This is a genomic window from Variovorax boronicumulans, from assembly GCF_029892485.1.
Lineage (GTDB): Bacteria > Pseudomonadota > Gammaproteobacteria > Burkholderiales > Burkholderiaceae_C > Variovorax > Variovorax boronicumulans_B.
In genome coordinates, this window is the sequence record NZ_JARXVG010000002.1 from 508250 (window position 1) to 564507 (window position 56258).

The window sequence follows — 56258 nt, forward strand, 5'->3', positions numbered from 1 at the left end:
AGGACCTGCGCGGCCACACCTTCATCAGCTACGTGGACGACCTGCTGTTCAGCAAGGAGCTGCAGTACCTCGATGAACTGCACCGGCCCGATGCGTTCGCGTTGCGCAGCACCAGCGTGCTTGCGCAGCATCGGGCGGTGGTGGCGGGCGCGGGCATCGCGGTACTGCCGGCGTTCGTGGCCGAGGGCGACAAAACGCTGCGGCCCGTGCTCGCTGGGCAGGCGAACTTCACGCGCACCTTCTGGATGTCGATGCCTGCGGAGACCAAGCACCTGATGCGCATGCAGGCCGTGTGGGACTTTCTTCGCGAGACGGCGCAGACGCAGCAATCGACGCTGCTGCCGCAGAATGCGGAAAAAGCGGATGACAAGGCAGACGCGCCGCAACGGCCGCCGCGTCTGCGCAAACCGACTCTGTAGCCACCGAGGAGACACGCATGCCACGCCATCGCCCCGCACGGCTCGAACACATCGCAGGCATCGGCGTCGACCGCATGGGCGCCATCGCGGACGATGCGGACGGGCCGCCATTTCTCCGGCTCGAAAACCTCGATGTCGACATTCCGCCGGACCCCGAAGCTGTTGCGCGCACCGTGCGCGCCGCCTCGGAAGATTCGGACAACAGCTACCTGCCCTTCGTCGGCCAATCGCGGTTGCGCGAGATTGCCGCACGGCATGTGTCGGCGCTTTCGGGCGTGGAGTACGGCCCGCGCAACTGCGTGATCTCCGCGGGCGGCCTCTCGGGCATCCTCAACGCGCTGCTCGCGACGGTCGACGTGGGCGACCAGGTTCTGGTGACCGACCCGACCTATGCGGGGCTGCTCAACCGCATCCGCTTGGCCGGTGGCACGCCGAAGTACGTGCCCTTCATCTTCACGCCCGGCGGCGAATGGAAGCTCGACCGCGCAGCGCTGCAATCCGCCATCGGACCGCGCGTGCGCGTGATGCTGTTGATGTCGCCGTCGATGCCGACCGGAGCCTACCTCGACGAGGACGACTGGCGCGCCGTCGCCGCGCTGTGCGTGCGGCATGACCTGACGCTGATCCTCGACACGGCCATGGAGCGCCTGCTCTACGACGGTCGCCAGGTGATCCACCCGGCCGGTCTTCCCGGCATGGCCGAGCGCACGATCACCGTAGGTTCGTCGGCCAAGGAACTGCGCATGATCGGCTGGCGCGTGGGCTGGACCGTGGCGCCCCAGAGCTACATGCCCGATCTGGTGGCCGTGTCGCTCGCCAATGTGGTCGTGCCCGTGGGCATCGCGCAGGACGCTGTGGCGACGGCGCTGGAACAGTCGGCGCACACGCTCGCGCCGTATGTGGCCGAACTGGAACGCCGGCGCGACACGGTGCTGGGTGAACTCAAGGGCTTGCCCGTCGGCGTTCCGGCGGGCGGCTGGTCGCTGCTGCTGCGGACCAGCGATTTCGGCATCGACGGACAGACGCTGTCGGAGCGCCTTCTGACGGCGCGGGTATGCGCAACGGCGATGAAAGGCTGGGGCGAAACGCATGGCGCGCAATACCTGCGCTTCGTGTTCTCCAACGAGCCCGTCGATCGGCTGCGCGGGCTCGGCGACAAGGTGCGCGCCGCACTGGGCGCTTGACCGCTCAGGAGAAGAGGCGCTTGAGGAATCCAGGCTTTGCCGCTGGTGCCGCAGCATTTTCCAGCAGGTCGATCAATCCGTTGACGCGCGGCTTCTTGAGCCCCCGCGCGTAGTCGATGTAGCTCTCTTCCTTGTCCATGCTGTAGAACTGTGGCGGCATCGGCAGGCCTTGCACCGCCGCCAGCAGCGCGCGCAATGCGTCGAGCCGGTTCATGCGGATGGCGCTCGTGATCGCGGTCTCGCCGAACGATGGAATGATCTCGTTGGGCTGTGCGAGCCCGGCCTCGAGCAGGGTCTTGATTGCCGCGGCATCGCCCTCGACCGCCGCCGCGCCCAGTGCCTCCAGCGCCTCGTGCTTTTCCGGCGAGAGGCTGGCCTTGTAGGCATCGCTGCGCTTGTCGTCTTCGTCGCGCGCGTCGCCGCCCTCCATGGTCATGAAGTCGGTCACCAGCGCCACGGGCTCACCCGCCGCATCGAGCGCCCAGAAGCTCGGATAGCTGCCATCGCCCCAGCCGGAGCGAAAGATCACCATGTTGCTCGCCGAACCCGGCCCGAGCGGATAGTGGTCGATGACATCGGCATCGCCCATCTCGCCGGCGATCACGTCGTCGTAGTAGCTGATGAAATCGGGATCGGTGGCTTCGCGCTTGTCGCGCTCGGCCATGGCGGTTGCGGCCTCGGGCTCCATGAAGCACCCGAGGCCGGCGTCGATCGGATAACCGTAGAACTCGTCGTCGCCCAGCGTGTCGGGCGACTCCCCTTCGATCAGCGCCATCTGCCAGCTCAACTCGGCGGCGCGCACGCTGTCGCGGTCACGCAGCCACAGCACGGCCAGCGCATGCCGACCCTTGTCATGCAGCACCTCGACCGGGAATGCGCCCCGCGCCTGCAGTTCGCGCGCGAAGGGTTGGCGCTCGGGTTGTACCAGCGGATCGCAGGCCACGATGCGACCGCTCCTGATGTTCAGGGCGCCGCAAGGCAGGCGCTCCAGGTGCAACGCGCGAAGCGCCTCCTCGCCGAGAAAGATGGTGTGGAGGTTGTCGATGTCGAGATAAGCCATGCGCGCAGTTTCTCATCCAAAGAAAAAGGGCCGCGAAGGCGGCCCATGTCGTCGTGGCGCGGGCAACCTTACTGGATCAGCTTCGCACCCGTCTTTGCCTGCAGCGCATCGAAGCTCACGCCCGGTGCCAGCTCGACGACCTTCAGGCCTTCAGGCACCACGTCCATCACCGCGAGGTCGGTGATGATGCGGTCGACCACGGCCACGCCGGTCAGCGGCAGGGTGCACTTCTCGAGAATCTTGAAGTCCTCGGTGCCGTCCTTCTTCTTGGCGACGTGTTCCATCAGCACGATCACGCGCTTGACGCCGGCCACCAGGTCCATCGCGCCGCCCATGCCCTTGACCATCTTGCCGGGGATCATCCAGTTGGCGAGGTCGCCTTCGGTGCTCACCTGCATGGCGCCCAGGATCGACAGGTTGATCTTGCCGCCGCGGATCATCGCGAAGCTGTCGTGGCTGCCGAAGATGGCCGAGCCGGGGATGGTGGTCACGGTCTGCTTGCCGGCGTTGATGAGGTCGGCATCGACGTTGTCTTCTGTCGGAAAGGCGCCGATGCCCAGCATGCCGTTCTCGCTCTGCAGCCACACTTCCTTGGTACCGGTGTGGTTGGCCACCAGCGTGGGGATGCCGATGCCCAGGTTCACGTAGAAGCCGTCTTCGAGTTCTTGGGCGGCACGGGCCGCCATCTGGTCTTGGGTCCAGGGCATCTCAGGCTCCTTCTTTCTTGCCGACGGGGACAGTGGGCACGGGTTGTTCGCTGCCGGCGGCTGCCTGCGCGATGGCGGCCTGCGCCTCGACCTTGGCTGCAGCCGCATCGACCGGCGCCGAGGCGCTCACGGTGCGTTTCTCGATGCGCTTCTCGGGCGTGGCGTTGAGCACGATGCGGTGCACATAGATGCCCGGCAGGTGGATGTCGTCGGGGGCCAGCTCGCCCACTTCGACGATCTTCTCGACTTCGACGATGCAGATCTTGCCGGCCATCGCGGCGGCGGGGTTGAAGTTGCGTGCCGTGAGGCGGAAGCGCAGGTTGCCCGACTTGTCGGCCACGTCGGCCTTGACCAGCGCCACGTCGGGCACCAGCGAGCGTTCCATGACGTAGGTCTCGCCGTCGAACTCGCGCAGTTCCTTGCCTTCGGCCACTTGCGTGCCCACGCCGGTCTTGGTGAAGAAGGCCGGGATGCCAGCACCGCCCGCGCGCAGCTTTTCGGCCAGCGTGCCCTGCGGCGTGAATTCGAGGGCCAGTTCGCCCGCGAGGTACTGGCGCTCGAACTCCTTGTTCTCCCCCACGTACGACGCGATCATCTTCTTGATCTGGCGCGTCTCCAGCAGCTTGCCGAGGCCGAAGCCGTCGACGCCCGCGTTGTTGGAGATGACGGTGAGGTTCTGCGCGCCGGAGTCCTTCAGCGCGTCGATCAGCGCTTCGGGAATGCCGCACAGGCCGAAGCCGCCGACCGCGAGCATCTGCCCGTCGGCGACGACCCCCTTGAGTGCCGCGTCTGCGGAGGGATAAATCTTGTTCACTCGGGCTCCTTGATGGAATGGTGGAGAGTGGGTAGGAAACAGCCTTCGACGATACTACGTACTCATATACGTAGTATTTCGTAATGGTGACCCCCGATGACCGAGATCGATTACCGGTTGGCTTTTGAACATGCGCCCGTCGGCATGGTCGTCTCGAGCAACCGCACCATCGTGGCCTGCAACCAGCGGGTGTGCGAGATCTTCGGCGCAACGCCCTCCGCGCTGGTGGGGCATTCGTTCAGCATCCTGTACCCGAGCGTGGCGGAGTTCGAGCGCATCGGCAAGCGCATGGAACCCTTTTTGAACGCCAACGGCAACTACGCCGACAACCGCATGATGAAGCGCCTGGGCGGCCTGCACGGCGCGATGGCCGGCGAGACCTTCTGGTGCCACGTCACCGGCCACGCGATGAACCGCGCCGCGCCGCACGAGGCCGGCATCTGGACCTTCGAGGACCTGGGCTCGCGCCGTGCGGTGAAGGCCGAGCTCACGCCGCGCGAGCGCGAGGTGGCGGCGCAGGTGATGCGGGGGCTGACCTCCAAGGAGATCGGCAAGGCGCTGGGCATCAGCCACCGAACGGTGGAGCTGCACCGGGCGAGGCTGATGCGCAAGTACGCGGCGGCGACCACCGCGGAGCTCGTTCAGAAGCTCATCGCAGGCTAAGACGCGCCACCGGATCGCCGCGCGGGGCTGGAAGTTCCGAAATTCGTGCCGCGGATCATTGCGAAAACGGAAACGCCGCTTCCTCGAAAGGCCCGTGTTGCGGCGCGTTCAGAGGTCTATCTTCGAGTTCATGCGAACAAGCCGTTCGCACCACTCAGGAGTAAACGCCATGTCCACAGCCCTTCATTCCGAAAAGAACCTTCTTCAACAAACCCGGGTGTCCGTCGCCCAGGTCCACGCCATCGCCGCGCACCGCCTGCCGGTCACGCTGACGCTCGCGGCGATCATCCTGTCGGTGCTCGGCGTCAAGCCCTGAGGCTGCAAGTGCACGTGATCAGTCAGGCTTGATGTCCGCCGCCTTGATCACCTTCGACCAGGTCGCGGGTTCCTGGTCTACGAACATGCCCAGTGCCACCGGGTCCATGTAGGTCGCGAAGGCGCCCTGCTCGTCCACCTTCTTGCCGAACGCCTCGCTCTCGACGATCTTCCTGATCTCGCCGGTGAGCTTGCCGACGACCTCTGGCGGCGTCTTCGCCGGTGCGAACACCGCGAACCACGACTCGACCTCGTAGCCCGGCAGCCCCGCCTCGGCGGAGGTCGGCACATTGGCCATCGACGGATGCCGCTTGCTGCCGGTGTATGCCAGCGCCTTGATGCGTCCGCCCGCGAAATGGCCGATGACCGACGGCGGCGTGGTGATGAACATGTCCACGTTGCTCGCGATCAGGTCGTTGATGGCCGGGCCCGATCCCTTGTAGGGCACGTGCGTCATCGCTTGCCTCGACTGCCGCGACAGCAGCTCGCCCGCGATGTGCTGGATCGAGCCATTGCCCGACGAGGCGTAGAACAGCCCGCCCTCCTTCTTCTTGCCGTACGCGATCAGTTCCTTCATCGAGTTCACCGGCAGCTTGCCGCTCACGGCGACGGCCAGGTGTCGGCATTCAAAGAAGCGGTGGCGGCCAGCGAAAGGCAGGCCGCGAGAAGGCGGTGAACGGGTTTCATGGTTTGTCTCCACAGCAAGGCGCACCTCAGGACACCGGAAACCCCGCCTTCAGCGCCTCGCGCATGTGCTCGACGAACAGGGTGACGGGGCGCGGTATGTGCAGCGAATACGGGCGGATGGCGTAGATCTCTTCGGCAAACGCGCCCGTGGGCCGCCATTCCGGCAGAACCTCCACCAGCTTGCCCGCCTGCAGGCCAGCCTGCGCGCTGAAGTCCGGCAGCAGCGCAATGCCGAGACCTGCCTGGGCTGCATCGCGAAGTGCCTCGCTGTTGTTCGCCGCCAGTGGCCCGTCGATGGGAACGGTCATCCGTTCGGCCAGGCGCGCACGGCCGCCGCGCCGCTCGAACGACCACACGTTCGTTTCCTGGCCGCGCGGATAGTGCAGGCAGTCGTGCTCAGCCAGCATGTGCGGCGTGAGCGGCGTTCCCTTTCGACGCAGGTACGCGCGACTCGCCACCAACACCGACCTGGTGGCGCACAGCCGCCAGGCCACGTGCGTGTCGGGCGGTGCCGACGCATGACGGATCGCCAGGTCGAAGCCCTCCATCGCGAGCGAACTCAACCTGTCCGAGAACTCCATCTCGATGCGGATAGACGGATGGGCCAGCAGAAAGCCGGTCAACAGGGGCAGCAGCTGCTGCCGGCCCAGGGCCACCGGCACGGTGACCCGGATCAGGCCGCGCGGCTCGCCGGCGAGGTCTCGAGCGTTCAGAAAACTGTGCGCGATCTGCTCGAAGGGCTCGCGGGTCTGGTCCACCAGGCGCTGGCCGGCCTCCGTCAGCCGCATGCTGCGCGTGGTGCGCCGCACCAGGGTGACGCCGACCGCCCGCTCCAGCTCCGTGATGCGCTGGCTCATCGCAGCCTTGCTGACGCCCAGTCGCGCGGCTGCGGCGGTGTAGCTGCCCTGCTGGCCGAGCACGATCAGCCAGTGCAGATGGGCCCAGAGCGATTCGGCTTTTTTTGTATCCATGATTTCATTGTTCAGTTTGGCGAACAAACAATTCAGCGCTGGAGTATAGGCAGGCGCCCTTCGCGTTCCTAGACTTGCGGTTACTCCCAACTTCCAGGACATCCCCGTGACCTCTTCCTCCTCGACGCCCGCACTGATTGCCCACTACATCGCAGGCCAGCATGCAGCCGACGAATCGAGCCGCACGCAGGAGGTCACCAATCCCGCGACCGGCGCCGTCACGGCCAAGGTCGCCCTGGGCAGCACCGCCGACGTCGGCGCCGCCGTTGCTGCAGCCAGCGCCGCCTTCCCCGCCTGGGCCGACACCCCGCCGATCCGCCGGGCGCGCGTGATGTTCAAGTTCCTGCAGCTGCTCAACGAGCACAAGGACGAACTCGCCCACATCATCACGGCCGAGCACGGCAAGGTCTTCACCGATGCGCAGGGCGAGGTCTCGCGCGGCATCGACATCGTCGAGTTCGCCTGCGGCATCCCGCAACTGCTCAAGGGCGACTTCACCGACCAGGTGAGCACCGGCATCGACAACTGGACGCTGCGCCAGCCCCTGGGCGTGGTCGCCGGCATCACGCCCTTCAACTTCCCGGTGATGGTGCCGATGTGGATGTTCCCGGTGGCCATTGCCGCGGGCAACACCTTCGTGCTCAAGCCCAGCCCGACCGACCCGAGCGCGTCGCTGCGCATCGCCGAGCTGTTCAAGGAAGCGGGCCTTCCCGACGGCGTGTTCAACGTGGTGCAGGGCGACAAGGTCGCGGTCGATGCGCTCATCGAGCACCCCGACGTCAAGGCGATCAGCTTCGTCGGCTCCACGCCCATCGCCAACTACATCTACGAAACCGGCGCCCGCCACGGCAAGCGCGTGCAGGCGCTGGGCGGCGCGAAGAACCACATGGTGGTCATGCCCGACGCCGACATCGACCAGACCGTCGATGCGCTGATCGGTGCGGGCTACGGCTCGGCCGGCGAGCGCTGCATGGCGATCAGCGTGGCGGTGCTGGTGGGCGACGTGGCCGACAAGGTGATTCCCAAGCTCATCGAGCGCACCAAGACGCTCAAGGTGCTCAACGGCACCAACCTCGCGGCCGAGATGGGCCCCATCGTCACCCGTGCGGCGCACGAGCGCATCACCGGCTACATCGCACAGGGCGAGAAGGAAGGCGCGAAGCTCCTGGTCGATGGCCGCGTGTTCGACGGCAACAAGGCCGGCGACGGTTGCGGCGACGGCTTCTGGATGGGCGGCACGCTGTTCGACCACGTCACGCCCGAGATGCGCATCTACAAGGAAGAGATCTTCGGCCCGGTGCTCAGCTGCGTGCGCGTCGAGAACTTCAAGGACGCGGTGGACCTCATCAACGCCCACGAGTTCGGCAACGGCGTGAGCTGCTTCACCCGCGACGGCAACGTGGCGCGCGAATTCAGCCGCCGCATCCAGGTGGGCATGGTCGGCATCAACGTGCCGATCCCGGTGCCAATGGCATGGCATGGTTTCGGCGGCTGGAAGAAGAGCCTGTTCGGCGACATGCACGCCTACGGCGAGGAAGGCGTGCGCTTCTACACCAAGCAGAAGTCGATCATGCAGCGCTGGCCCGAGAGCATCGGCAAGGGTGCCGAGTTCGTGATGCCTACCGCCAAGTAAGCCGAGCGAGCGCCTTCAGTGCCCGGCGCCCAGGCGCTCGGGATCCGGCGCCCGGTTCAGCTCCAGCCGGTAGGCCAGGGCAATGAAAAGGCTTTGCGCCAGGCCGATCGTGCCGGTGAGCGAGCGAAACCCGAAGGTGGCGCTCTCCTGCACGAACAGCGCGGCCTGGGCCAGCTCCGCCAGCGGGCTCAGGCGGCTGTCGGTGATCGCGATGATCCGGGCCCCACGCTCGCGAGCATTGCGCAGGACCTCCAGCGTCTCCGGCGCATACGGCGGGAAAGAAACAGCCAGCAGCACGTCGCCCTCGCGCAGCGAGCGCAGCTGGCCCGCCTGCATGCCGCCGATACCGTCCAGTAGAAAGATGCGCTTGTCGGTGTGCTGCAGCGCGTAGTCCAGATAGGCGGCCACCGGAAATGAACGGCGCATGCCCAGCAGCCAGATCGACTCCGCCCCGGCCAGCAATTCGACCGCCTCTTCCAAGTCGCTTTGCGCCAGCGTGTCGATGAGGCTCTGGATGCCGCCGATGCTGCCCTTGAGGAATTCCTGCGCGATGTCGACGCTGATCAACGGCGCGCCCGTCTGGATCACGTCGCGGATGCGCGCCTGGTAGTTGCGGTCCGGGGCCAGTTGCTGGGCGATGGCTTCGCGGAACAGCTTCTGCATTTCGGTGAAGCCCGAAAAGCCGAAATGCTTGGCAAAGCGCACGACGGCCGAAGGCTGCACGCCGCAGGCGGCCGCCACGTCCTGGATGCCCTCGAGGCCCAGGCGCCCATGGTGCGCCTCGATGTAATTGCCGATCAGCTTGAGCTGCTTGCTCAGGCCCTTGTATTCGCTCTCCAGGGCTTTGAGCAACTGCTCGACAGAGGTCACGGAAGAGGCTGCGGTGGTCATGGGGAGTCAGGATACCAAGACCCATCCGCCGAGCCCCCGCCCCTGCCCGCCCTCCTCAAAGCATCTCGACCTGGCCGCTGCGCAGCGACCGGGTGATCGCCAGGCCGATGCGCGTGGCCTCGGTGGCGTCGGAGAGCGTCAGGTCCAGCGCCGCTTCGCCGCGGCATGCGGCGACGAAGGCGTTCATCTCGTGCACGAAGGCATCGCCGAAACGCTCGAAGAAGTCGGCCGTCGATGCATGCCGCACGCCGTGGCTGTCGCTGGTGACGATGCGGTCGCGCTCGGCGCCGTGGCCGATCAGCAGCTTGCCGCCGGTGCCGATGACCTCGGTCTGCGTTTCGTGGCCGTGCGCGAAGGTGCGCGAGGCATAGAACACCGCACGCCCGCCGCCCTCGAAATCCACCATCGCCAGGCCGTTGTCCACGTCCGCATGCTCGGCGAGGCCGGGGTGCATGGCGATGGTGCCGGTGGCGAAGGCGCGCACGGCGCGCGGGTTGCCGAGCATCCAGCGCGCCAAGTCGATGTCGTGCACGCTGCAGTCCATGAAGATGCCGCCGGACTGCGCTGCGTAGCGCACGAAGAAGCCCGAAGGATCGTTCATGTCGCAGGTCTGCGAGCGCACGAGAAAGGGCCGGCCGATCGCGCCCTGGCGCATGTCGTCGTGCGCGCGGCGGTAGCTGGCATCGAAGCGGCGCACGAAGCCGACCATCGCCACGCGGTCCGGATGCCGCGCGGCCACGGCTTCCACGCGCTCGCAGTCGGCCACGTCCAGCGCCAGCGGCTTCTCGACGAAGACATGCTTGCCCGCCTCCAGCGCCGCAATGGTCTGCTGCGCATGCAGGGCGGTGGGCGTGACCAGCACGATCGCGTCGACGTCCGGCGCGTGGATCATGCGGTCGAAGTCGCTCGTGGTCTGCTCGATGCCCAACTCGTTGCGGGCGTCGTCGAGTTCGGAAGGCACAGGGCTGCAGGCCCAGACGAGGCGTGCATTGCGGATGCGGAAAGCCAGGTTTTCGGCATGCCGCCGACCGAGCCGGCCGAGGCCTGCGATGCCGATGCGAAGCGGCGGTGTGCGGGGAGTGATGCTGCTCATCGAAATGCCCCGGTCATGCGCTGAAAGTCACGGGCTCGCCGCGCTCGAAGGACAGCGCGGCCGCATCGGCCAGCTTCTGCGCGGCCACGCCGTCGTGCACCGAGGTGCGGAACGCACCACCGCTTTGCAGCTGCTCGAAGAAGTGGGTCACCTCGAGCCGGTACGCGGCGCGGTAGCGCTCCAGGAAGAAGGCTTCGGGGTTGTCGGTGGCCACGCCGGCGGCATCCATGCGCACCACCTCGGTCGGCCGGTGATTGCCCGCCGCCAGCAGGCCCTTGGAACCCAGCACCTCGAAGCGCTGGTCGTAGCCGTACGCGGCGCGCCGCGAGGTGTTGATCTGGCACAGCCGGCCCGAGCGCGTGCGGATGCTCACGATGGCGGTGTCGATGTCCCCTGCCTGGGCGATGGCCGGGTCGGTGAGGCATGCGCCGGTGGCGCTCAGCCATACGGCCTCGTCGCGACCGTCGTCGCAGAGGATCCAGCGGAACACGTCGAAGTCGTGGATCAGCATGTCGCGAAAGATCCCGCCGGACTGCTGCAGGTATTCGACGGGCGGCGCCCCGGGGTCGCGGCTGGTGACGATCAACACCTCGGGCACGCCGATCTCGCCGCCGTCCAGGCGCGACTTGAGCGCGTTGAAGGTGGGATCGAAACGGCGCTGGAACCCGATCATGCAAGCCACGCCGGCCTGCCGCACCGCCGCTGCGCAGGTCTCGGCGCGCGAAACCGACAGGTCCACCGGCTTCTCGCAAAAGATGTGCTTGCCGGCCTGCGCCGCGCGAACGATCAGGTCGCTGTGCGTGGTGGTGGGCGAAGCGATGACGACGGCATCGACAGCCGGATCGGCGAGCGCCTCCTCGACGGAGGCCACATGCGCGCCCAGCGCATGTGCGAGCGACGCCGCACTCTGCGATGCCGGATCGCTGATGTAGCGCAGCTGCACGCCAGGCAGCGCGGCAAGGTTGGAAGCGTGGATCTGGCCGATGCGGCCGGCGCCGAAAACGGCAACTTGTTTCATGGTCACGGAGATAGAGAGAACGAGTGATGCGGAACCTCATTGTCGGAAAGCCCTGCCCGAAATAGAACAGGGTTTCTACTCAGAAAATTAATAGAAAAACATTTGCAATTTGAGTTTTGCTTTTCTAAGATCGCCTCCGACAAACAAGGAGACGTCGCATGACCCGAACACCCCGAACCCATCTTCGCAAGGCCATCCACGCCGCGGCCCTGCTGGCTGCCGCATCGCTCGCATTGCCCTCCTCGCCCGCGCTGGCGGACAACGAACGCGTTGCCGCGCTCTTCCACAACATGGCCGAACCGTTTTTCGTGTTCATGAACCGCGAATTGCAGGACGAGGCCAAGAAGCTCAAGGTCAAGCTCAGCGTGGTCGATGGCCAGGCGAGTTCGCCCAAGCAGACCTCCGATGTTTCCGTGGCCATCACGCAAGGCGTGGCCGGCATCATCATCGCGCCCACCGACGCCAAGGCGATGACGCCCGCACTCAATGAAGTGCTCGGCGACAAGATCCCGGTCGTGACGGTGGACCGCCGTGTCGATGGCGCGAAGAGCCCCATCCCCCACGTGGGCGCCGACAACGTTGCGGGCGGCCGCATGATGGCCGAGTGGGTCGTCAAGAACTTTCCCGACGGCGCCAGCATCGTCTTCCTGACCGGCCAGCCCGGCAGCAGCTCGGGCATCGACCGCACCAAGGGCGTGCACGACGCCTTCGCCAAGGCGGGCCCCAAGTACAGGATCGTGGCCGAGCAGACCGCCAACTGGGCGCGCGACCAAGGTCTCACGGTGACGCAGAACATCCTCACCTCGCTCACCGGCAAGCCGCCGCAGGTGATCCTGTCCGCCAACGACGACATGGCGCTCGGCGCCGTGGAAGCGATCCAGTCCGCGGGCCTTGCCAGGCAGGGCATCAAGGTCCTGGGCTACGACGCATCGCCCGATGCGCTCAGGAAGGTGCGCGACGGCGAAATGGCGCTCACCGTCGAGCAAAGCCCCGGCAAGCAGATCCGCACGGCGCTGCAGCTCCTGGTGGCCAACATTCGCAACAAGACCGAGATCAAGTCGGTCGGCATCGAGCCGATCCTGATCACCAAGGCCAACCTCTCCGAAGCTGCGCGGTCCGGCGAGCTCAAGTGATGAGCGCGCATCTGCTCAAGGTCAGGGGCATCCGCAAATCCTTTCCGGGCGTGAAGGCGCTGGATGGCGTGCAGCTCGACGTGGTTGCCGGGGAGGTGCATGCGCTGCTCGGCGAGAACGGCGCGGGCAAGTCGACCCTGCTGAAGATCCTCGCAGGCGCGCAGCCGGCCGACGAAGGCAGCATCGAATTCGAGGGCCGGGCGCTCTCGCCCGCCGACACGCCGATGCTGCGCCAGCGCACAGGCATCGTCACCATCTACCAGGAGTTCAACCTGCTGCCGGCGCTGTCGGTGGCCGAGAACATGTACATCGGCCGCGAGCCGCTGCGCAACGGGCTGATCCACTGGTCGCGGCTGCATGACGACGCCGAAAAGGTCATCCGCGACCTGGGCATCGACCTCGATCCGCGCGACGAGGTGCGCTCGCTGAGCGTCGCCAAGCAGCAGATGGTCGAGATCGCCAAGGCCATGACCGTCAAGGCGCGGCTGATCGTCATGGACGAGCCCACGGCCGCACTGAGCGGTCGCGAGGTCGAGCAGTTGCTGGACATCATCCGCGACCTGAAATCGCGGGGCTTGGGCATCATCTACGTCTCGCACAAGCTCAACGAGGTCAAGGCCATCTGCGACCGCTTCACGGTGTTCCGCGATGGCCGCTACGTGACGACCGGCGAAGTGGCTGACGCCACCGTGAACGACCTGGTGCGCCACATGGTCGGCCGCGAGGTCGTGGGCGCGAAGCGCGAATCGTCCGGCGTGCTCGGCGAGGTGGTGCTGAAGGTCGAGGGCGTGAGCCGGCTGAAGGCCGTCTCGGGCACCAGCGCGACCACGCTCTCCGACATGTCGGTGCATGTGCGCGCAGGCGAGATCGTCGGCTTCGCCGGGCTGGTCGGCGCGGGCCGTACCGAGATGGCGCGCGTGATCTTCGGCGCCGACCCCTGCGACAGCGGCACGGTGCGCGTGCTGAACCAGCAGGTGGTGCTGCGCTCGCCCCGGGACGGCATCGACGCCGGCATCGTGCTCTTGCCCGAAGACCGCAAGCAGCAAGGCTGCTTTCTCTCGCACTCGATCCGCCACAACATGACGCTGCCCAGCCTCGGCCGGCTGAGCAAGATGCGCTGGTTCGTCGACGAGGCGGCCGAGACCCGGATGATCGAGGAGTACCGCCGCAAGCTCTCGATCAAGATGTCCAGCGACAAGGTGACCATCGGCACCCTGTCCGGCGGCAACCAGCAGAAGGTGCTGCTGGCACGCTGCATGGCGCTGAATCCCAAGGTGCTGATCGTGGACGAACCCACGCGCGGCATCGACGTCGGCGCCAAGGCCGAGGTTCACCAGGTGCTGTTCGACATGGCCGCGCAAGGCGTGGCGGTGATCGTCATCTCGTCCGAGCTTCCCGAGGTCATGGCGGTGAGCGACCGCATCGTGACCTTCATGAACGGCGCCATCACCGGCTCCACGCCGGGCAGCGAAGCCACCGAGGAACAACTGATGAACCTCATGGCCCTGGGCGCCCGGCCCGAGGCCGCGCTGGCCATGGCGGCCTGAGCGCGCAGCGACAACCGATCAAGGAGAGAAAAACATGACTTCCACCGCCGCCACGGCTCCCCCACCCAAGGAACACAACGCGCACAAGGAGCGCAAGCACGACCTCATCGGCTTCCTCGAGAAATACGGCGTGCTGCTTTTCCTGGTGCTGCTGATCGTTCTGTTCGCGTCGCAGAACCCGCGCTTCATCTCGATGCGCAACATCTCCAACATCCTCACCGAGGTGTCGATCTACGGAATCATCGCGGTCGGCATGACCTGCGTGATCCTCACCGGCGGCGTCGACCTGGCCGTCGGTTCGCTGCTCGCGTTTTCCGCGATGTGCGCGGCCTCGGTGGTGGTGATGCTGGGCGACACCTTCCCGGTGAGCTGGCTCGCGGCGCTGCTCATCGCCTGCGCGGTCGGTACGGCCGCAGGCTACCTGCACGGCAAGACCATCACCAGGCTCAACGTGCCGCCCTTCATCGTCACGCTGGGCGGCATGACGATCTGGCGCGGCGCCACGCTGATCCTGAACGACGGCGGCCCGATCAGCGGCTTCGACGAAGGCTTTCGCTGGTGGGGGCGCGGCGACGTGCTGGGCATTCCGGTGCCGGTGATCGTCTTCGCGCTGGTCTCTGCGGCCGGCTACATCACGCTGCGCTATTCGCGCTACGGGCGCTCCATCTATGCCGTGGGCGGCAACCCCGAAGCGGCACGGCTCTCGGGGCTGGATGTGAAACGCATCGTCGTCAGCGTGTACGTGGTGGTGGGCCTGCTGGCCGGCCTCAGCGGCTTCCTGCTGGCGGCGCGGCTGGGCTCCGCCGAGGCGGTGGCCGGCATCTCCTACGAGCTGCGGGTGATCGCGGCCGTGGTCATCGGCGGCACCAGCCTCTTCGGCGGGCTGGGCGGCGTGGGCGGCACGATCATCGGATCGATCCTGCTGGGCGTGCTGCTCAACGGGCTGGTGATGCTGAACGTCTCGGCCTATTACCAGCAGGTGGTGATCGGCGTGATCATCGTCATCGCGGTCGCCTTCGACACCTACGCCAAGTCTCGCCGTAGCGGCAAGCACTGAACGGCACAAGACAGACAACCACAGAAAAAAGATGCAAACACTGAAAATTCCCGAAGGACGCCGCCACGACCTGGCCTGCCTGGGTCGCCTCGCGGTCGACCTGTACGCACAGCAGATCGGCAGCCGGCTCGAAGACGCCACCAGCTTCTCGCGCTACCTGGGCGGCTCGTCCGCCAACATCGCATTCGGTGCAGCCCGCCTGGGCCTGCGCGCCGCCATGATCTCGCGCGTGGGCGACGAACAGATGGGCCGCTTCCTGGTCGAGGCGCTGCAGCGCGAGGGCTGCAACGTTTCGCAGGTCCAGGTCGATCCGCAGCGCCTGACCGCGCTGGTGCTGCTCGGCATCAAGGACCGCGACACCTTCCCACTGCTCTTCTACCGCGAGAACTGCGCCGACATGGCGCTGGACGCCGCGCAGATCGACGGCGACTTCATCGCCCAATGCCGCGCATTGCTCATCACTGGCACGCACCTGAGCACGCCCATGGTGCAGGCCGCCTCTGTCGCCGCGCTCGACCATGCCGCCCGGCACGGCGTGCTGCGCGTGCTGGACATCGATTACCGCCCCGTGCTCTGGGGCCTCACCAAGCGCGGCGAAGGCGCCAACCGATTCGTACCCGATGCAGCGGTGACACAGCGGCTGCAGGCCATGCTCCTGCGCTTCGACCTGCTGGTCGGCACGGAAGAAGAATTCCTCATTGCCGGTGGCGTGCCCGGCGACCTGATGGCCTCGCTGCGCGCGGTGCGCGGCGTGACGGCGGCGGCCATGGTGGTCAAGCTCGGCGCGGCGGGCTGCTGCTTCATTCCGGGCGCGGTGCCGGCGCGCATCGAAGATGCGCCCACCGTGCGCGGCGAACGCGTTGAGGTGCTCAACGTGCTCGGCGCGGGCGATGCATTCGCCGCCGGGCTGCTCACCGGCCTCCTGCGTGGCCAGGGCTTCGAAGAGGCCGCGCGGCTGGCCAACGCCTGCGGCGCGATCGTCGTCTCGCGCCACGCCTGCTCGGCGGCAATGCCGACACCGGCCGAGCTGGACCACTGGTTCGGCGGCAGCCGCAACCCCAAGGTCGATGCCGACACGCGGCTCGCCCACCTGCACCGCACCACTGCCGCGCGCGCGCAATGGCCGTCACCGGCCGTGCTGGCCTTCGACCACCGCGCCCAGTTCGCCGAGTTGGCGCGCGAAGCCGGCACCGACGAGTCGCGCCTGCCAAGGCTCAAGCAGTTGCTGGTAGAGGCCGCGGCCCGCGTCGAGCAAAGCCATGCACTGCAGGGCCGCGTCGGCGTGCTGATCGACAGCAGCTACGGCAGCGATGCCCTTGCCGCCGCCACGGGACGCGGCTGGTGGGTGGGACGTCCGGTGGAATTGCCGCTGTCGCGCCCGCTGCGTTTCGACGGCACGCTGTCCATCGGCTCGCAACTGGCGCAGTGGCCCATCGAGCAGACGGTCAAGTGCCTCGTCTACTACCACCCCGACGACCCCGCGCCCTTGCGCCTGGAGCAGGAGTCCCGCCTGGGCGAGCTGTGGGAGGCCACCCGCGCGAGCGGCCACGAGTTGCTGATCGAGCTGATTCCGCCCGCGGACAAGCTGCCCGCCGAAGACACCGACAACGCCCGCGACGCGGTGGTGCTGCGCTCCATCGAGCGCCTCTACAACCTGGGCTTCCAGCCCGAGTGGTGGAAGCTGTCGCCGATGGCGCCGGCCGCATGGGACCGGCTGGCGCAGTTGGTCGCCGAGCGCGATCCGCAATGCCGCGGCGTGGTGATCCTCGGGCTCAACCAGCCACTCGCCCAACTGGCGCGCGGCTTTGCCGCCGCCACCAACCCCATCGTCAAGGGCTTCATGATCGGCCGCACGTTGTGGGTCGCGCCGGGCCTGCGCTGGCTGCGGCAAGAGATCGACGACGAGACGCTGGTCGGCGCGGTGGCGGGCAACTTTGCCGAGCTGGTCGAAGCCTGGGACGGATCGCATCAATGACGCACAAGACCCAACGCATCACGATGGCGCAGGCGCTGGTGCGCCACTTGGCGGCGCTCCGCGTCGAGATGGCCGACGGCACGCTCGCACCGTACGTCGGCGGCGTGTTCTCCATCTTCGGACACGGCAACGTGGCCGGCCTGGGCGAAGCACTGGCGGCCGAGCGCCATGCGCTGCCGACCTTTCGCGCCCACAACGAACAGGGCATGGCCAACGCCGCGGTGGCCTATGCCAAGGCGCAGTTCCGCCAGCGGATCATGGCGGTCACCACCTCCATCGGCCCGGGTGCGACCAACCTTGTCACGGCCGCCGCGCTGGCCCACGTCAACCGACTGCCGGTGCTGCTGCTTCCCGGCGACGTCTTCGTCTCGCGTGCGCCGGACCCGGTGCTGCAGCAGCTGGAAGACTTCGGGCACGGCGACCTGAGCGTCAACGATTGCCTGCGGCCGGTCACGCGCTACTTCGACCGCATCGTGCGGCCCGAGCAGATCCTCTCGGCCCTGCCTCGCGCCATCCAGACCATGGTCGATCCGGCCACCTGTGGCCCCGTGTGTCTGGCGCTGCCGCAGGACGTGCAGACCGAGGCCTTCGATTGCCCCGAGCATTTCCTGCACCCCGAGACACTGCGCTTTCGGCGCATGCCGCCCGATCGCGACGAACTGGCGCGTGCCACCCACCTGCTGCGCGCCGCAGAGCGCCCGCTGCTCGTCGTTGGCGGCGGGGTGCTCTACAGCCAGGCCTGGGACGCGCTGCGCGCCTTCGCCGAGGCCCACGGCGTGCCCGTGGCCGAAACCCAGGCCGGCAAGGGCGCCATGCCCTGGGACCATCCGCTCAACCTCGGCGCCATCGGCGTGACCGGCTCGCCCGCAGCCAATGCCCTGGCGCGCGAGGCCGACCTGGTGTTCGCCGTCGGCACGCGGCTGCAGGACTTCACCACCGGCTCGAACAGCCTGCTGGGCCACGTGCCGATGCTGAGCCTGAACGTGCAGGCCTTGGACGCCACCAAGCGCGGCTGCACCCCGCTCGTGGCCGATGCGCGCGCAGGCCTCCAACAGCTGCAAGACGTGCTGGCAGGCTGGCATGCCGCGCCGCAATGGACCTCGCGCGCCCGGGATCTCGCGGCCGGCTGGGTGGCGCGCGTGACCGAGCTGACCACGACGCCGCCGCAGGGCGAACTGCCCTACGACGCCGAAGTGATCGGCGCCGTGCGCGATTCGGCCATCGATTCGCCGGCGAACGACATTGTCGTGTGCGCCGCCGGCACGCTGCCCGCCGAACTGCACAAGCTCTGGCGCACGAGCGCACCCGGCGGCTATCACATGGAATACGGCTATTCCACCATGGGCTACGAGATCGCCGGCGGACTGGGCGTGAAGCTCGCGCGGCCCGAGAAGGAAGTGGTCGTCATGGTGGGCGACGGCTCCTACATGATGATGAATTCGGAGATCGCCACCTCGGTGCTGCTGGGCCGCAAGCTGATCGTGGTGGTGCTCGACAACCGGGGCTACGGCTGCATCCACCGCCTGCAGCGCGCGAGCGGCTCGCCGCAGTTCAACAACATGCTGGACGACTGCATCCCCGAAGGCGGCAACGCCTCGGCCATCGACTTCGCGGGCCACGCCCGCAGCATGGGCGCGCAGGCGGTGCATGTGGAAAACATCGCCGCCCTTCGCAAGGCCCTTTCCGCGGCCCGCGCCGCCAGCGGCACGCAGGTGATCGTGATCGACACCACCGCCGAACGCACCACCGCCGATGGCGGCTGCTGGTGGGAAGTGGCGATCCCCGAAGTCTCGGCCCGCGCTGAAGTCAACGACGCCCGCGCGCGCTACGAAGCCGCCAAACGAGATCAGAAACTGTGAAACCCACTGCTGGAAACAACCACGCCATGAACACCTGGAACGTCCGCCTCGGCATCAACCCCCTGTCGTGGATGAACGACGACCTGCCCGCGCTCGGCGGCGCCACGCCGCTGTCCACCGCACTGCGTGAGGGCGCCGAGATCGGCTACGCCGGCTTCGAGCTGGGCAACAAGTTCCCTAAAGAGCCCGCGGCGCTGAAGGCGACGCTCGCCGAATACGGGCTGGCCTGCGTGTCGGGCTGGTACTCCGGCCACCTGGCCGAAGACACGGTCGATGCGGAAATCGACCGCTGCGCCGCACACATGGAGAAGCTGCGCTTCAACGGCTGCAAGGTCGTGGTCTACGGCGAGGTCGCAGGCTCCATCCAGGGCAGCATGGACACGCCATCGTCAAAGCGTCCGCGCTTTGCGGGCGAGGCCCAATGGGCCGCCTACGCCACGCGGCTGAACGCGTTCGGCGAGCACCTGAAGGCGAAGTACGGCATCACCCTGGCCTATCACCACCACATGGGCGCGTATGTCGAATCGCCGCAGGATGTCGACAAGCTGATGGCGCTGACCGATCCGGACTGCGTGTCGCTGCTGTTCGACACCGGCCATGCCTACTACGGCGGCGCGGGCGATCCGGTGGCGCTGCTGCGCAAGCACGTGCACCGCGTGGCCCACGTGCATTGCAAGGACGTGCGCGCCGGCGTGATCCATCAGACGCGCAACGAAGGCCTGTCGTTCCTCGATGGCGTGCTCAACGGCACCTTCACCGTGCCGGGCGACGGGGACCTCGATTTCGGGGCTGTGCTCGCGGTGCTGCACGAGGCCGGCTACGAAGGCTGGCTCGTGGTCGAGGCCGAGCAGGACCCGGCCGTCGCGCCCAGCTATGCCTACGCAAAGAAGGGCTACGAAACCCTGCGCGGCATCGTCGACAGGATGGCCGCTGCAGAGGCGAAGGCGCACTGACATGGCACTCAGCCCCCTCCTCGTGAAGGCCGCGGCCGAAGGTCGCACCGTGGTCGATGTGACCCCCGAACGCGCCGGCTGGGCGCATGTCGGCTTCAAGGTGCTGCGCCTGAAAAAGGGCGATACCGAACTCCTGGCTACCGGAGACCGTGAGCTCTGCCTGGTGGTGCTGACCGGCACGGTCGACATCGAGGTGGACGGCCGGCGCCACACGCAGCTCGGCACGCGCGACAGCGTGTTCGACCCCATCTCTCCCGCCGCGGTCTATGTGCCGGGCGGCGCCGCCGTCAGCATCGACGCGATCCGCGATGCCGAGGTGGCGTTGTGCACCGCGCCAGCCGGCAGCCAGGAGCGCGAAGCCTTCGTGATCGATCCGGGTGCGATGAAGCGCTCGGTGCGCGGCAAGGGCAGCAACACGCGCCATGTCTGCGACATCCTGCCGCACGACGACCCGCGCGCCGCGCACCTGCTGGTGGTGGAGGTGCTCACGCCCGCGGGCAACGCTTCCAGCTATCCGCCGCACAAGCACGAGCGCGATGCGCTGCCCGAGGAAACGCTGCTCGAGGAAACCTACTACCACCGGCTGAACCCACCGCAGGGCTTTGCCTTTCAGCGCGTCTACACCGACGACCGCAGCCTCGATGAATCCATGGCCGTGGAGAACCACGACACGGTGATGGTGCCGCGCGGCTACCACCCGGTGGTCGCGCCGCACGGCTACGACCTCTACTACCTCAACGTGATGGCCGGCCCCGGCCGTTACTGGGTGTTCAAGAACGATCCGGCGCACGAGTGGATGCTGCAGCCGGACACACAGGACCGGCTGGCAGCCAAGCGCAGCTAGCGGCCCCTCCTCCCCCTTCTGCATCTGCATCGCCAGACACCGGCCAAACGGCCGGTGGGGGGATGCCTTTGCCTGAAGACATCGCGTGCCTTCCCTTTTCCACAAATCACCAAGACCCGAGGAGACTTTCATGAGAACAAGACCGAACCACCTGCCTGCCGCCGTCCTGATGCTGCTGGCCGGCCTCCATGGCCAGGCCCAAGCCCAGACTCAGGCCGAGCAAACCGAAGAGCCACCCCAGGCCGAAGCCAAGGACCCCACCAAGGAGTTCGTCAAGAAGATCAACGACGCCACCGGCCTGGAGTTCTGGGGCTACGGCCGCGGCGGCTTCTACAGCGCCGGCAAGGGCCGGCTCAAGGGCGGTTACTCGCTCGGCGGCGACCTGCAGAAGTACCGCCTGGGCAACGAGGGCGACAACTACCTGGAGTTCGGCATCGGCAAGCGCTTCGACCTGGGCGACGGCATCAACTGGGGCGTGTTCTACATGCCCACCATCTACAACGGCAAGAGCGGCACGGCGCAGGCCTACTTCTCCCTCACCGGCGTCTTCGGCAACGCCGCAACCCTCTGGGCCGGCCAGCGCTACCGCCGCATCCAGGATGTGCACATCCTGGACAAGTGGGTGGTGGAAGACGGCGACAACTACGGCGCCGGCATCGACGACATTCCGTTGTGGGGCGTGGGGCGCCTCAACGTGGCCCTGCACACCGCCGACTCGGTGGACAACAGGAACGGCAATACGAACAACGCCAAGCGCATCAACCTGCAGTGGCGCGACATCCCGACCAACCCGGGCGGCAAGCTCACGGTGACGGGCGGGCTGGTTTCTGGAGATTTCGCCAAGGGGCGCGACGGCGGAGCGCTGGGGCTCATGCATATCCAGAAAAACCTCCTGCCGGGGCTGAACAACACCTTCATCGTGCAGGCATCGAGCGGCCATGCCTCGCTCAGCGGCAAGTTCTACAACCTGGACAACAGCACCACGACCACCGGCCTCTTGCTGCCGCCGGGCTTCGGGCTGGAGAACACGCTGCTGTTCGCGCCGCTGGTGGAGCGCACGGTCGTCACGCCGCAGTCGGGCGCCCGGCAGCGGCGCATCCTGGATTCGGTGGACTTCCAGTTCGGGCGCTTCGGCGGCCAGGGCCTGATCGGCTACCAGACCACGCGCCCGGACAACGGCCCGGAGACCAAGGACTTCTCGCTGGGCGGGCGCGTCTCGTATGGCATCGCCAAGTACACGAAGCTGCTGGCGGAGCTCTCGACCACGCGCCGCAGCACCGAGGACCAGCCGCGGCAGACGCTGAACAAGGGCACCATCGCGGTGGCGTTCTCGCCGAACACCGACTTCTGGACCCGGCCGGAGTTCCGCATCTACGCCACGCGCGCGAGCTGGAACAAGGCCGCGGGCGATGCCAACGCCACAAGCTTCGGGGCGAATGGCCGCAGGAACGCGACCACGTTCGGCATCCAGATGGAAGCCTGGTGGGAGTGATGCGCCACCGCTGACCCGCGCAGGCCGGCCACGGCCGACATAACGAAAGACTGACTTGCCCCGGTGTGCGGGAGCCGCGAGACTTTGCCCATGATCTCGCTCCTGCATCCATGACGCCTCGCAAGCCCGCCCGCCACCTGTCGGCCGTTCCGTCCACCCTGCGGATTCCCCTGGCCGCACGAGCATCGGGCGACGCCATCTTTCCGCAGGTGGCCGTGCGGGATGCCTATGCCGCGGCCATCCTCGAGAAGATCCGCGACGACGGGCAGGCCCTGCCGGAAGACCGGACGACCATCTACGGCATCCTCGCGCGCACGCGGCGCTTTCGCAGCCTCGCGCAGGATTTCCTGAAACAGCATCCCGGTGCGCGCGTGGTGAACATGGGCTGCGGCCTGAGCCACTACTTCCAGTGGCTGGACGACGACAAGTCGCACATGACCGATGCCGACCTCCCCGAGGTGCTCGACCTGCGCCGCGAGCTGATCCCCGAGACCCACCCGCGCCACGACATCCGCGAACTCGACCTGACCGCGTCCGACTGGTGGGAGCAACTGGGCCTGCCGAAAAAGCGCAGTGCGCAGCCGGTCTTCCTCTTCACCGAGGGCGTGCTCATGTACCTGAAGCCCGAGACCGTGCAGGCGGTGCTCGCAGCTTTCGGCGAGCGGGCACCCGCAGGCTCGGTGCTGGCCTTCGACGCCATGTGCTGGATCGCCACCGGCCGCGCCCGGAACCACCCTTCGGTGCGACCGACGGGCGCCGAATTCCTCTGGGGCCTGCGCCGGCCCGCGGATCTGACGCAGCCGCATCCACGCCTGCGCCTGGACAGCACCTGCCGCGTGCTGGAAGGCCTGGGCATCGCCTACACGCTCTTCGGCCCGATGTTCAGGATGTTCTTCGGCGTACCCCTGTATGCGGTGTATGCGCTGCGTGCCACCGACGCGGCCGATACATAAACGCACAATTTTCCGAATCGGCGGTTTTGTCCGGCCTGCATTGCGCGGAATGGCTGACGCGCGGGGCCCGGCGAACTGCGGCAAGCTTGCGGTTGTTCCCCATCGCGCAAAATCAATCCGCGCTTCGCCAGTTCTCCCCCTCCCCCAAAGATTCGAAACCCTCAAGAAACACATGCTTGATCGCCGATCCTTCCTTGCCGCAGGTGGTGCCGCCGCCGCACTCGCCGCCCTTGGACTGCCCGAAGAGGCGCTGGCCGCCAACGGCCTGCAACTGAGCCAGCCGGCGCCCTTTTCGTTCGATCGCCTCGTCGCGCAGGCCAAGCGGCTGGCCGCACAGCCCTACGTCGCTGCCGCGCCGCTTGCCCCCGACGTGCTCGAGAAGATCGACTACGACGCCCACGGCAAGATCAAGTTCGACCCCGCCAACGCCCTCTTCCGCGAAGGCCCCGGCGCGTTTCCCGTCACCTTCTTCCACCTTGGCCGCTTCTTCCAGACGCCGGTGCGCATGCACGTGCTGGAGAACGCCGATGGCGATGCCTTCGCCCGCGAAGTGCTCTACAGCCCCGACTACTTCTCGATGCCCCCCGACAGCCCCGCCCGCGCGCTGCCGCCCGGAGCCGGCTTCGCGGGCTTTCGCCTGCAGGAGAGCCGCCTGGGCGACCAGGGCAAGCTCGACTGGCAGAAGAATGACTGGGTTGCCTTCCTCGGCGCCTCGTACTTCCGCGCAATCGGCGAGCTGTACCAGTACGGCCTCTCGGCCCGCGGCCTCGCGCTCGACGTGGCGGTGCCAGACAAGCCCGAGGAATTCCCCACCTTCACCCGCTTCTATTTCGAGACGCCGGCCGAGAACAACACCACCTCGATGACCGTCTACGCGCTGCTCGAAGGGCCGAGCGTGACGGGCGTCTTCAAGTTCGTCATGCAGCGCGGCAAGGCCGTGATCATGGACATCGATTCGCGGCTGTTCCTGCGCCGCGACGTAGCGCGCCTGGGCCTGGTGCCGCTCACCTCGATGTACTGGTACTCCGAGACCATCAAGCCCACCGCCATCGACTGGCGGCCCGAGGTGCACGACTCCGACGGCCTCGCGATCTGGAACGGCGCGGGCGAGCGCATCTGGCGCCCCCTCAACAACCCGACGCAGACGCGTGCTTCCGCCTTCGCCGACACGAAGCCGCGCGGCTTCGGCCTGCTGCAGCGCGACCGGTCGTTCGACCACTACCAGGACGGCGTCGGCTACGAAAAGCGCCCGAGCCTCTGGATCGAGCCACTGGGCGACTGGGGCGAAGGCTCGGTGCAGCTCATCGAGATTCCGACCGACGACGAGATCCACGACAACGTCGTCGCCTTCTGGGTGCCGAAGGCCGACGCCAAGGCCGGCGCGAGCTACAGCCTGCAGTACCGGCTGCACTGGACCGATCAGGAGCCCTTTCCCTCGCCGCTCGCGCGCTGCGTGGCCACGCGCATCGGCCGTGGCGGCCAGCCGGGCCAGCCGCGGCCGCAGGGCGTGCGCAAGTTCATGGTCGAGTTCATCGGCCAGCCGCTCACCACCGTGCCCTTCGGCGTCAAGCCCGAACTGGTGCTCACGGCACCGCGCGGCAAGTTCTCGTACGTGTTCGCCGAAGCGGTGCCCAACGGCGTGCCCGGCCACTGGCGTGCGCAGTTCGACTTCACGCCCGAGGGCAACGAGCCGATCGACATGCGGCTTTATCTGAAGAACGGCGACCAGACCTTGACCGAGACCTGGCTGTACCAGTACCAGCCGGGTTGAGTCTGCAACGGGCATCGGGCTGGTCCAGCGCCGGATTGTTGGTGATTCGGAAACTGACAAGTCCCGCCCGGCCTCTTGGTCTGCGAGGGGCCGCCACCCAAACTTCCTTCCCTCGTCAACGCTGTATCACAGCAACCCAAAGGAAGAAGTCATGTCCCAACTCAAGCTCAACGACAGGATCGCCCTGGTCACCGGCGGCACCAGCGGCATCGGCCTGGCCACCGCGCAACGCTTCGTGGCCGAAGGCGCCCACGTGTTCATCACGGGCCGCCGCCAGGCGGAACTCGATGCGGCCGTGAAGACCATCGGCCGCAACGTGACCGGGGTGCTCGGCGACGTGTCCAAGCTCGCAGACCTCGACAGGCTCTATGCGGCCATCGAGGAACAGAAGGGCCGGCTCGACGTGCTGTTCGCCAACGCCGGCGGCGGCAGCCTGGTGCCGCTGGGCCAGATCACCGAAGAGCACTTCGACAAGACCTTCGGCACCAACGTGCGCGGGCTGCTGTTCACCGTGCAGAAGGCGCTGCCGCTGATGCCCAGGGGCGCGTCGATCGTTCTCAACGCCTCGATCACCAGCATCAAGGGCACGCCGGCCTTCAGCGTCTACAGCGCGACCAAGGCGGCGGTGCGCAGCTTCGCGCGCAGCTGGGCGGTGGACCTGAAGGATGCCGGCATCCGCATCAACGCGGTAAGCCCCGGCGTCGTGCCGACCCCGGCGTACGAGTTGCTCGGCCTCACGCCGGAACAGGTCGAGGGCTTCATCGAGCAACAGGCACAGAACATTCCGCTGGGCCGGGTCGGCACGCCCGACGAAATCGCCAAGGCGGTGGTGTTTCTGGCCTCCGACGACAGCAGCTTCGTGAATGGGACGGAGCTGTTCGTCGACGGAGGCTCGGCGCAGATCTAGCCGATCAGCGCTTGGTGACCGACACCAGCTCCACTTCGAAATTCAGCGTCGCGTTCGGCGGAATCACGCCGCCCGCGCCGCGCGCGCCGTAGGCGATCGACGGCGGGCAGGTCAGCTTGGCCTTGCCGCCCGGCTTCATCTTCTGCACGCCTTCGGTCCAGCAGGGGATCACGCCGTTGAGCGGGAACTCGGTGGGTTCGCCGCGCTTGTAGGAGCTGTCGAACTCCTTGCCGGTGTCGGGGAAGGTGCCGCGGTAGTGGACCTTGACCGTGTCGGTGGCGGCGGGCGATGCGCCGGTGCCTTCCTTGAGCGACTGGTAGATCAGGCCGCTGGGCGTGGTCACCGGTACGGACTGCGCAAAGGCTGCGGGAATGGCGAAGACGGACACGAGAGCGGCACAGAAAAGAGACTTCACGAAACACCTCGGGGATTGAAAGACCTCGATTATGGCCAGCGCGTGCACACCGCCATGTAGCGCGATGTAGGTAGTGGAACGACCCTTGCTTTGCTGGATGTGCACTGTCAACATCCACGAAGAGAGGAAGCTCCCCATGCACTCCACCGAAGCCTCGCCGGCTGCAGCAACGACCCAGGCCGGCACGGGTCACCTCAAGAAGGTCCTGGGCCCCATACAACTCTGGGGCATCGCGGTGGGCCTCGTCATCTCGGGTGAGTACTTTGGTTGGAGCTACGGCTGGAACACCGCCGGCACGCTCGGCTTCCTGGTCGCCACGGTGCTGGTGGCCACGATGTACACCACCTTCATCTTCAGCTTCACCGAGCTCTCCACCGCCATCCCGCACGCGGGCGGGCCCTTCGCCTATGCGCGCCGCGCCTTCGGGCCGACCGGCGGCTTCGTCGCGGGCTTCGCGACGCTGATCGAATTCGTCTTCGCGCCGCCGGCCATCGCGCTGGCCATCGGCGCGTACCTCAACGTGCAGTTCCCGGGCATCAACCCGAAGTGGTTCGCACTGGGGGCCTATGTGATCTTCATTGCGCTCAACTGGATCGGCGTCGGCATCGCCGCGGCCTTCGAGTTGTTCGTGACGGTCCTGGCCATCGTCGAACTGCTGGTGTTCATGGGCGTGGTCACGCCCGGCTGGACCATGGCCAACTTCGTCGCCAACGGCTGGGCTGGCGGCAACGTGCTCAACGGCGCAGCGATCTCGGGCATCTTCGCGTCGATTCCGTTCGCGATCTGGTTCTTCCTGGCCATCGAAGGCGCGGCCATGGCGGCGGAGGAAGCGCGCGATCCGCACCGCACCATTCCCATCGCCTACACCACCGGCATCGTCACGCTGGTGGTGCTGGCCTTCGGCGTGATGATCTTTGCGGGCGGCGTGGGCGACTGGCGCAAGCTCGCCAACATCAACGACCCGCTGCCGCAGGCGATGAAGGCAGTGGTGGGCGACAACAGCGGCTGGCTGCACATGCTGGTGTGGATCGGGCTCTTCGGGCTGATCGCGTCGTTCCACGGAATCATCATGGGCTACTCGCGCCAGATCTTCGCGCTGGCCCGCGCCGGCTACCTGCCGCGCTACTTCGCCGGCCTGAGCCCCCGCTTCGACACGCCGCACCGCGCACTGCTGGCCGGCGGCGTCATCGGCGTGATCGCGATCTTCAGCGACGAGTGGGTGCAGTTCGGCGGCCAGACGCTCACCGCCAACATCGTGACCATGGCGGTGCTCGGCGCGATCGTGATGTACCTGATCTCGATGGCCGCACTCTTCAAGCTGCGCAGAAGCGAACCGAACCTGCTGCGCACCTACCGCGCGCCCTTCTACCCCGTGTTCCCCGCGATTGCGTTGGGCCTGGGCGTGGTGTGCCTCGGTGCGATGGTGTGGTTCAACTTCATGCTGACGGTACTGTTCCTGGTGCTGATGGCCGCGGCCTACGGCTACTTCCTTGCGACCTCGGCGCAGCGCAAGGCGGCCGCGCCCGACGAGATGCTGTCTTCCTCGGCCACCAACGCCTGAGCCCACGCCTGAACGATGCGCTACCGCACCACCATCGCAGAACAGGTCTTCACCTTCGACGACCTGAAGCAGGTCATGGCCTTTGCCAGCCCCGCGCGCTCGGGCGACTACCTCGCCGGAGTCGGTGCCGCCACCGCGCAGCAGCGCATGGCCGCGCGCCATGTGCTGGCAGAGACGCCGCTCAAGCAGTTTTTGACCGAAGCGCTCATTCCCTACGAGAGCGACAACATCACGCGGCTCATCATCGACAGCCACGATTCACAGGCTTTTGCAACGGTGTCGCACCTCACGGTCGGCGACTTCCGCAACTGGCTGCTGTCGGATGAAGCCACGACCGCCACGCTCACAGCGCTCGCACCCGGCCTCACGCCCGAGATGGTCGCGGCCGTGTCCAAGCTCATGCGCAACCAGGACCTGGTGTCGGTCGCGAAGAAGTGCAGTGTGGTCACGCGCTTTCGCAACACCGTCGGCCTGCCGGGCCATCTTTCGGTGCGCCTGCAGCCCAATCACCCCACCGACGATCTGCGCGGCGTGGCCGCCTCCACGCTCGACGGATTGCTCTACGGCGCGGGCGATGCGGTGATCGGCCTGAACCCGGCCTCCGACAGCATGCCGGTGCTGGGCCAGTTGCTGCACATGCTCGACGAGGTGATCCAGCGCTTCGAGATTCCCACGCAAAGCTGCGTGCTCACGCACGTGACCAACACGCTCAAGCTCGCGGAAGCGGGTGCACCGGTGGACCTGGTGTTCCAGTCGATCGCGGGCACCGAGAAGGCGAATCTCTCATTCGGTGTCACGCCTGAACTGCTCGACGAAGCCTATGCCGCCGCGCTCTCCCTGAAGCGCGGCACCGTCGGCGACAACGTCATGTACTTCGAGACCGGCCAGGGCAGCGCGCTCTCGGCCAATGCCAACTTCGGCGTCGACCAGCAGACCTGCGAGGTGCGCGCCTATGCACTGGCGCGGCGCTACAAGCCCTTCCTCATCAACACGGTGGTCGGCTTCATCGGGCCGGAGTACCTGTACGACGGCAAGCAGATCATCCGCGCCGGCCTCGAAGATCACTTCAGCGGCAAGCTGCTGGGCCTGCCGATCGGCTGCGACATCTGCTACACGAACCATGCGGAAGCCGACCAGGACGACATGGACACCCTGCTCGTGCTGTTGGGCACCGCGGGCATCAACTTCATCATGGGCATTCCGGGTGCGGACGACGTGATGCTCAACTACCAGAGCACCTCGTTCCACGACGCGCTGTTCCTGCGCCAGACGCTGGGCCTGAAGCGCGCGCCCGAGTTCGAGGCGTGGCTGCAGCGCATGCAGATCACCGATGCCGCGGGGCAGCTTGCGCCGCCCTCTTCCAACCGCCTGCTGGCCGACATGAGCGGTCTCAATGCACTCTCACGATGAGCGACGCCGTCACACCCAACCCCTGGGCGCAATGGCGCTCCGCCACACCCGCGCGCCTCGCGCTCGGCCGCGCCGGCGCCGGCATGCCCACGGACGAGACGCTGCGCTTCGGCTGGGCGCATGCGATGGCGCGCGATGCGATCCATGCGGCGCTCGATGTAGCTGCGCTCGAAGCCACGCTGACCTCGCAGCACTGGGAAGTCGCGCGCGCACGCAGCCGCGCGGCGGACCGCACCACCTACCTGCGCCGCCCGGACCTCGGCCGCCAGCTCGACGACGAAGACGACGGTCACCTGCGCGCCATCGGGCGTTACGGATGCGACGTCTGCGTCGTCATCGGCGATGGTCTTTCTTCGCTCGCGGTCGCGCGCCATGCAGCGCCGCTGCTCGCCGCACTGCGCTCGCAACTGCCGGCCGACACGCGCTTCTCGCCCGTGGTCATCGCCACGCAGGCGCGCGTGGCCCTGGCCGACGAAGTGGGCGAGCTGTTCGGCGCCATGCTGTCGGTCATGCTGATCGGCGAGCGGCCGGGCCTGAGTTCGCCCGACAGCCTGGGCATCTACCTGACCCATTCGCCCAAGCGCGGGCTGAACGATGCGGCGCGCAACTGCATCTCCAACGTGCGCCCCGAAGGCCTGGCCTGTGAAGCGGCCGCGTTCAAGCTGGCTTGGCTGATGCGCGAATCCCTGAAGCGCGGGCTGACCGGCGTGGCACTGAAGGACGAGAGCGATCTTGCGGTGCTGCAGCAGCATGACGCGCGAAGACCGGGGCTGCCTGGATAAGACACCCTTCCCGGATCGGCAAATACGCAATAAAATGGCTATTAAGCCGTTTAATACTCATTTTATTGATGCCAAAAAACAGCCACAGCCTTTCGGCACTGCCCTCGCAAACCGCCCTGCCTCTTGAAAGGCTGGGCCTGCGCCTGCGCGCGCACCGGGTCCAGCGTGAATGGACGGTCGCCGAAATGTCCGAGCGGCTGCTGTGTTCCCCCAACACGCTGCGCGCACTCGAATCGGGCAAGCCCGGCACCAGCATCGGCCTGCTGGCCCATACGCTGTGGCTCTTCGGCGAGATCGATTCGCTCGACGGCGTGGCACCGGCACCCGCCGGGCTGGCCGGGAAGCGCCGCGTGCGCAGGTCGGCCGCGCAAGCCGCCGCGGGCGTGATCGCGGAGGGCGAACGTGACTTCTGAAGACGCCGATCTCGAGCGCCGCATCTACGTCGGCCTCGCGCGCCACACCGGAGAACGGGTGCAACCGGCCGGCCTGATGAAGGTCGCGCGCCGCGGCGTGGTGGAGTCCGGCGAATTCGCCTACGGCCGGCGCTATCTCGAAGACCCGGCGGCCGTGCCGCTCAACCCCGAACACCTGCCGTTGCGCGATGCCGCCTTCGTGCTGCCCGAGCGCCGCATCCGCGAGGGCGGCGCCATGCCGCTCACGCTGCGCGATGCGCTGCCCGACAGCTGGGGCCGCAAGGTGCTCGAAATACGCCAGGGCAGGCCCCTGTCCGATATCGACGCGCTGCTGCTGACCAACGAGGATCGCATCGGCGCGATGGTGTTCGCCGAATCGCTGCCCATCGAGAGCGAAGAGCCGCCCTCGGTGCTCCTGTCGCTGGAGGAGCTCGCCGAAGCGTCGCGGCGCGTCGAAGCCGGCATGGAGATCGGCCCCGACATGCATCGGCTGCTGCGCGGCGGGAGCCTGGGCGGTGCGCGGCCCAAGGCGGCCTTCGTGCATGAAGGGCGGCGCTTCATCGCCAAGTTCGCATCGCGCGGCGACGACCACGACGTGGAAGTGATCGAGGCGGCCACGCTCTGGCTGGCCGATGCATGCGGCATCGAAGTGCCGTCCTTCCTGCTGCAGCCCCTGGCGTCGGGACACGCCCTGCTGGTCGAGCGCTTCGACCGCGTGGGCCCGGTGAGCGACGAACGGCGCTTTCATTACCTCTCGGCATCGGCGCTGCTCGATGTGCCCTACGAATCCAGCCGTGGCAGCTATGTCGAGCTGGCGCAGCTGCTGCGGCGCATCTCGCGGCAGCCGCAGCAGGACCTGGCCGAGCTGTTCCGCCGCATGGTGTTCAACCTGGCGGTGGGCAACAGCGACGATCACGTCAAGAACCATGGCGCGCTGCGGGGCGAGGACGGAAGCTGGCGCCTGGCCCCGGCCTTCGACCTCGTCATGCAGCTGGGCGGGCACACGGGTTATCAGGAGCTCGCCATCCTTCCGGGACGGCACGCCTCCAGCCTTGCGCTGGCGCGCGAGGCGGCGCCGCACTTCGGCCTGGCGGCCGCGGCGGCCGAAGAAGTCATCCTTGCGACCGGCGAGAAAGTCGCCGTTCATGCGGCGGCCAGCGTGGCGTCCGCCGGCGGCAATCAGGCGCTCGTGCGGCGCGTGGCCGCCTTCATCGAGCAGCAGGCCGGGCGCATCGAGGCCTGATGGAACGACCAATTTGCGGCACTCGCGAATTCATCGGGATCGTTGCGCGCCGCCCCTTGGCGTGCATGGAACCTTCAGGCCGCTCTAGTGTGCTTCAGGCCAGGTCGAAGCGATCCAGATTCATCACTTTGGTCCAGGCCTTGACGAAGTCGCGGACGAACTTCGCCTCGGCATCGGCGCTCCCATAGACCTCGGCCAGGGCCCGCAGTTGGGCTTGCGAACCGAAGACCAGATCGGCGCGCGTGCCGGTCCACTTGCGTTGGCCGGTCTTGCGGTCGCGCCCTTCGAACACCTCCTGGTCTTCCGACCCCGCCTTCCATTGCACGCCCATGTCGAGCAGGTTCACGAAGAAATCGTTGCTCAGCACCTCCGGCCGCTGGGTCCACACGCCGTCCTGCGACCGGCCGGCGTTGATGTCCAGCACGCGCAGGCCGCCCACCAGCACCGTCATCTCCGGCGCGCTCAGCGTCAGCAGCTGTGCCTTGTCGATCAGCAAGGCCTCGGTCGGGACGCTGTACTTGCCCTTCAGGTAGTTCCGGAAGCCATCCGCGATCGGTTCGAGCACGGCGAAGGATTCCACGTCGGTCTGCGCCTGCGAGGCGTCCATGCGGCCCGGCGTGAAGGGGACGGTCACGGTGTGACCCGCCTTCGCCGCCGCCTGCTCCACGCCCGCCGAGCCGGCCAGCACGATCAGGTCGGCGAGCGAGATCTTCTTGCCGCCGGACTGCGCGCCGTTGAACTCGCCCTGGATGCCTTCCAGCGTCTCCAGCACCTTGGCCAGCTGCTCGGGCTGGTTGACGGCCCAGTCCTTCTGCGGCGCAAGACGGATGCGCGCACCGTTCGCACCGCCGCGCTTGTCGGAGCCGCGGAAGGTGGACGCCGACGCCCAGGCGGTAGCCACCAGTTGCGACACCGACAGGCCCGAAGCGGCGATCCGCGCCTTGAGCGCTGCGACGTCCTGCGCATCGACCAGCGGGTGATCGACTTCGGGAATCGGGTCCTGCCAGAGCAGTTCTTCCGCCGGAACCTCGGGGCCGAGGTAGCGGGTGCGCGGTCCCATGTCGCGGTGCGTGAGCTTGAACCAGGCGCGGGCGAATGCGTCGGCGAACTGGTCCGGGTTCTGGTGGAAGCGCCTGGAGATCTTCTCGTAGGCCGGGTCGAACCGCAGCGAGAGGTCGGTGGTCAGCATGGTCGGCGAACGGCGCTTGGCGGGGTCGTGGGCATCCGGAATGGTGCCGGCGCCCGCGCCGTCCTTGGCGATCCACTGGTGCGCACCGGCCGGGCTCTTGGTGAGCTCCCATTCGAAGCCGAACAGGTTGTCGAAGAAAAAGTTGCTCCATTGCGTGGGCGTCTGGGTCCAGGTGACTTCCAGGCCGCTGGTGATCGCATCGCCGCCCATGCCGGTGGCGAAGCTGCTGGTCCAGCCCAGGCCTTGGGCCTCGATGCCTGCGCCTTCCGGCTCCACGCCCACATGCTTGGCATCGCCGGCACCGTGCGTCTTGCCGAAGGTGTGGCCGCCGGCGATCAGCGCCACCGTCTCTTCGTCGTCCATCGCCATGCGGGCGAAGGTCTCGCGGATATCGCGGGCTGCGGCGAGCGGGTCCGGATTGCCGTTGGGGCCTTCGGGGTTGACGTAGATCAGGCCCATCTGGACTGCGGCGAGCGGGTTTTCCAGGACGCGGTCGCCGCTGTAGCGCTTGTCTTCGAGCCAGGTCTTCTCGGCGCCCCAGTTGATGTGTTCTTCGGGTTCCCACACGTCATTGCGCCCGCCGGCAAAGCCGAAGGTCTTGAAGCCCATCGACTCCAGGGCGACGTTGCCCGTGAGGATCATGAGGTCGGCCCAGGAGATCTTCTGGCCGTACTTCTGCTTGATCGGCCACAGCAGCCGCCGCGCCTTGTCCAGGTTGCCGTTGTCCGGCCAGCTGTTGAGCGGCGCAAAGCGCTGCTGCCCCGCCCCGGCGCCGCCGCGGCCGTCGGCGGTGCGGTAGGTGCCGGCGCTGTGCCAAGCCATGCGGATGAACAGCGGCCCGTAGTGGCCGAAGTCGGCCGGCCACCAGTCCTGCGAGTCGGTCATCAGCGCCAGCAGGTCCTTCTTCACGGCCGCCAGATCCAGGCTCCTGAAGGCCTCGGCGTAGTTGAATTCCGTGCCCATGGGATCGGATTGGGTCGAATGCTGGTGCATGGCATTCAGCTTCAATTGATTGGGCCACCAGTCCCGGTTCGTCGTGGCGCTGGCGACGGCGGTGTGATTGAAGGGGCACTTTGCTTCGGTGGACATGGGGTGTCTGCTTTCCGTGGTGGATCGGGTTGGATGAGGGGCAAGAATATTCAGCGCAAGCGAAATGAGGAAATTGAATGCCCTCAAATTACAGATAGCCAAAGTCTATTCCCTTTGTCCGCGCACGGCCTGGCACGGCTGATGCGTAGGTCGATGCGGAAGTGTCACGGGCGTTGCATACGCTCGGCGCTTCTCATCCACAACGCACAACAACAGGGAACGCATGCAACGCCGCCTCGTCCTTCTCACCCCGCTCGCCACCGCGCTCGTCGCCACCGGCTGCGCCAGCCTCTCGCCCGCCCAGGGCCTCACGCCAGCGCACTGGGACGCCTTCAACCGCGCACAGATCGAAGGCCTGATCGCCAGCCTAGGCAAGAGCAGCCCAGGCTACAACGCCGCCAAGCCGCCTTATGTGGTGTTCGACTGGGACAACACCAGCGTGTTTCTGGACATCGAGGAAGCCTCGCTGATCTACCAGCTCGAGAACCTCGTCTTCGGCGCCACGCCCGCGCAGCTCGAAGTGGCGCTGCGCAAGAACATCCCGAAGAAGGACTTCCTGCCCGCGTACAACAACGCGGCGGGCAAGCCGGTCAACATCGACCTCCTGGTGCCCGACATCGTGGCCAGCTACACCTGGCTCTACCAGAACTACAAGGGCATGAAGGGCGCGCAGTCGCTGGCCGTGGTGGCGATGAGCCCGCACTACGGCGCGTTCATCACCAAGGTGCGCTACCTCTACGAGGCCATCGGCGACACCTTCGACCACGACACCGCCTACCCCTGGGTCACGTACCTTTTCGCCGGCATGACCGAGGCACAGGTGCGCAAGCTCACGGCCGACACGGTGGCCTGGCAGTTGAAGGAGCCGGTCGCCAAGGTCAAGTGGACCTCGCCCGCCGCGCTGCCGGGCCAGGCGGGCGTGGTCTCGGTGAGCTGGAAGAACGGCCTGCGCCTGCAGCCCGAGATGCAGGAGCTGTACGCCGCCTTCCGCAACGCGGGCTTCGATGTGTGGGTGTGCTCGGCCTCGTTCGTCGACGTGATCAAGGAGATCTCTTCGAACCCCGCCTTCGGCTACAACAACCCGCCCGAGCGCGTGCTCGCGATGGAGCTGGAGCGCGACGCCAACGGCGTGATCCAGCCCGAGTTCCGCCGCGGCTACGACCAGACCCAGGGCCCGGGCAAGACGAAGAACATCCAGCGCTTCCTGGTCAGCAAGTACGGCTACGGCCCGAGCTTCGTCGCCGGCGACAGCGAAGGCGACCAGAACATGATGGCCGACTTCGCCGACACGAAGAAGGTGCTGATCGTGAACCGCCTGCGCGACCCGAAGACCGACATCGGCAAGTTTTCGGCGATGGCGGTGCAGAACTACGGCAAGCCCGACACGCGCTACCTGCTGCAGGGCCGCGACGACAACACCGGCCAGTGGGTGGCCTCGCAACTGCACACGCCGCTGGGCGCCACGCAGGGCAAGGCGCTCAAGTAGGCGCAGGAAGCAGGCGGCGGGCGCCTGCCTATGATCCTGGCATCGAACACCAGGAGACAACCATGGCCGCCCGCTACCCCCTCGCCGAACTCAAGGACCTGCCCGAAGACATCCGCACCGCGATCCTCGCGGTCCAGGAGAAGGCCGGCTTCGTGCCCAACGTGTTCCTCGGCCTTGCGCGCCGCCCGGCCGAGTGGCGCGCCTTCTTCGCGTACCACGACGCGCTGATGCTCAAGGAGGAAGGCTCGCTCACCAAGGGCGACCGCGAGATGATCGTCACCACCACCAGCGCGGCCAACCAGTGCCTCTACTGCGTGGTGGCGCACGGCGCGCTCTTGCGCATCTACGAGAAAAAACCGCTGGTGGCCGACCAGGTGGCGGTGAACTACCGCAAGGCCGACATCGCGCCGCGCCAGCGCGCGATGCTCGACTTTGCAATGAAGGTCTGCGACCGCTCGCACGAGATCGACGACAGCGACTTCCCGCCGCTGCACGCCCACGGCTTCGACGACGAGGACATCTGGGACATCGCGGCCATCACCGCCTTCTTCGGGCTCAGCAACCGCCTCGCGAGCTTCAGCGGCATGCAGCCGAACAACGAGTTCTTCCTGATGGGGCGTCTGCCGCGCGAGAAGAAGTAAGGCGCCCGGCGCTCAGCCCTTCGCGCGGCACGAAGCCAGCACGTCCAGCGCGGGCTTGTAGGTGGGCGTGTTCACGTCCATCAGTCCCAGCACCGTGTGATAGAGGTTGTCGTGCGTGAGCGGCGCATCGAGCCCCGCCTCCATGCATGAACGCGAGAGCTTGCGCCGCTCGCTCATGCCTTCGCTGAACCAGGTGACCATCGGCACATGCTTCTGCGCCTCGGGCGCAAAGCTGTATGGCACGCCGTGCAGGAACAGGCCGTACTCGCCGAGCGATTCGCCATGGTCGCTCACGTACAGCATCGCCGGGTCGTACTGCTTCGACTGCGCCTTGAGCCAATCGATGGTGTCGGCCAGGAAGCGGTCGGTCTGGACGATGGAGTTGTCGTAGACGTTCATCAGCTCGTTGTGGCCGCACTCGGCCAGCGCATTGGTCTTGCACTCGGGCGTGAAGCGCTTCACCTCGGGCGCGGAGCGCTTGTAGTAGGCCGGGCCGTGGCTCCCCATCTGGTGCATAACCAGCACCACGCCCTTGGCGCGGCGCTCGGCCGGCAGCGCGGCGATGCGTGCGTCCAGGTTCTTGAGCATCACCTCATCCAGGCACTCGTCGCCGTCGCACAGCGCCTTCTTCGTGGCGGCATCGAGGCCGTCGAAGGCCGATGCGTTGGGAATGCGCGTGCACACGCCCTTGCAGCCGGCCTGGTTGTCGAGCCAGAACACGGCCAGGCCCGCGGCCTGCAGCACGTCGACCAGACTTTCGTAGTCGTCCTTGCGCGATTCATAGCCTTGCTTGCCCAATGGCGAGAACATGCACGGCACCGAGGCCAGCGTGTTGGTGCCGCACGAATGCACGTCGCGGTAGCTCAGCACGCCGCGCTTGGCCAGTTCGGGCGTGGTGTCGCGTGCATAGCCGTTGAGCGCAAAGTGGTCGGCGCGCGCCGTCTCGCCCACCACGACCACGAACATCGGCGGGCGCACCTGCGCGGCGTAGCTCGCACCGAGCGAGGTGCCGGCCGTGATCGGAATCAGCTTGCCGCTGCGCTTGAACAGCGGCCTGATGAACACCGACCCGGTCGAGTAGAGGCTCGCGATCGGGTTCATCATGTAGCGCAGGTGGATGTTGTTGCGCATCAGCGGCGCGAGCTGGCGGTTCATGGCCACGCCCGTTCCCACTGCCACGACCACGGCCAGCAGCAGCAGGGCCGCATTGCGCCAGAGCTTCGAGAGAAAACCCATCGGCGCGATGCGCACACGCCAGAGCAGCAACGCCGCGGGCAAGGCGACGATTGCCACGTTGAAGGCCATGCGCCAGCTGAGCAGGTCGCGCGCTTCGTTGGGGTCGGTCTGCAGCGCGTTGGCGATCATGGTGGGGTCCATGACGACGCGGTACTCGAGCATGTAGTGCTGCACCACCGCGGCAAGCACCACCACTGCGAACCACAGCGGCTTGAGCCAGCGCGACCAGGCAGTGAGCGAGAGCATCGCCACCGAACCGCACAGCGTGAGCAGGCTCATCGCCACGATGGTCGGCAGGTAGGTGCTGGGCGCGCCGCCGATGCGGGCCAGTTCGTTCCACAGCGGCCAGTTGGTGGTCAGCACCAGGTAAAGGCCGACCCAGAGCACGACCTGTGCAGCGGAGTGCGGACGCGTCAACCAATGGTCGAACCGCGTCCACAGCGGGCCGGGCGGAGGAAACTGCGGCGCCGATGCCTCGGAAAAAGGCGCCCTTTGCAGGGGCGCGGGCTCGATGCGCGAAAAAGACATGCAGCAACTGTAAAGACGCTGCCTGAAAGGAGCCTGAACTGGACGTTCAGGCCGGGTTCAGGCTCGCCGTGCGCGCGCCCGCCGGCGGCGGGCCGGCATTCTCGCCAGGGCGAAGCTCAGCGGACGGCTCACGCCGCGCTCGACCGCGATCGACACCAGCGCCCCCAGGAGCACCCCCGCGGCCACGTCCGAGGGAAAGTGCAGTCCCAGGTAAAGCCGGCTCCAGCCCACCACCGTCGCCAGCGCAAGTGCCGCCAGCATGGGCACGCGGTGCGGCAGGCACCACAGCGAGAAGGCGGCGGCAAAGGTGGCGGCCGTGTGCAGGCTCGGGAAGCCCGGCCGCATGCCCTGCGGCGCCCACTGGATGCCCAGGCCGAAGGCTGCGGGCCTGGGGAACGGCAGGGCCAGGCGGAAGGTGTGCACGACGATCCATGTCAACAGCACGCTCACCAGTGCGGTGAAAAGCGCATAGCGCCAGCGCTTGTCGAAGCCGGCGCCCGCAATGATCGTCAGGGCCAGCAGGGCCGGCAGCACCTCGGAGGCGAAGCGCGCGAACTGGACGAGCCACAGCGGCGCGAACACGTCCGCGTTGAGCCATCCGAACAGGGCGAAATCAAGTGCTTGCATGAAGAGGTGCTGCCGCCTCGGGCCGGTTTTGGTTCGGGCGCGTGACCGCCACGTCGATGACGAAGCCGACGGTCCAGCAGACCCAGGCGGTCCAGAGCGTGTGGCTCATGTAATGGGCGCCGCGCAACTGCTGCGACAAGCCGAGCGCCAGGCCCGCGACCGCCGCCGTGCCCAGCCAGACGAGTGCCGCCCGGCCGGAAACCCGGCGCAGCACGAAATAGCCGCCGAGGTAGGCGAACGCGGCCGAGGCGTGCCCGGCCGGGAAGCACCCGCCCGCCCCGCCATCCTCCACCCCCCACGACCAGTGCGACACGTAGCGCGCAACGCCGCCGAACTCCTTCAGGTCCCAGGGGCAGCTGGTGTCGCTGAAATGCTTGATGAAGCTGACGGCCAGCACCGACCCCAGCACGGTCAGCGCCAGCTGCACCCGCTCCCGCGTGGCCAGCTTGCGCAGGATGCCCACCGGCCAGCGAATGGCCGCGAACAGGCCGATCACCAGCAGCCAGCTCAGGTTCCGGGCGCCTGCGTGCATCACGTGGACCAGAAAGGGGTTCTCGCGCCACGGAAAACCCATGGGCGTGCCGGCCATGCGCGCCAGCCAGAGGTCGCCACCAGAGGCGTCCCAGGTCATCAACAAAGCCAATGCGAGCAAGGTGAGTGCTGCGAGACGGAGGTTCGCGGTGCGGGTCATGAACAAGAAACCAGGCCTTCAGGAAAACTGGCGCGAGCCTACTTTCGCGGGATGAACCCAGTCTGAAGCGACCTGAACGAATGCTGACGCGGCCCTGCGGCCACGGTGCGGGCGCTAGACTTCGTGTTTTTGGAGAGACACACCGCGTGCGCATATTGCTGGTCGAAGATGACACTGCGTTGGCAGATGCCGTTTGCAGCTACCTGCTGGCAAAGTCTTTCGTGGTCGATGTCGCTCCCAGCCTGGCCGACGCGCGCGGCGCCCTGCTCTCCGTGCAATACGCGGCGGTGCTGCTCGACCTGCACCTGGGCGACGGCGACGGCCTCTCCCTGCTGCCGCAAGTGCGGGCCTTGCGGGAGCCGCCCATCGTCATCGTGCTCACCGCCCGCGACCAGGTCACCGACCGCATCCGCGGCCTGGACGCCGGCGCCGACGACTACCTCATCAAGCCCTACGACCCCGCCGAACTGCTGGCCCGGCTGCGCGCGGTCGAGCGGCGGCGCAGCGCCAACACCTCGCCGATGCTGCAACTGGGCACGCTGGAGATCGACCTGGCGCACGACCGCGTGCGCAAGGACGGCAGCCCGGTCGTGCTCACGCAAAAGGAATGGGCCCTGCTGCGCGTGATGGCCACTCGCCCCGAGCGAATCCACACCCGCGAGAACCTTGCCGACGCGCTCTACGGTTTCGGCGACGAGGCCGACAGCAACACGCTCGAGGTCTTCATCAGCCGCCTGCGCCGCAAGCTCGGCAAGAACCACATCCAGACGCTGCGCGGCCTCGGCTACCGGCTGTCGTTCTCGGCGGACGACGAGGAATGAGCATCGCCAAGCATCGCAACGGCCACGACTCGCTGGCCGGGCGCCTGACGCGCACCCTCATCCTGTGGGTCGGCGGCGTGTGGCTGGTGTGCGTGTTTGCCGTGGTCTGGTATGTGGACCGCGAGATCAACCACAACTTCGACAACGAGCTCGTGGAGGTGTCGCACCGCATGTTCGACATGGCCGTGCAGGAGCTGGACAAGCTGCAGCACAAGGGGGAGGCCCCAGCCGCCACGCCGCTGGTCGCGCCCAAGCAGCTGTTCTCGGAAGACGCGGTGATGTACCAGGTGGTCGACATCCACGAGCAAGTGCTGCTGCGCTCGGCCGAGGCGCCCATCGATGCCTTCGACGTGCCCCTGGCCGCGGGCTTCGCCAACAACCAGACCTGGCGCATCTACACCGTGCGGCATCCGACGCTCGGGCTCTATTTCCAGGTGGCCGATCCGCTCGACGAGCGCCGCAGGGCGCTGAACCGCACCCTGTTCGGCCTGATCATTCCGCTCGGTGCGGTGCTGCCGCTGCTCGCGCTGGTGCTGCGCAACGTGGCGCGCAACGAGCTGCGCGTGCTGCAGCAGCTCGCCGGCGAGATCGAGAAGCGCAACGGCGCCGACCTGCGGCCGATCACGCTGCCCGGATTGCCGCAGGAGCTTCGATCGGTGGGCGACCACGTCAACAGCCTGCTGGAGCGGCTGTCCCAATCGCTCGACGTCGAGCGCGCGCTCGCCGCCAATGCGGCCCACGAACTGCGCACGCCGCTGGCCGCCGCGCGCCTGCGGCTGCAGGCCGCGCTCGACCATGACCTGAAACGCGAGGACGTGCAGGGCGCGCTCCAGGCGCTGCAGATGCTGAGCCACCGCGCCGAGAAACTGCTGCAGCTGTCGCGCGCGGAATCGGGTGCGTCGCTCACGCGTGCGCGCGTCGACTTGGTCCAGCTCGCGGGCACCGTGGCGCAGGAGTTCTGGCAAGACCCGCTGAACAACGAGCGTCTGAAGCTCAAGGTGCCCGACAGCGCGGCGCCGGTGGCGTTCGGCGATGTCGATGCACTGGCGATCGCCTTGCGCAACCTCGTGGAGAACGCGCTGCGCTACGGCGGCGGCGGACGCGTGGTGATCGAAGTGGCGGCGCCTTGCGCCCTGGTGGTGCGGGACTTCGGTGCGGGCGTCAACGCCGAGCAGCTCCGGACGCTGCAGCAGCGCCACGTGCGGCACGGCTCGGACCGTGCGGGCTATGGGTTGGGCCTGTCGATCGTGGGCACGATCGTCGAGAAGCACAACGCGAAGCTGGAGCTGGCGTCGCCGCCGACGGGGGCGGCGCAGGGGTTCGAGGCGCGGATCGTGTTGCGGCCGGCCTGAAGCCCTACTCGCTCACCAGCGCACGCAGCCACTCCGGCAACGCCAGCGCCTTCTGCTTCGGAAAATCCACCCAGATCGTCGTCGCCCCGCCCGCTGCGCAGATCACGTCGGGCGCTTCCTCGCGCGCCATCGTGCCCCAGCTCTCGAAGGTGGTGCGCCCAGGGTCGCTCACATACATCTTCAGCAGCACGTTGCCCGGGTATTCGATCTGCCGGTAGAAATTGCAGAAGGCGTTGACGATCACCATGCCCTCGCCGCCCGGCTCGGGCTCGAAGCCGATGGAACGCATCCAGTCGATGCGCGCGGTTTCGAGATAGCGGAAGTAGGTGCCGTTGTTCAGGTGGCCCATGGCGTCCATGTCGCCCCAGCGGATGGGGATGGACATCTCGTACACGAGCTTCTTCTTTTCGGGGATTTCGATTCTCATCGGTGCGCCTTGATGGATGCGAGGATGCCCAGCACGAACAGCAGCGCCGCCACCCACTCGGTGGCCTGCGGCCAGCGGCCGTCCCAGACGAAGGAATAGAGCAAGGCGAACAGCGTCTCGCTCACGATCAATTGGCCGCACAGGCTCGCCGAGAGGCGCTGGCTGGCGATGTTCCAGAGGATGGTCGCGAGCCAGGACGAGCCGAAGCCACTGGCCAGCGCGATCCAGATGAAGAGCATGCCGTCGGGCTGCGCCAGCAGCGTGGCTATGTCGCTGCCCGCAACCATCCACAGCAGCAGGGCCCCGAGGCCCGTGGCAATGCCGAGCCAGTTGGCCCAGTCGGTCGCGTTGAGTTCGGTGTGGCGCTGCAGCCATTTCGCGTTGAGCAGGCCGTAGATCGTCCAGCTCACCATCGCGCCGAGTGCCAGCGCAATACCCCATCCGAAGCGCACCCCACCCTCGCGATGCTGCGTCGACCAGGCGCCCCAGATCATCAACGCGATGCCCGCACCCGTGAGCACAAGCCCCGGCAGCAGCGCGCGCATGCGCAGCCCCGCGGGCCGGCCGAGCAGCATCATCCAGACGGGAATCGTGCCGATGATGAGGCTGGGCACCTCGGTGCCGGCAGCCACGATGCCGAAGGCCAGCAGCAGGTAGTAGCCGCTGAAGCCCAGCACGCTGAGCCCGAGCGCCGCGAGCGCCTGCTGTCCATTCGGCCAGCGCACGGCCGCCGGCCGCGCGAACACCGCCAGCGCCGACACGGCACCGAACACCGCGAAGCGCGCGGCCGTGATGTCGACCATGCCGAAGTGGCCGACCATGCGCGGTGCCACGAAGGTCAGGCCCCAGAGCGCGCCCGCGGCCAAGCCAGCGGCGATGCCGATCCAGGCTCGAGGGGTCAGAGCGCGAATCCGTCGTCGGCCGCGATGACGGCGCCGTTCACGAAATGGCTCTGCCCGCTGGCCAGCAGCACGATCAGGCCGTCGAGGTCTTCGGCCTTGCCCACGCGCTTGCGCGGCAGGATGCTGACCAGCTTGGCGCCGGCCTCGGTGGTCCAGAGCTCTTCGTTGAGTTCGGTGGCGATGTAGCCCGGGCACAGCGCGTTCACGTTGATGCCGAAGCGGCCCCATTCGAGCGCCATGGCCTTGGTCATCTGCACCACCGCGGCCTTGCTCATGCCGTAGGCGCCGATGTTCGGCACTGCCTTGAGCGCGGCCACCGAGGCGATGTTGATGATGCGCCCGCCGATGTAGGTGCCCGGCGCCGAGCCGTCGGCGCGCGCCAGCATGCGCTTGCCCACTTCCTGGGCGACGAAGAAGGCGCCCTTCAGGTTGGTGTCGAAGATGAAGTCGTAGTCGTCGGGCGTCACGTCCTGCAGCTTGTTGCGGATGTTGACGCCGGAGTTGTTGACCAGGATGTCGATGGCGCCGACTTCGGTCTCGGCGCGTGCCACGGCGGCCTTGATGCTGCCGTGGTCGGTCACGTCGAGTTCGACCACGTGGGCATCGCCGCCCTCGCCTTCGATGCGGGCGCGCAATTCCTTGAGTTTTTCGACCCGGCGGCTCGCCAGGACAACCGCGGCGCCGGCGCGCGCCAGCGTTTTCGCGAACTGGGCGCCGAGACCGCTGGAGGCGCCGGTGACGAAGGCCACGCGGCCCGAAAGATCGAAGCTGTAAGCCATGGGGACGGGTCCTGGGTGTGTGCTGGATGTCTCTTGGGGAGTCGCGCAGGTGACGTGTGGCGCTCCCCCTAAAATGTTTCGCGGCCCTCGCAGCGTCCGAGCCTCAAAACATTATCGACCAGACCCACATGACCCACGACGAAATCCTTGCCCAGTTCGGCCCTCGCGAAGCCATGGAATACGACGTGGTCGTGGTCGGTGGCGGCCCGGCCGGCCTCTCGACCGCGATCCGCCTGAAGCAGCTGGCTGCCCAGCACGAGAAGGAGATCTCGGTCGTGGTGCTCGAGAAGGGCTCCGAGCCCGGCGCGCACATCCTCTCGGGCGCCATCATGGACCCGCGTGCGCTCAATGAATTGCTCCCCGATTGGAAGGCTCTGGGCGCGCCGCTCAACCAGCCCGTCACCGACGACGCGATGGTGTTCCTCGGCGAGAAGTCGGGCTTGCGCACCCCCAATGCGTTCCTGCCGGCGTGCTTCCAGAACCACGGCAACTACATCATCAGCCTGGGCGCCTTCACCAAGTGGCTGGCGCAGCAGGCCGAGAACCTGGGCGTGGAGATCTTCCCGGGCTTCCCGGCCGCCGAAGTGCTCTACAACGAGAACGGCTCGGTGCGCGGCGTGGCCACCGGCAACATGGGCGTGGGCAAGGACGGCGAGCCGACCGAGAACTTCCAGCTCGGCATGGAACTGCTGGGCAAGTACACGGTGTTTGCCGAAGGCGCGCGCGGCCACCTGGGCCGCCAGCTCATCGCGAAGTACAAGCTCGATGAAGGCCGCGATCCGCAGACCTACGGCCTGGGCGTGAAGGAAGTCTGGGAGATCGACCCCCAGCGCCATCAGCCCGGCTTCGTGCTGCACACGGCCGGCTGGCCGATGAAGAGCGACACCTACGGCGGCGCGTTCCTCTATCACATGGAGGACAACAAGGTCACCATGGGCTTCATCACCGGCCTGGACTACAGCAACCCGTACCTGAGCCCCTTCGAGGAAATGCAGCGCTGGAAGCTGCACCCCAACATCCGCTGGTACCTCGAAGGCGACGAGGCCAAGGGCATCAAGCCGGCCAAGCGCATCGGCTACGGCGCGCGCGCCATCACGGCGGGCGGCCTGCAGTCGCTGCCCAAGACGGTCTTCCCGGGCGGCGCCTTGGTGGGCTGCGAGGCCGGCTACCTCAACGTGAGCCGCATCAAGGGCAGCCACGCCGCCATCAAGACCGGCATGCTGTGCGCCGAGGCCGCCTTCGACGCGGTGCAGGCCGGCCGCCAGCACGACGAGCTCAGCGCCTATCCTGAAGCCTTCGAGAAGAGCTGGCTGCATGCCGAGCTGAAGAAGGCGCGCAACTTCAAGGCGTGGTTCAAGAAGGGCCTGGGCGTGGCCACCCTCATGAACGGCATCGAGCAGTGGCTGCTCAAGGGCAACATCCCCTGGACGCTGCGCCGCACCAAGCCCGACCACCTGTACCTGAAGCCCGCGGCCGAGTGCAAGCCCATCGTCTATCCGAAGCCGGACGGCAAGCTCACCTTCGACCGGCTCTCCAGCGTGTTCATCAGCAACACGAACCATGAAGAGCAGCAACCGGCCCACCTGACGCTCAAGGACGCGACGGTGCCGGTCAACATCAACCTCGAGAAGTTCGCCGGCCCCGAGAGCCGCTACTGCCCGGCCGGCGTCTACGAGTTCGTGGGCACGGAAGACGGCAAGCAGCGCCTGCAGATCAACGCGCAGAACTGCGTGCACTGCAAGACCTGCGACATCAAGGACCCGACGCAGAACATCGTGTGGGTGACGCCCGAAGGCGGCGGCGGGCCGAATTACGTGGGCATGTAAGGCGCCCCCGCGCTGTTTCTGGAAGCCCTCTTCGGAGGGCTTTTTCGTTCCGGTTTGTCCGTGAAACTCCCGACACGGCGAAGCCCCCGGTTGCGGCATAGTCGAATGCGCCTGACGCATTCCTGACCCCGACCACATTCCCCCCGGAGACACCATGAAACTCGGCCACATCGCCGCCGCCTGCCTTTCGCTCGCCTTGGGCACTTCTGCCATCGCACAACAACCGACGGTGCTGAAGATCGGCTACGCGACCTCCAAGGAGTCGCACTATGGCGTGGGTTCCACGGTGTTCTGCGACGAGGTCGAGAAGGGCACGCAAGGCCGCTTCAAGTGCCAGCATTTCGCCAACTCGGCACTGGGCGGCGAGCGCGAGCAGATCGAGGCCATCCAGCTGGGCACGCAGGACCTGGTGAACACCTCGACCGGCCCGGTGGGCAACTTCGTGCCCGAGGTCAAGATCGTCGACATCCCCTTCCTCTTTCGCGACTACGACCATGCGCGCAAGGTGATGGACGGCCCCATCGGCCAGGACATCCTCACCAAGTTCCCGAGCAAGGGCATCATCGCGCTGGCCTGGACGGAGAACGGCTTCCGCCACATGACGAACAGCAAGCGCGACATCGTCAAGCCCAGCGATGCGGCGGGCCTGAAGATGCGCACGATGGAAAACAAGGTGCACATGGACGGCTACCGCACCTTCGGCATCCTGCCGACGCCGATGGCCTTCCCCGAACTCTTCGGCGCGCTGCAGCAGGGCACGGTCGACGGGCAGGAGAACCCGATTCCGGTGATCCTGGCGTCCAAGTTCTCGCAGGTGCAGAAGCACTTGTCGCTCACGGGACACGTGTACTCGCCCGCCCTGCTGCTGCTCTCGCCGAAGGTGTGGAACAAGCTGTCGGATGCCGACAAGAAGGTCTTCGTCGATGCGGCCAGGAAGGCGGCGGTGGCCCAGCGCAAGAAGGTCAACGACGACGAGAACAACGGCATCGCCCAGCTCGAGAAGGACGGCATGAAGGTCACCAAGGTCGTGGACGGCGCCGCCTTCCGTGAAGCGCTGAAGCCGGCCTATGCGGGCTACGCCAAGGAGTTCGGCGCGGACAACATCAAGAAGATCACGGACGTCCAGTAAGCCTCGCGCGCCAGACTCTTCTGACGATCGCGCCCGGCCCGCTTCATTGCGCCGGGCGCTTCGCTTTTTCCAAGACCCGAGACCGAGATCGAGAACAACAAGTGCAAGCCTTCGAGCGCTATTTCCTCGCCGCCAACCGCTGGGCGCTGATTTTTCTGCTGGCCGCCATGTCGGTCATCATCTTCACCAACGTCGTCATGCGCTACACCACGAGCAACTCGCTCGAATGGGCCGAAGAGGTGTCGCGCCACATGATGATCTGGCTCACCTTCCTGGGCGCCGGGCCGGTGCTGCGCTACGGCGGCCACATTGCGGTGGAGAACCTGCAGGACGCACTGCCGCGCGCCGGCGCCATCGCGGTGCGCGCCTTCGTCGCTGCGCTGCTGTTCGCCTTCTTCGGCTTCATGGTCTGGTACGGATGGCTCTACATGCAGCGCACGATGTTCCAGCTCACGGCCGTCACGCAGATTCCGTTCGCCTACATCTACAGCGCGATGCTGTTCGGCGGCGTGCTGTTGGTCGTGCACTGGCTGCTGGTGGTGCGGGGCTATGTGATGCGGCGCGAGTTCGCATCCGACGCCCACTTCGACGCCAACGCCTCGGCGTCGCTGTAAGGAGAACGACCATGGATGCCAGCATCGTTCTCATCGTCTCGGCCTGCATTTTCCTGGCCATCGGCGTGCCCGTGGCCTTCGCGCTCGGGCTCTCGACCGTCACCACGCTCATCCTTGCGGAGAACTATCCGCTGATGGTGCTGCTGAAGGAAACCTTCACCGGCATCGACAGCTTTCCGCTGATGGCCGTGCCCTTCTTCATCCTCGCGGCCGAACTCATGAGCGGCGGCTCGCTCACCGAGGTGCTGTTGCGCTTCGCGGGCCAGTTCGTCGGCCACCGGCGCGGCGGCCTGGGCTACACCAACGTGGTGTCGCTCACCTTCTTCTCGGGCATCTCGGGCTCGGCGCTGGCCGATGCGGCGGGCCCCGGGTCGATGCTCATCAAGATGATGGACAAGGCCGGCTACGACCGCTCGTACGCGGCGGCGCTCACGGCCTCCACGGCGATCGTGGGGCCGATCATTCCGCCCTCGATCATCATGATCATCTACGCGCTGCAGGACGAGAGCGTGTCGGTGGGCACGCTGTTCGCGGCCGGTATTTTTCCGGGCATCCTGATCGCGGTGGCGATGTGCGTGGTGAACTTCTATGTCTCGAAGAAGCGCAACTACAAGGGCGACGGCCAGACGCCGCCGCTGCGCGAGATTCTCATCACCACCTGGAAGGCGATTCCCGCCATCCTCCTGCCGGTGGTGATCCTCGGCGGCATGCGCGCCGGCTGGTTCACGCCGACCGAGGCGTCGGTGGTGGCTGTGTTCTATGCGCTGGTGTGCGGCAAGTTCGTCTACCGCACGCTCGAGTGGAAGATGCTGCCCGACATCCTCTCGCGCTCGGCCCTGCTGTCGGCCTCGGTGCTGATCATCATCGGCCTGTCGGCCTCGTTCGCGTGGGTGCTGACCATCGAGGGCATTCCGCAGCAGATGGCCGAGTGGCTCATCAGCATGAACCTCTCGCCGTGGATGTTCCTCATCATCGTCAACGTGTTCCTGCTCTTGTTCGGCATCTTCATCGAGCCGCTGCCGGGCGTGATGGTGCTGGCGCCCATCCTCGCGCCGGTGGCGATCAAGCTGGGCGTCGACCCGGTGCACTTCGCGATGATCGTGATCTTCAACCTCACGCTGGGCATGATCACGCCGCCGGTGGGCGGCCTCTTGTTCGTGACCTGCAACGTGTCGAAGGTGCCGATGTCGGCGCTGGTGAAGGAGCTGGTGCCGTTCCTGTGGGCGCACGGCGCGGTGCTGATGATCCTGACCTTCGTGCCGGCGCTGAGCACCTGGCTGCCGCGGGCGCTCGGGTTCAAGTAGCGGGGCCCGCCCTCCACTGCGGGTTCGCTGCCAGAATCGCCCAACGCCAACAACCGACACAGAGGGAAACCGCACATGAACCGACTCCGACTCGCCACGGGCCTGCTCGCCGCAGGACTGCTGTCCACGGCCGCGCTGGCCGCCACGCCGGCAGCATCGCCACCGGCGCCCGCCGCATCGGCGGCGGCAGCTTCGGCCCCGGCACCGGCACCAGCCGCCGCTCCCGCACCGGCGCCCGGCACGGGCATCGCCGAAGTCGAGACCGCCGTGCGTGCCTGGGCCGCGGCCTGGTCCGCGCGCGACGTGGAGCGCTACCTCGCGGCCTATGCCCCCGACTTCACGCCCGCCAGGAAGCAGGACAAGAAGCGCTGGGAAGCCGAGCGACGCACCCGCATCACGGGCAAGTCGAAGATCGGCGTGACCGTGGACGACCTGGTCATCAGCGTCAATGGCCAGACCGCCAGCGCCCGCTTCAAGCAGATCTACAGCGCCGACAAGCTCAACAGCACCGACCGCAAGACGCTGGAACTGCAGCGCGTCGACGGCAAGTGGCTGATCCGTAAGGAAAGCATCGGGGGCTGAGGACCTGAAGATTTGACTGTCGTCCTGGAAATCGGCGGTGACTTGTTGGCCCTGTAAGCCAAACAGGTTCATGAAGATGTCACCGCTTGCAACGATGCTGCAGCCTTCGATCTCCGAAAGCTGTGGCCGCCATGTTTCCTACCAAGACCGACAAGGCACGCGACGAACTCCAGGGCGGGCAGCGCACGCTCAGCCAGCGTGAACGCGCGCTGCTGCTGATGGCCGACGGCCGGCGCTCGCTGACCGACTTCAGCCCGCTCTTCGCGAACCGCATCGAGGCGGAACGGGCGATCCAGGCGCTGGTGAGCAAAGGCTATCTGCAGGATGCACGGGCGGTTGCCGCTGCGACGGCGCAGGCCGCAGTGATCGCACCGCCCACGCCAATGCCCGCGGCCGACCCGATCCGCATCGCCACCTCGACCGACACCTTCGACGGCAAGCGATCGCTGGCCACCACGCGGATGTTCCTGTTCGACATCTGCGAGCGCATGTTCGTGCGGCGCGACCCCAAGTTCGCCCTGCAGATGCGTGATGCCCTGCGCGAGGCCCGCGACCGCGAGGCGATGCTGACCATCGCCGCGCTGATGCTCAGTGAAATCGAAAAAACGGCCGGGGCGGAGCGGGCCGAATCGCTGCGCGAGCGCATCGAGCGGTTGCTGCCGCCGGCAGAAGTGGTGCATTGAAGTCGCATCTGCGGCATCTCCCGGACACCGCGACGATTCGATCAGATTTTTCTGGATCTGATTTCCACTCTCTCGGGTGGACCATCATCCCCATGGCACATTCCAGACGGTCTTTGAATATCTCGCGGTATCGGTCAATTGTTCGAGACATCGGCCTGGTTCATTTGATCGCGCATGTCCTGCGCGCGAATTCCACTCCCGTTTGGGTCCACGGGTTTGGCATTTCCATTCAGATCATGTTTGAAGAAATGCAGAACCGCCTCGACGTCTCCGGCAATGATCGCCGGCGCAATGGCTGCAAAACTTGGCATTGAATGCCATCAGCCGTTATTGACCCGATCACCGCCTGCGGCGAGCTTTTCGTAGGCCTTGCTCTTGTCTGGCGCGCCTTCGAGCGCGGCAATGAGCCATGGCGGTTGCCGGCCCTTTGTTCCGCCCGTCCAGGTCGCGCTGGAATTGGGATCCTTGTAGACGGTGCCCTTCACATAGGCCTTGGCTTCCAATGCGCGGCTGCCATTGGGTGAACGGGTGCGCTTTGCTTCCGATTTGTCGTAGGGGTCCAGCGCGGATTTGCCCTCCGCAATACTGAAGCCGGCTGCTTCGAGTTTCTTCGCATAAGCATCGGCCAGCACCTTCAATTCTTCTCCGCGCTTGGCCTGCAATGCCAGTTCCAGTTCGGCGCGTTCATCGTCCATTTCCTGGATGCGCTTCTGGATATCTGCGAAGCTCATATTTCTGGCAACTGTCATTCTTTGCGTTCCTTGGAGGATGTGTTGGTGTGCCCAACATGCTAGTGCCAAAAGAAGCGGCTCACGAGACGGAATCATCCGAGCCTGGTTCGGTTTTTGCCGCCCCCGTTCCGATGACCAAAATCCCGCGCCGACGCCTTGGGTTCCGAAGTCGTGCGATTCGTCCACTACACTCAGCGGGGTCAGGAGAGAGCCCCGCGCGACGGGGCCGCCGAAGGCGCAGGGGATTCCCGAACGCTCAGGCAAAAGGACTGACAAGGCGCCGGTTCCCACCGGCGTTTCCTTGCTGGAGAGAGGCCGTTGCATGCGCGCATTGCACCGGCCCACCGAAGGAGCAAACCCCGATCGTGGGGCGAATCTCTCAGGTAAAGCGGACAGCAGGGGTGGCCCGTGGCGTTGCAGCCATGGATTTCGACTGCCCCTTTGGAGTGCCTCCCGGTGACTTCTTCCGCTTCATCCGACACCCAACTTCTCAAGACGCCGCTGTACGACCTCCACGTGGAGCTCGGCGCCCGCATGGTGCCCTTCGCGGGCTACGCCATGCCGGTGCAATACCCCGCCGGATTGATGGCCGAGCACAGGCACACGCGCGATGCAGCGGGCCTCTTCGACATCTCGCACATGGGCCAGCTGCGCCTCGTCGGCCCCGACGCCGCCGCCGCCTTCGAGACCCTGATGCCCGTCGACGTGATCGACCTGCCCGCCGGCAAGCAGCGCTATGGCCTGCTGCTGAACGACGAGGGCGGCATCCTCGACGACCTGATGTTCTTCAATGAAGGCCACGGCTCGATCTTCGTGATCGTGAACGGCGCCTGCAAGGTGGCCGACATCGCGCACATCCAGCAGAAGATCGGCGCGCGCTGCGAAGTCCAGCCCCTGCCCGACCACGCGCTGCTCGCGCTGCAGGGCCCGCAGGCTGCGGCCACGCTGGCGCGGCTGTCGCCCGGCGTCGAGCGCTTCGTGTTCATGACGGGCGGTGCGGTGCAGATCGGAGGCATCGCGGCCTTCGTCACGCGCAGCGGCTACACGGGTGAAGACGGTTTCGAGATCTCCGTGGCCGCCAAGGACGCCGACGCCCTCGCCCGCCTGCTGCTGGCCCAGCCCGAGGTCAAGCCCATCGGCCTGGGCGCCCGCAACTCGCTGCGGCTGGAAGCGGGCCTGTGCCTCTACGGCAACGACATCGACACCACCACCACGCCCGTCGAGGCCTCGCTCAACTGGGCGATGCAGAAGGTGCGCCGCACGGGCGGTGCGCGCGAAGGCGGCTTTCCGGGCGCGGCAAAGATCCTCGCTCAACTCACCGCCGCGACCGTCGGCGCAGCCGGCCACACCGACCACGTCACCTTGAAGCGCAAGCGCGTCGGCCTCGTCGCGTTGGAGCGCATTCCGGTGCGCGACGGCACGGCGCTGCAGTCTTTCGAAGGCCAGGACATCGGCATCGTCACCAGCGGCCTGCTCGGCCCGACGGCTGACCGCTGCGTCGCGATGGGCTACCTGGCCACCGCGTTCTCGGAACCCGGCACGCGCGTGCAGGCCATCGTGCGCGGCAAGCCGGTGCCGATGGAAGTCTCGACCATGCCTTTCGTGCCGACACGCTACTACCGAGGCTGATCGCGGCTGACCGCGGCTAGGCTCTGCATCCCCTTATTCGATTTTTTCCACGAGGAGTTTTCCCATGAGCATCAAGTACACCAAGGACCATGAATGGGTGTCGGCCGAAGGCGGCGCAGCCACCGTCGGCATCACCGTGCACGCGCAGGACGCGCTGGGCGACGTCGTGTTCGTCGACCTGCCCGAAGTCGGCAAGAGCTTCGCGCAGGGCGAAGTCGCCGGTGTCGTCGAATCGGTGAAGGCCGCGGCCGATGTGTTCATGCCCGTCTCGGGCGAGATCACCGAAGTCAACGAAGCGCTGCGCGCCGACCCCTCGCTCGCCAACAGCGATCCGCTGGCCAGCGGCTGGTTCTTCAAGGTCAAGCTGAGCGAACCCGCGCAGCTCGACGCGCTGCTCGACGCCGCCACCTACGACAAGTTCGCCGCCGAATCCTGAAAATGTTTGCCCCTCGGCTTGCCACTTCGTGTGCTTCGCCATCCCCCATGGGGAAGGCGCGGCCCGCCTTGGGGCGGCCCGGCGGCGACCGCTGAGTCCTTCTTCTTTTCTACGCTGATCCATCACGCCATGCCGATTCCCGCCCTTCCCTCTTTGCAAGAACTAGAGAACGCCGAAGAATTCCTCGCCCGCCACATCGGCATCGATGCGGCGGACGAGGCGCGCATGCTGCCGGTGATCGGCTCGGCAACGCGGGCGGAGCTCATCGACGGCATCGTGCCCGCGGCCATCCGGCGCGCGAAGCCGATGCGCCTGCCGGCCCCCGTGACCGAAGCCGAGGCGCTGGCCGAGCTGAAGGCGATGGCGTCGAAGAACAAGGTGTTCAAGAGCTTCATCGGCCAGGGCTACTACGGCACGCACACGCCGGGCGTGATCTTGCGCAACGTGCTGGAGAACCCCGCCTGGTACACCGCCTACACGCCCTACCAGGCCGAGATTTCGCAGGGCCGCATGGAGGCCCTGCTCAACTTCCAGACGATGGTGTGCGACCTCACGGGCATGGCCATCGCGAACGCCTCGATGCTCGACGAAGCCACGGCCGCGGCCGAGGCGATGACGCTGGCCAAGCGCAGCGTGAAAAGCAAGAGCAACGTCTTCTTGGTGTCGGGCGACTGCCATCCGCAGACCATCGAGGTCATCAAGACCCGCGCCGCGCCGCTGGGCATCGAGGTCAAGGTCAGCACCGCTTCCGAGACGCTGCCGCACCTGATGGTGAGCGGCGAATTCTTCGGCGTGCTCGCACAGTACCCCGCCACCACCGGCCATGTGCACGACCTGCGCCCGCTCGCGGGCCACGCCCACCAATGCGACGCCGCGTTCTGCGTGGCCGCCGACCTGCTGGCGCTGACGCTGCTTGCGCCCCCCGGCGAGTGGGACGCCGACATCGTCTGCGGCACCACCCAGCGTTTCGGCATGCCGCTGTGCAACGGCGGCCCGCACGCCGCGTACCTGGCCTGCCGCGATTCGTTCAAGCGCTCGCTGCCGGGCCGCCTGGTCGGCGTGAGCGTCGACTCGCACGGCCAGCCTGCCTACCGCCTCGCGCTGCAGACGCGCGAGCAGCACATCCGCCGCGAGAAGGCCACTTCCAACATCTGTACCGCACAGGTGCTGCCGGCCGTCGTGGCCAGCATGTACGCCGTGTACCACGGGCCCGACGGGCTCACGCGCATCGCGCAGCGCGTGGCCGCGCTCACGGCCATCCTCTCGAAGGGCCTGTCGCAGATGGGCCGCGAGCCGGTCAACACCACCGCCTTCGATTCGCTCACGATCCGTACCGGCGACGACACGGCCGCGATCATCGAGCGCGCGCAAGCCGGCGGCGTCAACCTGCGCCAGCGGCTGCAGCAGCACCTGGGCATCTCGCTGGACGAGACCACGACGCGCGCCGATGTCGAAACCCTGTGGGCCCTGTTCGTGCCCGCCAGCACGCCGATGCCGCGCTTCGACGACCTGGCCGCCAACACCACGCCGCTGATTCCCGAAGACCTGCGCCGCAGCAGCGCCTTCCTCACGCACCCGGTGTTCAACACGCACAAAAGCGAGACGTCGATGCTGCGCTACATCCGCAGCCTCTCGGACAAGGACCTCGCGCTCGACCGCAGCATGATCCCGCTGGGCAGCTGCACGATGAAGCTCAACGCGACCAGCGAGATGATCCCCATCACCTGGCCCGAGTTCGCGAACATCCACCCCTTCGCACCCGCCGAGCAGCAGCTGGGCTACGCGCAGCTCGACGCGCAACTGCGCGCGTGGCTGTGCGAAGCGACCGGCTACGCGGGCATCAGCCTGCAGCCCAACGCGGGCTCGCAGGGCGAATACGCGGGCCTGCTGGCGATCAAGTCCTTCCATGAAGCCAAGGGCCAGGGCCATCGCAACATCTGCCTGATTCCCTCGTCGGCCCATGGCACCAACCCCGCGAGCGCCCAGATGGTCGGCCTGCAGGTGGTGGTGACGGCCTGCGATGCACAAGGCAACGTCGACATGGACGACCTCAAGCGCGCCTGCGAGAAGCACAGCGACAAGCTGGCCGCGGTGATGATCACCTACCCCAGCACGCACGGCGTGTTCGAGACGCGCGTGAAGGAACTCTGCGAGCTCGTGCACGAACACGGCGGCCGCGTGTACGTCGATGGCGCCAACATGAACGCGCTGGTCGGCGTGGCCGCGCCGGGCGAATTCGGCGGCGACGTGAGCCACCTGAACCTGCACAAGACCTTCTGCATTCCGCACGGCGGCGGCGGCCCGGGCGTGGGCCCGGTCTGCGTGGTCGAAGACCTCGTGCCGTACCTGCCGGGCCATGCGACGGCCGGCGTCGCATCGAACGGCGTGGGCGCCGTTTCCGCAGCGCCGCTGGGCAACGCGGCCGTGCTGCCGATCAGCTGGATGTACTGCCGCATGATGGGCGCCAAGGGCCTGCAGGCCGCGACCGAAACCGCGATCCTCAGCGCCAACTACATCAGCGCGCGCCTGAAGGACCACTACCCCACGCTGTACGCGAGCCCCAACGGCCACGTCGCGCACGAGTGCATCCTGGACCTGCGCCCGCTGAAGGACACGAGCGGCGTCACCGCCGAGGACGTGGCCAAGCGCCTCATCGACTACGGCTTCCACGCCCCCACGCTGAGCTTCCCCGTGCCCGGCACGCTGATGGTGGAGCCCACCGAGAGCGAGCCGCTGGCCGAACTCGACCGCTTCATCGACGCGATGATCGCGATCCGCGGCGAGATCCGCCGCATCGAAGAAGGCGTGTGGCCCAAGGAGGACAACCCGCTCAAGCACGCGCCGCACACCGCGGCCAGCCTGCTCGGCACCGAATGGGCGCACCCGTACTCGCGCGAACTCGGCGCATTCCCGCTGGCCGAACTCAAGCAGGCCAAGTACTGGCCGCCGATCGGCCGCGTGGACAACGTGTACGGCGACCGCAACCTGTTCTGCAGCTGCGTGCCCGTGGGCGACTACAAGGAAACCGAAGAGGCCTGAAGACCGGGGCGCGTCAGCCTTCGCGGCGGTACATCGCCCACTTCACGGTGAGGATGTCGGCGGCGATCTTGGCCGCGTTGACGCCTGCATAGGCTTCGGAAGGATCGAATTCGAACGCCTCGTGGTAGCGCTTGACCTGCGCATAGTCGCGGTCGAAGGTCATCGGGCCCATCAGCTCGGCGGGGTTGATACCCGTGGGCAGCGCCAGGAATTTCTCGGGATCGGTGGCACTCTGGTAGAGGTCGACGCTCAGCAGGCTCATACGGGTGTCCTCGAAATTTTTGAAGGTCGAGCCATCATCTGCGGCATCTCCGCCGCCCGCAATCGGCCTGCGCCTACACGGCGCGCGGCTTCATCCTGCCCCCGGTCCCGACCTCAGGGCTGCTTCTTCTTCGCGAGTTCGCCCGTTGCGATCTGCTGGCGAAAGCCGCGCAGGCTGGCCTTCACCTTGCGCTCGTTCTCCGGCCCCATGCGCACCATGATCTTCTGGCCCGAGGACATCGCCTCGAGCTTCGGATCGACGTACTCGTAGCGCACCCACGGCCGCGTCGAGGGCACGTCGCCCTTCACCTCGACCAGCCGCACCTGCACCGGGCCGCTCGGCTCGGGCGCTTGCAGCAGATGGTCGATCACCGCGATGAGCCGGTCGTTGAAGTAGCGGCCCGGAAAGCCGAGCTCTTCATACGCCTTCTGGAACAGCGGATAGAGCCTGGCGTACACCGTCGCCGCCTTGGCCGGATCGACCGT

54 protein-coding genes and 2 riboswitches (2 of these 56 running past the window's edge) are annotated in these 56258 nt (G+C 66.9%); of the genes, 34 read left to right on the top strand and 20 right to left on the bottom strand.

From position 1 onward, the window contains the following. Both M2282_RS07515 and M2282_RS07520 read left to right on the top strand, forming a co-directional pair. A protein-coding gene (locus M2282_RS07515) for a LysR family transcriptional regulator (RefSeq protein ID WP_280808148.1) crosses the window boundary here: on the top strand, positions 1 to 419 show its 3' end. Its footprint begins 541 nt before the window's first position; only the last 419 of its 960 coding nucleotides appear in the window; its start codon lies off the left edge, out of view; its stop codon occupies positions 417 to 419. A 17-nt stretch (positions 420 to 436) separates the two neighbouring features. Next, the gene (locus tag M2282_RS07520) at positions 437 to 1603 is read left to right on the top strand and encodes a pyridoxal phosphate-dependent aminotransferase (protein ID WP_280808149.1); all 1167 of its coding nucleotides are present in this window, start codon (positions 437 to 439) and stop codon (positions 1601 to 1603) included. 4 nt (positions 1604 to 1607) lie between these two features. Here the strand turns inward: M2282_RS07520 and M2282_RS07525 are convergent, their stop codons facing one another. From M2282_RS07525 to M2282_RS07535, 3 genes are all read right to left on the bottom strand, one after another. After that, positions 1608 to 2663: a DUF4241 domain-containing protein gene (locus tag M2282_RS07525; protein WP_280808150.1), complete on the bottom strand. Its 1056-nt coding sequence runs from the start codon at positions 2661 to 2663 to the stop codon at positions 1608 to 1610. A gap of 68 nt (positions 2664 to 2731) precedes the next feature. Then, positions 2732 to 3370 carry a 3-oxoacid CoA-transferase subunit B gene (locus M2282_RS07530; RefSeq protein ID WP_280808151.1) on the bottom strand — a complete coding sequence of 213 codons (639 nt, stop codon included), beginning with the start codon at positions 3368 to 3370 and terminating at the stop codon, positions 2732 to 2734. 1 nt (position 3371) lies between these two features. Further along, positions 3372 to 4184 carry a CoA transferase subunit A gene (locus M2282_RS07535; protein WP_280808152.1) on the bottom strand — a complete coding sequence of 271 codons (813 nt, stop codon included), beginning with the start codon at positions 4182 to 4184 and terminating at the stop codon, positions 3372 to 3374. Between the two features lie 96 nt (positions 4185 to 4280). Here M2282_RS07535 and M2282_RS07540 point away from each other — a divergent pair, with 96 nt between their 5' ends. Together M2282_RS07540 and M2282_RS07545 are read left to right on the top strand one after the other, a co-directional pair. Further along, positions 4281 to 4847, top strand: coding sequence for a LuxR C-terminal-related transcriptional regulator (locus M2282_RS07540; protein WP_280808153.1), 567 nt, complete (start codon positions 4281 to 4283; stop codon positions 4845 to 4847). Between the two features lie 169 nt (positions 4848 to 5016). Next, positions 5017 to 5163: a hypothetical protein gene (locus M2282_RS07545; protein ID WP_206178557.1), complete on the top strand. Its 147-nt coding sequence runs from the start codon at positions 5017 to 5019 to the stop codon at positions 5161 to 5163. Between the two features lie 18 nt (positions 5164 to 5181). Here the strand turns inward: M2282_RS07545 and M2282_RS07550 are convergent, their stop codons facing one another. Both M2282_RS07550 and M2282_RS07555 read right to left on the bottom strand, forming a co-directional pair. Then, the gene (locus M2282_RS07550; protein WP_280808154.1) at positions 5182 to 5766 is read right to left on the bottom strand and encodes a Bug family tripartite tricarboxylate transporter substrate binding protein; all 585 of its coding nucleotides are present in this window, start codon (positions 5764 to 5766) and stop codon (positions 5182 to 5184) included. 109 nt (positions 5767 to 5875) lie between these two features. Next, positions 5876 to 6820, bottom strand: coding sequence for a LysR family transcriptional regulator (locus M2282_RS07555; RefSeq protein ID WP_280808155.1), 945 nt, complete (start codon positions 6818 to 6820; stop codon positions 5876 to 5878). A gap of 106 nt (positions 6821 to 6926) precedes the next feature. Between M2282_RS07555 and M2282_RS07560 the strand changes: the two genes are divergently transcribed. Continuing rightward, on the top strand, positions 6927 to 8453 hold the full coding sequence (locus tag M2282_RS07560) for a CoA-acylating methylmalonate-semialdehyde dehydrogenase (protein ID WP_280808156.1): 1527 nt from the start codon (positions 6927 to 6929) through the stop codon (positions 8451 to 8453). Positions 8454 to 8468: 15 nt separating this feature from the next. Here the strand turns inward: M2282_RS07560 and M2282_RS07565 are convergent, their stop codons facing one another. Genes M2282_RS07565 through iolG form a run of 3 tightly spaced genes read right to left on the bottom strand, consistent with a single transcriptional unit; the run spans position 8469 to position 11455 of the window. Further along, positions 8469 to 9344 carry a MurR/RpiR family transcriptional regulator gene (locus M2282_RS07565; RefSeq protein WP_280808157.1) on the bottom strand — a complete coding sequence of 292 codons (876 nt, stop codon included), beginning with the start codon at positions 9342 to 9344 and terminating at the stop codon, positions 8469 to 8471. A 55-nt stretch (positions 9345 to 9399) separates the two neighbouring features. Then, complete coding sequence (locus tag M2282_RS07570; protein WP_280808158.1) at positions 9400 to 10437, bottom strand: Gfo/Idh/MocA family oxidoreductase; 1038 nt, start codon at positions 10435 to 10437, stop codon at positions 9400 to 9402. Positions 10438 to 10450: 13 nt separating this feature from the next. Further along, positions 10451 to 11455, bottom strand: coding sequence for an inositol 2-dehydrogenase (gene iolG / locus M2282_RS07575; RefSeq protein ID WP_280808159.1), 1005 nt, complete (start codon positions 11453 to 11455; stop codon positions 10451 to 10453). A gap of 158 nt (positions 11456 to 11613) precedes the next feature. Here iolG and M2282_RS07580 point away from each other — a divergent pair, with 158 nt between their 5' ends. The 11 genes from M2282_RS07580 to M2282_RS07630 all read left to right on the top strand — a co-directional run bounded on the left by M2282_RS07580 (position 11614) and on the right by M2282_RS07630 (position 25946). Continuing rightward, a complete protein-coding gene (locus M2282_RS07580; RefSeq protein WP_280808160.1) occupies positions 11614 to 12588 on the top strand; it encodes a sugar ABC transporter substrate-binding protein in 975 nt (324 codons plus the stop codon). After that, positions 12588 to 14135, top strand: coding sequence for a sugar ABC transporter ATP-binding protein (locus tag M2282_RS07585; protein ID WP_280808161.1), 1548 nt, complete (start codon positions 12588 to 12590; stop codon positions 14133 to 14135). Before M2282_RS07580 ends, M2282_RS07585 begins: the two co-directional genes overlap by 1 nt. Before the next feature lie 34 nt (positions 14136 to 14169). After that, positions 14170 to 15192: an ABC transporter permease gene (locus M2282_RS07590; protein WP_280808162.1), complete on the top strand. Its 1023-nt coding sequence runs from the start codon at positions 14170 to 14172 to the stop codon at positions 15190 to 15192. A 31-nt stretch (positions 15193 to 15223) separates the two neighbouring features. Continuing rightward, positions 15224 to 17167 (top strand): bifunctional 5-dehydro-2-deoxygluconokinase/5-dehydro-2-deoxyphosphogluconate aldolase, encoded by a 1944-nt coding sequence (locus tag M2282_RS07595; RefSeq protein WP_280808163.1) that lies wholly within the window; start codon positions 15224 to 15226, stop codon positions 17165 to 17167. Continuing rightward, complete coding sequence (iolD, locus tag M2282_RS07600) at positions 17164 to 19026, top strand: 3D-(3,5/4)-trihydroxycyclohexane-1,2-dione acylhydrolase (decyclizing) (RefSeq protein WP_280808164.1); 1863 nt, start codon at positions 17164 to 17166, stop codon at positions 19024 to 19026. Before M2282_RS07595 ends, iolD begins: the two co-directional genes overlap by 4 nt. Positions 19027 to 19052: 26 nt before the next feature. Continuing rightward, on the top strand, positions 19053 to 19979 hold the full coding sequence (gene iolE, locus M2282_RS07605; protein ID WP_280808165.1) for a myo-inosose-2 dehydratase: 927 nt from the start codon (positions 19053 to 19055) through the stop codon (positions 19977 to 19979). Between the two features lies 1 nt (position 19980). Continuing rightward, complete coding sequence (gene iolB / locus M2282_RS07610) at positions 19981 to 20823, top strand: 5-deoxy-glucuronate isomerase (protein ID WP_280808166.1); 843 nt, start codon at positions 19981 to 19983, stop codon at positions 20821 to 20823. Between the two features lie 130 nt (positions 20824 to 20953). Next, complete coding sequence (locus M2282_RS07615) at positions 20954 to 22315, top strand: carbohydrate porin (protein ID WP_280808167.1); 1362 nt, start codon at positions 20954 to 20956, stop codon at positions 22313 to 22315. Between the two features lie 110 nt (positions 22316 to 22425). Next, positions 22426 to 23268, top strand: a complete 843-nt coding sequence (locus M2282_RS07620; protein ID WP_280808168.1) for a class I SAM-dependent methyltransferase — start codon at positions 22426 to 22428, stop codon at positions 23266 to 23268. A gap of 172 nt (positions 23269 to 23440) precedes the next feature. Continuing rightward, entirely contained in the window at positions 23441 to 25039 is a 1599-nt protein-coding gene (locus tag M2282_RS07625) for a glucan biosynthesis protein (protein ID WP_280808169.1), read from the top strand. Between the two features lie 151 nt (positions 25040 to 25190). Next, positions 25191 to 25946, top strand: coding sequence for an SDR family NAD(P)-dependent oxidoreductase (locus tag M2282_RS07630; protein WP_280808170.1), 756 nt, complete (start codon positions 25191 to 25193; stop codon positions 25944 to 25946). Positions 25947 to 25950: 4 nt separating this feature from the next. On the opposite strand, the gene M2282_RS07635 is transcribed toward M2282_RS07630, so the two are convergent. Continuing rightward, a complete protein-coding gene (locus M2282_RS07635; protein WP_280808171.1) occupies positions 25951 to 26361 on the bottom strand; it encodes an FKBP-type peptidyl-prolyl cis-trans isomerase in 411 nt (136 codons plus the stop codon). A gap of 136 nt (positions 26362 to 26497) precedes the next feature. On the opposite strand from M2282_RS07635, the gene eat reads away from it, so the two are divergent. From eat to M2282_RS07660, 5 genes are all read left to right on the top strand, one after another. Continuing rightward, positions 26498 to 27922 carry an ethanolamine permease gene (eat, locus tag M2282_RS07640; protein ID WP_280808172.1) on the top strand — a complete coding sequence of 475 codons (1425 nt, stop codon included), beginning with the start codon at positions 26498 to 26500 and terminating at the stop codon, positions 27920 to 27922. Positions 27923 to 27937: 15 nt separating this feature from the next. Beyond that, positions 27938 to 29332, top strand: coding sequence for an ethanolamine ammonia-lyase subunit EutB (locus tag M2282_RS07645; protein ID WP_280808173.1), 1395 nt, complete (start codon positions 27938 to 27940; stop codon positions 29330 to 29332). Beyond that, positions 29329 to 30114, top strand: a complete 786-nt coding sequence (gene eutC, locus M2282_RS07650) for an ethanolamine ammonia-lyase subunit EutC (protein WP_280808174.1) — start codon at positions 29329 to 29331, stop codon at positions 30112 to 30114. Before M2282_RS07645 ends, eutC begins: the two co-directional genes overlap by 4 nt. Positions 30115 to 30182: 68 nt before the next feature. Next, complete coding sequence (locus tag M2282_RS07655) at positions 30183 to 30527, top strand: helix-turn-helix domain-containing protein (protein ID WP_280808175.1); 345 nt, start codon at positions 30183 to 30185, stop codon at positions 30525 to 30527. Then, positions 30517 to 31770: a type II toxin-antitoxin system HipA family toxin gene (locus M2282_RS07660; protein WP_280808176.1), complete on the top strand. Its 1254-nt coding sequence runs from the start codon at positions 30517 to 30519 to the stop codon at positions 31768 to 31770. The genes M2282_RS07655 and M2282_RS07660 overlap by 11 nt, the downstream gene beginning before the upstream one ends. 94 nt (positions 31771 to 31864) lie before the next feature. Here M2282_RS07660 and katG read toward each other — a convergent pair whose 3' ends face one another. Then, positions 31865 to 34048, bottom strand: coding sequence for a catalase/peroxidase HPI (gene katG / locus M2282_RS07665; RefSeq protein ID WP_280808177.1), 2184 nt, complete (start codon positions 34046 to 34048; stop codon positions 31865 to 31867). Between the two features lie 223 nt (positions 34049 to 34271). On the opposite strand from katG, the gene M2282_RS07670 reads away from it, so the two are divergent. Further along, positions 34272 to 35534: an HAD family hydrolase gene (locus M2282_RS07670; protein WP_280808178.1), complete on the top strand. Its 1263-nt coding sequence runs from the start codon at positions 34272 to 34274 to the stop codon at positions 35532 to 35534. A 62-nt stretch (positions 35535 to 35596) separates the two neighbouring features. Continuing rightward, a complete protein-coding gene (locus M2282_RS07675; protein WP_280808179.1) occupies positions 35597 to 36175 on the top strand; it encodes a peroxidase-related enzyme in 579 nt (192 codons plus the stop codon). 12 nt (positions 36176 to 36187) lie between these two features. Here the strand turns inward: M2282_RS07675 and M2282_RS07680 are convergent, their stop codons facing one another. The 3 genes from M2282_RS07680 to M2282_RS07690 are packed head-to-tail and all read right to left on the bottom strand — an operon-like array spanning position 36188 to position 39257. Continuing rightward, positions 36188 to 37939, bottom strand: a complete 1752-nt coding sequence (locus M2282_RS07680; protein WP_280808180.1) for a phosphoethanolamine transferase — start codon at positions 37937 to 37939, stop codon at positions 36188 to 36190. A gap of 57 nt (positions 37940 to 37996) precedes the next feature. Then, positions 37997 to 38566, bottom strand: coding sequence for a phosphatase PAP2 family protein (locus tag M2282_RS07685; protein WP_280808181.1), 570 nt, complete (start codon positions 38564 to 38566; stop codon positions 37997 to 37999). Then, positions 38553 to 39257 (bottom strand): phosphatase PAP2 family protein, encoded by a 705-nt coding sequence (locus tag M2282_RS07690; protein WP_280808182.1) that lies wholly within the window; start codon positions 39255 to 39257, stop codon positions 38553 to 38555. Before M2282_RS07690 ends, M2282_RS07685 begins: the two co-directional genes overlap by 14 nt. 146 nt (positions 39258 to 39403) lie before the next feature. Between M2282_RS07690 and M2282_RS07695 the strand changes: the two genes are divergently transcribed. Beyond that, a complete protein-coding gene (locus M2282_RS07695; protein WP_280808183.1) occupies positions 39404 to 40078 on the top strand; it encodes a response regulator transcription factor in 675 nt (224 codons plus the stop codon). Next, positions 40075 to 41430 (top strand): sensor histidine kinase, encoded by a 1356-nt coding sequence (locus M2282_RS07700; RefSeq protein ID WP_280808184.1) that lies wholly within the window; start codon positions 40075 to 40077, stop codon positions 41428 to 41430. The genes M2282_RS07695 and M2282_RS07700 overlap by 4 nt, the downstream gene beginning before the upstream one ends. Positions 41431 to 41434: 4 nt before the next feature. Here the strand turns inward: M2282_RS07700 and M2282_RS07705 are convergent, their stop codons facing one another. Genes M2282_RS07705 through M2282_RS07715 form a run of 3 tightly spaced genes read right to left on the bottom strand, consistent with a single transcriptional unit; the run spans position 41435 to position 43538 of the window. Then, positions 41435 to 41857 carry an acyl-CoA thioesterase gene (locus M2282_RS07705; protein WP_013540778.1) on the bottom strand — a complete coding sequence of 141 codons (423 nt, stop codon included), beginning with the start codon at positions 41855 to 41857 and terminating at the stop codon, positions 41435 to 41437. Next, positions 41854 to 42735, bottom strand: coding sequence for a DMT family transporter (locus M2282_RS07710; RefSeq protein ID WP_280808239.1), 882 nt, complete (start codon positions 42733 to 42735; stop codon positions 41854 to 41856). The genes M2282_RS07705 and M2282_RS07710 overlap by 4 nt, the downstream gene beginning before the upstream one ends. A gap of 20 nt (positions 42736 to 42755) precedes the next feature. After that, a complete protein-coding gene (locus M2282_RS07715) occupies positions 42756 to 43538 on the bottom strand; it encodes an SDR family oxidoreductase (RefSeq protein WP_280808185.1) in 783 nt (260 codons plus the stop codon). A gap of 128 nt (positions 43539 to 43666) precedes the next feature. On the opposite strand from M2282_RS07715, the gene M2282_RS07720 reads away from it, so the two are divergent. From M2282_RS07720 to M2282_RS07745, 6 genes are all read left to right on the top strand, one after another. Continuing rightward, positions 43667 to 45364 (top strand): electron transfer flavoprotein-ubiquinone oxidoreductase, encoded by a 1698-nt coding sequence (locus M2282_RS07720; protein WP_280808186.1) that lies wholly within the window; start codon positions 43667 to 43669, stop codon positions 45362 to 45364. A gap of 154 nt (positions 45365 to 45518) precedes the next feature. Continuing rightward, positions 45519 to 46493 (top strand): TRAP transporter substrate-binding protein, encoded by a 975-nt coding sequence (locus M2282_RS07725; RefSeq protein ID WP_280808187.1) that lies wholly within the window; start codon positions 45519 to 45521, stop codon positions 46491 to 46493. 101 nt (positions 46494 to 46594) lie between these two features. After that, positions 46595 to 47107, top strand: coding sequence for a TRAP transporter small permease (locus M2282_RS07730; RefSeq protein WP_280808188.1), 513 nt, complete (start codon positions 46595 to 46597; stop codon positions 47105 to 47107). 11 nt (positions 47108 to 47118) lie between these two features. Beyond that, entirely contained in the window at positions 47119 to 48411 is a 1293-nt protein-coding gene (locus tag M2282_RS07735) for a TRAP transporter large permease (RefSeq protein ID WP_280808189.1), read from the top strand. A 75-nt stretch (positions 48412 to 48486) separates the two neighbouring features. Further along, positions 48487 to 48993 (top strand): L,D-transpeptidase Cds6 family protein, encoded by a 507-nt coding sequence (locus M2282_RS07740; RefSeq protein ID WP_280808190.1) that lies wholly within the window; start codon positions 48487 to 48489, stop codon positions 48991 to 48993. 131 nt (positions 48994 to 49124) lie between these two features. Next, positions 49125 to 49676, top strand: coding sequence for a hypothetical protein (locus M2282_RS07745; RefSeq protein ID WP_280808191.1), 552 nt, complete (start codon positions 49125 to 49127; stop codon positions 49674 to 49676). A 134-nt stretch (positions 49677 to 49810) separates the two neighbouring features. On the opposite strand, the gene M2282_RS07750 is transcribed toward M2282_RS07745, so the two are convergent. Beyond that, a complete protein-coding gene (locus M2282_RS07750) occupies positions 49811 to 49987 on the bottom strand; it encodes a hypothetical protein (RefSeq protein WP_280808192.1) in 177 nt (58 codons plus the stop codon). Positions 49988 to 49996: 9 nt separating this feature from the next. After that, a complete protein-coding gene (locus M2282_RS07755) occupies positions 49997 to 50425 on the bottom strand; it encodes an H-NS family nucleoid-associated regulatory protein (RefSeq protein ID WP_280808193.1) in 429 nt (142 codons plus the stop codon). A 181-nt stretch (positions 50426 to 50606) separates the two neighbouring features. Continuing rightward, positions 50607 to 50681, top strand: a riboswitch (glycine riboswitch). Between the two features lie 20 nt (positions 50682 to 50701). Then, a riboswitch (glycine riboswitch) is annotated at positions 50702 to 50813 on the top strand. A gap of 50 nt (positions 50814 to 50863) precedes the next feature. Here M2282_RS07755 and gcvT point away from each other — a divergent pair. The 3 genes from gcvT (at position 50864) to gcvP (ending at position 55511) form a co-directional block, all read left to right on the top strand. Beyond that, positions 50864 to 52036 carry a glycine cleavage system aminomethyltransferase GcvT gene (gcvT, locus tag M2282_RS07760; protein WP_280808194.1) on the top strand — a complete coding sequence of 391 codons (1173 nt, stop codon included), beginning with the start codon at positions 50864 to 50866 and terminating at the stop codon, positions 52034 to 52036. Between the two features lie 64 nt (positions 52037 to 52100). Continuing rightward, entirely contained in the window at positions 52101 to 52472 is a 372-nt protein-coding gene (gcvH, locus tag M2282_RS07765; RefSeq protein WP_280808195.1) for a glycine cleavage system protein GcvH, read from the top strand. 129 nt (positions 52473 to 52601) lie between these two features. Beyond that, complete coding sequence (gcvP, locus tag M2282_RS07770) at positions 52602 to 55511, top strand: aminomethyl-transferring glycine dehydrogenase (protein ID WP_280808196.1); 2910 nt, start codon at positions 52602 to 52604, stop codon at positions 55509 to 55511. A gap of 13 nt (positions 55512 to 55524) precedes the next feature. Here gcvP and M2282_RS07775 read toward each other — a convergent pair whose 3' ends face one another. Beyond that, positions 55525 to 55773: a hypothetical protein gene (locus M2282_RS07775; protein ID WP_280808197.1), complete on the bottom strand. Its 249-nt coding sequence runs from the start codon at positions 55771 to 55773 to the stop codon at positions 55525 to 55527. Between the two features lie 113 nt (positions 55774 to 55886). Continuing rightward, positions 55887 to 56258, bottom strand: the final stretch of a protein-coding gene (locus M2282_RS07780) for a DUF3014 domain-containing protein (protein WP_280808198.1). Its footprint extends 543 nt past the window's final position; 372 of the gene's 915 nt are visible here — the last part of the coding sequence; the start codon falls outside the window, past its right edge — the gene reads right to left on this strand; it ends in the stop codon at positions 55887 to 55889.

What these genes read in the sequence shown, in the direction of transcription:
- M2282_RS07520 (WP_280808149.1), top strand. Translation starts at nt 437, where the DNA reads ATGCCACGCCATCGCCCCGCACGGCTCGAACACATCGCAGGCATCGGC.
- M2282_RS07525 (WP_280808150.1), bottom strand. Translation starts at nt 2,663, where the DNA reads ATGGCTTATCTCGACATCGACAACCTCCACACCATCTTTCTCGGCGAG.
- M2282_RS07530 (WP_280808151.1), bottom strand. Translation starts at nt 3,370, where the DNA reads ATGCCCTGGACCCAAGACCAGATGGCGGCCCGTGCCGCCCAAGAACTC.
- M2282_RS07540 (WP_280808153.1), top strand. Translation starts at nt 4,281, where the DNA reads ATGACCGAGATCGATTACCGGTTGGCTTTTGAACATGCGCCCGTCGGC.
- M2282_RS07545 (WP_206178557.1), top strand. Translation starts at nt 5,017, where the DNA reads ATGTCCACAGCCCTTCATTCCGAAAAGAACCTTCTTCAACAAACCCGG.
- M2282_RS07555 (WP_280808155.1), bottom strand. Translation starts at nt 6,820, where the DNA reads ATGGATACAAAAAAAGCCGAATCGCTCTGGGCCCATCTGCACTGGCTG.
- M2282_RS07565 (WP_280808157.1), bottom strand. Translation starts at nt 9,344, where the DNA reads ATGACCACCGCAGCCTCTTCCGTGACCTCTGTCGAGCAGTTGCTCAAA.
- M2282_RS07570 (WP_280808158.1), bottom strand. Translation starts at nt 10,437, where the DNA reads ATGAGCAGCATCACTCCCCGCACACCGCCGCTTCGCATCGGCATCGCA.
- iolG (WP_280808159.1), bottom strand. Translation starts at nt 11,455, where the DNA reads ATGAAACAAGTTGCCGTTTTCGGCGCCGGCCGCATCGGCCAGATCCAC.
- M2282_RS07580 (WP_280808160.1), top strand. Translation starts at nt 11,614, where the DNA reads ATGACCCGAACACCCCGAACCCATCTTCGCAAGGCCATCCACGCCGCG.
- M2282_RS07585 (WP_280808161.1), top strand. Translation starts at nt 12,588, where the DNA reads ATGAGCGCGCATCTGCTCAAGGTCAGGGGCATCCGCAAATCCTTTCCG.
- M2282_RS07590 (WP_280808162.1), top strand. Translation starts at nt 14,170, where the DNA reads ATGACTTCCACCGCCGCCACGGCTCCCCCACCCAAGGAACACAACGCG.
- M2282_RS07595 (WP_280808163.1), top strand. Translation starts at nt 15,224, where the DNA reads ATGCAAACACTGAAAATTCCCGAAGGACGCCGCCACGACCTGGCCTGC.
- iolD (WP_280808164.1), top strand. Translation starts at nt 17,164, where the DNA reads ATGACGCACAAGACCCAACGCATCACGATGGCGCAGGCGCTGGTGCGC.
- iolE (WP_280808165.1), top strand. Translation starts at nt 19,053, where the DNA reads ATGAACACCTGGAACGTCCGCCTCGGCATCAACCCCCTGTCGTGGATG.
- iolB (WP_280808166.1), top strand. Translation starts at nt 19,981, where the DNA reads ATGGCACTCAGCCCCCTCCTCGTGAAGGCCGCGGCCGAAGGTCGCACC.
- M2282_RS07615 (WP_280808167.1), top strand. Translation starts at nt 20,954, where the DNA reads ATGAGAACAAGACCGAACCACCTGCCTGCCGCCGTCCTGATGCTGCTG.
- M2282_RS07620 (WP_280808168.1), top strand. Translation starts at nt 22,426, where the DNA reads ATGACGCCTCGCAAGCCCGCCCGCCACCTGTCGGCCGTTCCGTCCACC.
- M2282_RS07625 (WP_280808169.1), top strand. Translation starts at nt 23,441, where the DNA reads ATGCTTGATCGCCGATCCTTCCTTGCCGCAGGTGGTGCCGCCGCCGCA.
- M2282_RS07630 (WP_280808170.1), top strand. Translation starts at nt 25,191, where the DNA reads ATGTCCCAACTCAAGCTCAACGACAGGATCGCCCTGGTCACCGGCGGC.
- eat (WP_280808172.1), top strand. Translation starts at nt 26,498, where the DNA reads ATGCACTCCACCGAAGCCTCGCCGGCTGCAGCAACGACCCAGGCCGGC.
- M2282_RS07645 (WP_280808173.1), top strand. Translation starts at nt 27,938, where the DNA reads ATGCGCTACCGCACCACCATCGCAGAACAGGTCTTCACCTTCGACGAC.
- eutC (WP_280808174.1), top strand. Translation starts at nt 29,329, where the DNA reads ATGAGCGACGCCGTCACACCCAACCCCTGGGCGCAATGGCGCTCCGCC.
- M2282_RS07655 (WP_280808175.1), top strand. Translation starts at nt 30,183, where the DNA reads ATGCCAAAAAACAGCCACAGCCTTTCGGCACTGCCCTCGCAAACCGCC.
- katG (WP_280808177.1), bottom strand. Translation starts at nt 34,048, where the DNA reads ATGTCCACCGAAGCAAAGTGCCCCTTCAATCACACCGCCGTCGCCAGC.
- M2282_RS07670 (WP_280808178.1), top strand. Translation starts at nt 34,272, where the DNA reads ATGCAACGCCGCCTCGTCCTTCTCACCCCGCTCGCCACCGCGCTCGTC.
- M2282_RS07675 (WP_280808179.1), top strand. Translation starts at nt 35,597, where the DNA reads ATGGCCGCCCGCTACCCCCTCGCCGAACTCAAGGACCTGCCCGAAGAC.
- M2282_RS07680 (WP_280808180.1), bottom strand. Translation starts at nt 37,939, where the DNA reads ATGTCTTTTTCGCGCATCGAGCCCGCGCCCCTGCAAAGGGCGCCTTTT.
- M2282_RS07685 (WP_280808181.1), bottom strand. Translation starts at nt 38,566, where the DNA reads ATGCAAGCACTTGATTTCGCCCTGTTCGGATGGCTCAACGCGGACGTG.
- M2282_RS07690 (WP_280808182.1), bottom strand. Translation starts at nt 39,257, where the DNA reads ATGACCCGCACCGCGAACCTCCGTCTCGCAGCACTCACCTTGCTCGCA.
- M2282_RS07700 (WP_280808184.1), top strand. Translation starts at nt 40,075, where the DNA reads ATGAGCATCGCCAAGCATCGCAACGGCCACGACTCGCTGGCCGGGCGC.
- M2282_RS07705 (WP_013540778.1), bottom strand. Translation starts at nt 41,857, where the DNA reads ATGAGAATCGAAATCCCCGAAAAGAAGAAGCTCGTGTACGAGATGTCC.
- M2282_RS07715 (WP_280808185.1), bottom strand. Translation starts at nt 43,538, where the DNA reads ATGGCTTACAGCTTCGATCTTTCGGGCCGCGTGGCCTTCGTCACCGGC.
- M2282_RS07720 (WP_280808186.1), top strand. Translation starts at nt 43,667, where the DNA reads ATGACCCACGACGAAATCCTTGCCCAGTTCGGCCCTCGCGAAGCCATG.
- M2282_RS07725 (WP_280808187.1), top strand. Translation starts at nt 45,519, where the DNA reads ATGAAACTCGGCCACATCGCCGCCGCCTGCCTTTCGCTCGCCTTGGGC.
- M2282_RS07735 (WP_280808189.1), top strand. Translation starts at nt 47,119, where the DNA reads ATGGATGCCAGCATCGTTCTCATCGTCTCGGCCTGCATTTTCCTGGCC.
- M2282_RS07740 (WP_280808190.1), top strand. Translation starts at nt 48,487, where the DNA reads ATGAACCGACTCCGACTCGCCACGGGCCTGCTCGCCGCAGGACTGCTG.
- M2282_RS07745 (WP_280808191.1), top strand. Translation starts at nt 49,125, where the DNA reads ATGTTTCCTACCAAGACCGACAAGGCACGCGACGAACTCCAGGGCGGG.
- M2282_RS07750 (WP_280808192.1), bottom strand. Translation starts at nt 49,987, where the DNA reads ATGCCAAGTTTTGCAGCCATTGCGCCGGCGATCATTGCCGGAGACGTC.
- M2282_RS07755 (WP_280808193.1), bottom strand. Translation starts at nt 50,425, where the DNA reads ATGACAGTTGCCAGAAATATGAGCTTCGCAGATATCCAGAAGCGCATC.
- gcvH (WP_280808195.1), top strand. Translation starts at nt 52,101, where the DNA reads ATGAGCATCAAGTACACCAAGGACCATGAATGGGTGTCGGCCGAAGGC.
- gcvP (WP_280808196.1), top strand. Translation starts at nt 52,602, where the DNA reads ATGCCGATTCCCGCCCTTCCCTCTTTGCAAGAACTAGAGAACGCCGAA.
- M2282_RS07775 (WP_280808197.1), bottom strand. Translation starts at nt 55,773, where the DNA reads ATGAGCCTGCTGAGCGTCGACCTCTACCAGAGTGCCACCGATCCCGAG.